Raw genomic sequence first — 57,671 nt, 5'->3', positions numbered from 1 at the left:
TACACAACTGACAAATTAAAAGAACTGGAAGAAATTATTGTTGGTGCTGAAGATAAGCTTTTCTCATTGGAATATAATATTTTCACATCAGTAAGAGATGAAATCTATAATCAGATTAACAGAATTCAAATGACTGCAAAAGCCATAGCGAAAATTGACGTTTTTGCTTCTTTAGCCTATGTTGCAGAACATAATAACTATGTAAAACCAAAGATAAATGAAAAAGGTGTTATTGACATAAAAGACGGCAGACATCCTGTGGTTGAAAAAATGATACCTGACAATATGTTTATATCAAATAATACATTTTTAGATACAAACAAAAACAGATTGTCCATTATAACAGGTCCTAACATGGCAGGTAAGTCAACTTATATGAGACAAACAGCCTTAATAGTTTTAATGGCTCAAATAGGTTCATTTGTGCCTGCAAAAGAAGCTAATATTTCTATATGCGATAAGATTTTCACAAGAGTAGGTGCTTCAGATGACTTGGCAAGTGGACAAAGTACATTTATGGTTGAAATGACGGAAGTGGCAAATATTTTAAGAAATGCTACTGCAAACAGCCTTTTAATATTGGATGAAATTGGACGAGGTACAAGTACCTTTGATGGTTTATCAATAGCCTGGGCTGTTGTTGAGCATATATGTGATAAGAAAATTCTTGGAGCTAAAACATTGTTTGCTACACATTATCATGAACTGACAGAATTAGAGGGAACTCTACCAGGTGTAAATAATTACTGTATTAGCGTTAAGGAACAGGGCGATGATATCGTCTTTTTAAGAAAAATCATCAAAGGCGGTGCAGATAAAAGTTATGGTATACAGGTAGCAAAACTTGCCGGCGTCCCTGACAGTGTTTTAAACAGGGCAAAGGAATTAGTTGCAGAATTAAGTAATGCAGATATTACTGCAAAGGCAAAGAATATTGCAGCTTCCTTACAGCCTGGTACAAACGTGCTTCCATCCATTAACGATGATTTAGAGGCGCACCAGATGACTTTATTTGATGCAGTAAATGAAAATGAAATAATAAAAGAAATTCAGGAATTGAATTTAGGTGAAATGACACCAATTGAAGGATTAAATTATTTATTTAAGTTACAAAATCAGTTAAAAAACCGTTGGTAAAGGAATAATATGGGAATAATAAAAGAATTAGATCAAGGTACAATCAATCAAATAGCAGCAGGTGAAGTAGTCGAAAGACCTTCTTCAATAGTTAAAGAATTACTGGAAAATTCCATTGATGCAGGTGCTACACGAATTTCAGTGGAAATAGAAGAAGGTGGTACTAAATCCATTAGAATAACTGATAATGGAAAAGGCATAAACAAGGAGGACATAAGAATCGCTTTCCTACGACACACCACAAGCAAAATTAAAACTGCCATGGATCTGCTTACAGTTTCATCTCTTGGCTTTAGAGGTGAGGCTTTATCAAGTATAGCAGCCGTTTGTCAGGTTGAACTTCTAACAAGAACAGCTGATGCCATGGAAGGAATCCGCTATAGAATTGAAGGTGGAAAAGAAGTTGGTTTTGAAGAAATCGGTATCCCTGTGGGCACAACATTTATTGTTAATAATATTTTCTTTAACACACCTGCCAGAAGAAAATTTTTAAGAACTGCTCAAACAGAAGCCGGTTATGTATCTGATATAATTGAAAAAATTGCTCTATCCCATCCTGAAATTGCAATAAGTTTTAAAAGTAATGGCAAGGTCAAAATTCATACCTCAGGTAATGGTAATTTGAAAGATGTTATTTACAGCATCTATGGAAGAGAAATTACTGAAAATATTCTTGAGATAAACGAAGAAAATGACTTTATGAAAATTTCAGGGTATATTGGCAAAGCAATAATTTCCAAAGGAAACAGAACATTCGAGAATTATTTTATTAATGGAAGATATATTAAAAGCAATATAATTTCAAAAGCAATAGAAGATGGTTATAAATTTATTTTAATGCAGCACAAATATCCATTTACGGTAATTGATTTTACAATTAAACCTGAATATTTAGATGTAAATGTACATCCCTCCAAAATGGAATTACGTTTCAGAAAATCAGAAAGTATTTATCCTATGATTTCAGAATGCATCAATGATGCATTAATAGAAAAGCCAAATATTATTGATGTTACTTTCGAGAAGAATGTAGAAAAAGCTGAACAGATAAAATATGTCCCTGAACCTTTTGAAAATAAAAGACAGGATATTGTTAATTCAATAAATAACAAATTATCAAACGATAATAGTTCAAATGTAAAATATGATTTTTATAATTTTGGCGAAGGGCCAAAAGAGTTAAATATGACACCATCTGAATTTGGGAACAATACCTTACAAGAAGATGTTAATTATAACGCAACAGCAAATAACATCAATAATATTACAAATAATAAAATGGTTCAAAGAGAGCTTACTGAAGAGTATGACAACTTTTTAAGTGAAGTGGCAAAGCCAAAGCATAAAATAATAGGTCAGGTATTTGACACTTATTGGATAGTCGAATATAACGACAAAATGTATATAATTGACCAACATGCAGCTCATGAAAAAGTAATGTTTGAATCTCTTATGAACAAACTGGAAAATAAAGAAATTAGCAGTCAGATGATTAATCCTCCAATCATACTTTCTTTGTCTATGAGTGAAAGTCAGTTACTGGAGAAATATTTAGAAAACTTTAAAAATATAGGTTTTCAAATAGAACCATTTGGTGGTCAGGATTATGCTGTAAGAGCAGTTCCATCAGACCTTTACACTTTAGACAGCGAAGATGTTTTAATGGGCATAGTTGACAATCTTTCTAATGAAACAGGCAAAATGGTGCCTGACATAATTAATGAAAAAATTGCGTCAATGTCCTGTAAGGCAGCTGTTAAAGGGAATAGCAAATTGTCTTATGAAGAGGCTGACAAACTAATAGAACAGCTTCTGCAATTAGATAATCCATATAATTGTCCTCACGGAAGACCAACTATAATTTCCATGAGTAAATATGAATTAGAAAAGAAGTTTAAACGAATAATTTAGGAGAAAAAATGAATAAATTAGTTATTCTAACAGGTCCTACCGCAGTAGGAAAAACTGACTTGTCCATTCAATTAGCAAAAAAAATAAATGGAGAAATAATCAGCGCAGACTCCATTCAGGTTTATAAGGGGATGGATATAGGTTCTGCTAAAATTACAAAAGAAGAAACCGATGGTATTCCCCATCATTTAATAGATATATTAGAGCCAAAAGAAGAATTTAATGTACACATTTTTAAGAAACTGGCCACAAAGGCGATTAATGATATATCTAGCCGTGGTAAGATTCCCATTATAGTTGGTGGTACAGGTTTCTATATACAGGCTGTGTTATATGATATTAATTTTGATGATACAGAAACAGATTATGAATATAGAGAATATTTAGAACAACTTGCAAAGGATAAAGGTAATGCCTTTTTACACGATATGCTAAAAGAGGTTGATCATGAATCTGCCGCAGCAATTCACTGTAATAATTTAAAACGTGTCATTAGGGCTTTGGAATATTATAAACAAACAGGGAAAAAAATATCAGAACATAATGAAAAAGAACGCGAAAACAAATCACCTTATAATTTTGCTTATTTTGTTTTAAATGACAAACGTGATAAATTATATAATCGTATAAATCAAAGAGTTGATATTATGTTTGATAATGGTCTTTTAAAAGAAATGGAAACACTAATTGCCAAAGGCTACACAAGGGATTTGGTTTCTATGCAGGGTATCGGCTATAAAGAACTTTTTAATTACTTTGACGGAAAAACATCTTTAGATGAAACAAAAGAGTTAATCAAAAAAAATACCAGACATTTTGCTAAAAGACAGCTTACCTGGTTTAGAAGAGAAAAAGATGTAACAATGTTAAATATAGATGAATTTAATTATGACAGATTAAAGGTCTTAAATGAAATGTTAAATTTTTTAAAAAACAAAGAAATTATTTAGTGGTAAAGATTATTTAACAATGTAAATTATTAACTTTTATTAATTTACAAATTACATAATTAAATATTAATTATATGCAATTGACAAATAAAAGTTATTATTAAAACAAGAAAATAAAGTATTATACAGAGGTAAAAAAATGGATAATTTAAACAAAGAGATACAGAAACAATATGAAAGAATGGGCATAAACAGTGATGTATTAAATATATCAGATGAAATTATTAACGATTTATCACAGAGATTTCAAAAAATTGACAAAATTGCAGAGTACAATCAGTTGAAGGTGGTATCTGCTTTCCAAAAAAATAAAGTGGCAGAGGAACACTTTAACACAACAACAGGCTATGGCTATAACGATATAGGTAGAGATACATTAGAAAAAGTTTACGCTGATGTTTTCCACACAGAAGACGCTCTTGTAAGACCACAGATAACATGTGGTACACACGCACTTGGGTTAGCCTTGTCTGCTAATTTACGTCCAGGTGATAAACTTATGTACATAAGTGGAAAACCTTATGATACTTTAGAAGAAGTTATCGGTATAAGACCATCAAAAGGAAGTCTTGCTGAATATGGTGTAAAGTACGATCAGGTTGACTTGCTTGAGAACGGCGAGTTTGATTTAGCAGGCATAAAAAACAAATTAGACGGTGTAACTTTAATTGGTATACAGCGTTCCAAAGGATATGCAACAAGACCTACATTATCTGTAGAAAAAATCGGCAATGTAATAAAATTTATAAAAGATATTAAGCCTGAAATTAAGATTATGGTAGACAACTGCTACGGTGAATTTGTTGAAACCATAGAACCATCTGACGTAGGTGCAGATATGATAGTAGGTTCATTAATAAAGAATCCAGGTGGCGGTCTTGCTCCTATTGGCGGTTACATTTGTGGTACAAAGGATTGTGTTGAAAATTGTTCATATCGTCTTACAACACCGGGACTTGGTAAAGAAGTTGGCGCTAACTTAGGTGTTATGAGTCTTTTATATCAGGGCTTGTTTTTGGCACCGACAGTTGTGGCAAGTGCCTTAAAGGGTGCAATTTTTGCGGCAAATCTTTTTGAAAAATATAATTTTAATGTAATTCCAAATGGAACAGAAAGCAGACACGACATTATACAGGCTATAGAATTTGGAAAACCTGAATGTGTTATAGCTTTTTGTAAAGGCATACAGGCAGCAGCACCTGTAGACAGTCACTTAACTCCTGAGCCATGGGATATGCCGGGCTATGATGCTCCTGTAATTATGGCAGCAGGTGCTTTTGTGTCAGGTTCTTCAATTGAACTTAGTGCTGATGGTCCAATTAAGCCACCTTATGCTGTATATTTTCAGGGAGGTCTTACCTGGCAGCATGCAAAACTTGGAATATTAAAAGCATTCCAAAACATGGTTGATGACGATTTAATTACAATAAAATAGTAAAAAATTTTTATTTGTCTTTTATTGTAAAAAACATATACATGCTTTTTTTATTGTGCTACAATAACAAAGGTTAAAATTTTCACAACTTTCTGTACTTGGAGAGAACGGAAAGGTTGAGAAATGAATACAATTAAACAATTACCGGAAGATGAAAGACCATATGAGAAATCATTAAAATATGGTGTGGAAACATTGAGCAACAGCGAATTATTGTCGTTGATTTTACGAAATGGTACAAAAGGCGTTAATGTTAAGGAACTATCGTCCTCCTTAATAGACAGTGACAACGGTTTATTGTCACTAACACGTATTTCTTTTGAACAACTTACCAAAATTAATGGTATAGGCAAAGTAAAAGCAATACAGATTCTAGCTGTTGTAGAAATTGCTAAGAGAATTTCCATGTCAAATTTTAATAATTCAGTGAAGTTTGAAACTCCTGAATTAATCTCAAATTATTATATGGAAAGATTAAGACATTTAGAACAGGAACAAATGCATGTAATGTTCCTTGACACTAAATGCAAATTAATTAAAGATAAACTAATTACATCAGGAACCATTAATCAGTCATTAATTTCTCCAAGAGAAATTTTTGTTGAGGCTTTAAGATGTAATTGTGTAAACATTGTTTTAATACATAATCATCCAAGTGGTGACCCAACACCCAGCAGAGATGATATCAACAGTACCATTAGGGTTCAAAGAGCTGGAAAAATGATTGGAATTAAATTAATTGACCACATTATTATTGGTGATAATACTTATTCCAGTTTACGAGCTTTGAAACTAATATAGACTTTATGAAAAAAACTTGAATTCAAACTAAATGATTTAACAGAAATTAAGTCATTGAAACTGAGCTGAAAGGATTAAACATGAGTAAAAGCGTTTACGGAATAGATTTTGGTACAAGCAATATAAAAATTTATAATGGTGTTACCAGAACAAGTTTAAATGAAAAAAATATTATAGCAATAAAAAATAAAACAGACCTTTTTGAAATAGGTGATGAAGCTTTTAAAATGTACGAGAAAGCTCCTGATAATATCGAAGTAGTATTTCCTATTAAGTATGGTGTTATTGCTGACTTAAAGAAAATGAAAATGCTTTTTGAGCAGTTCTTCAAAAAATTAACAGGTCCAAGAGGCAGTAAAATGGGTAGATTCTGTATTGCAGTTCCTGCAGACATTACAGAAGTTGAAAAAAGAGCATTTTATGAAGTAGTTGCTAAGTCAGATATTAAGGCGAGAGAAATTAAAATCGTAGAAAAGCCAATAGCAGATGCTGTTGGTTTAGGCATAGACATATCAAGCTCCAAAGGTAACATGATTGTTAATATTGGTGCTGATACAACCGAAGTTTCTGTTATATCACATGGTGGTATAGTAATAAGCAGAATTGTTAAGATTGGTGGCAATATGTTAGACCAGTTAATTTGTGAAAGCGTTAAGAAGCGTTATAATATTTTAATAGGTTTAAAAACAGCTGAAAAGATTAAAATAGCTTTATCTGATGCAATGTATGTGGAAGACGGTGTAACAGACGAGGACATCTTTTATGTATACGGAAGAAATGTTATAACAGGTCTTCCATCTGAAAGAGGTATTTCAAAGGATACTGTTTATGAAGCAATAGAGCAGTTCTTTGATGATATTGTTGATGCAATAAAGAATCTTTTAGAAAGAACTCCACCGGAACTTACTGCTGATATTGTTGATGCAGGTATTTATTTAACAGGTGCTTCATCATCAATTAAGAACTTAGATAAGTTAATCAAAAAAGAAACAGACTTGAATGTGAATGTTATTAAAAATCCGGGCGAGTCAGTAATTAGAGGTATTTCGATTATTATGTCAGATTCAAAATACCGTAAATTAATGTATGAGCCAAAAGAAAGCACATTCTAAATAGTAGACAAAGGAAAATATAACAAAAAGAATAAGGTGATTAATATGAAAAAGCCAAGTAAGATAAATATAAAACCTAAAATTTTAATATTCGTTTTGACTCTGTTATGTATAGGTTCGCTTATACTTTCTGTAGTTGCACCTAGTTTTTCAAATCCAATAAAAACAGTTGCAGGTACAGTGGTTATACCTTTACAGGACGGAGTAAATTCTATTGGAGGCTGGTTTACTAACAAAGCCGACCTTTTAAAATCAGTTAAATCCCTAAAAAGTGAAAATGCAAAACTAAAGAGGCAGGTAAATGAATTATCTCAGGAAAACAGTTTGCTTGCGCAAAACAAATATGAACTTACACGTTTACAGGATTTATACAAATTAGACAAGGATTACTCAACTTATAAAAAAATTGCTGCCAGAGTAATTGGTAAAGACACAGGTAATTACTTTAATTTATTTACAATTGATAAAGGAAGTGATGATGGCATCAAAGTTGACATGAATGTTATAAGTGGTGGTGGCCTTGTTGGAATTGTATCCAGTGTAGGAAAGAACTACGCAAGAGTTCGTGCAATTATAGATGATGAAAGTAGTGTAAGTGTATCTTTCGCTAATACATCCGACACAGCAATTGCCAGTGGTGATTTGAAACTTATTACAAAAGGATACATGAATTTAACTGAAATTCCACAAAACACAAAAGTTTCAGAAGGTGATTTGGTTGTTACATCAAGAATTAGTAACAAATTTCTACCGGGTATACCTGTCGGTTACGTTACAAAAACAAAGAAAGATGCAAACGAACTTACCCAGTCAGGTCAGTTAATGCCAATTGTGGACTTTGAGCATATTGATGAAGTTTTAGTTATTACAAAATTAAAAGAAGTTTTAAAGGATTAATGAATAGAAGGATTTTTCATGAAACACAGAATTATTAGAGTTATTATAACAGCAATAATTATAATTATGGCATTTATATTACAAAGTGAATTTTCGCTGGCTAACTTTAACATTGTTGCCACACCTAATCTACTTTTATTTGTAACCTGTATATTTGGTTTTATGCGTGGTTGCAATTATGGAACGGTTACAGGCTTAATATGTGGTTTACTTGTGGATATTTTCTTTGGGGATGTTATTGGTTTATATGCATTAATTTATATGTATATAGGTTTTTTCAGTGGCTTATTTAAAAAGATGTTCTACAGCGACCATGTTTTTATGCCAATGGTTTTAGTTTTTACTAATGATTTAATATACAATCTATTAGTTTACACTTTTAGATTTATATTGAGAAATAAATTAGATTTTTCTTTTTATTTCTGGCAGATAATGTTCCCTGAAATGATAGCCACAACATTTATAGCCTTTTTATTCTATAAGTTATTTTATTTATTAAATGAAAAAATATTAACAATAAAACAGGAGAGTACATTAAGTTTTGATAAGTGATTTTTTATATACAATTTTAAAAATAATTAAATCAAGAATATTTATCGTAAGCGTAATAATAATAGCTTTATTTTCAGGTTTGATTTATAGAATATTTGACTTACAGATAATTAACGAAAATTATTACATGAGCACATATATTCAAAAATCTGAGAAAACTGTTTATAAATCAGGTACAAGAGGAAAGATTTTGGACAAAAAAGGCAAAGTTTTAGCTTATGATGAATTAGCTTATGCCGTAAGAATTGAAGATAAAATCGACAGTTCTGACAAAAAGAATAGTCAGTTAAATGCTATTGTATCAAAAGCAATTAAAATAATTGAAAAAAACGGTGACAAGATTTCAGTAGATTTTCCAATTATATTAAATGACGATGGAAAATGGGAAGAAAATTTCACATCTGATGCTTCAAAGAAATTATTTATGACAAATCTTTTTGGTAAAACCTTAAAGAAAAACAACCATGATTATTCAAATGCTTCAGTAGGCGAAATCATTTCTTATTTGAAAAATGATTTATTTGAAGTTACAGAAAAATGTAGTGACCAAATGTTACTTAAAATTTTGGCAATCAGATACAATGTTTATGCCATATCATCACAAAAATATGTTGGTGTAACAATTGCCACTGATGTGTCAAATGGAACGATGGTTGGTATTTCTGAAAATGAAGCTGACTTAACAGGGGTTACAGTAGAAGAACAGACAATTAGAAAATATAATATGAGCAAATATTTTGCTCCTATTATCGGTTATACAGGAACCATTTCAGATGCCCAGTTAGAAGAATACAAAAAACAGGGCAAAAATTATATTGCAAGTGATATAGTTGGTAAATCAGGTCTTGAAGCCTCAATGGAGGAATATCTTCAGGGGAAACGTGGAGAAGAAAAAATATTTGTTGACAACACTGGAAAAGTTTTAAGTGTTATATCAAAGAAAAATTCTGCTGCAGGTAATGACATTTACCTAACAATTGATTCTAAATTGCAAAAAGCTGTTTATACAATGCTTGAGAAAAAAGTAGCGTCAATTTTAATATCAGAAATTGTAAACTATGATATTGATGAATCAAAAGAAACAGATGACAAATTGCATTATATACCTGTAAAAAAAGTATATGCACAGCTTGTAACTAACAATGTAGTAAGTTTGAAACACTTATCAAAGAAATCTACAACAAACGAAGCAAGAGTATATAGTAAATACAAATCAGGTGTCCAGACAGCCACAGCCAAATTAAAGGCCGACTTAAATTCTAACGGTGTAGTTTATAATGACTACAGTTCAGAATTTCAGGAATATTGTGATTATATTTATGATTTACTTAAGAATGATGGTATATTAATTTCATCTTCCATAGATACTAACGATTCCACTTACAATAAATATGTAGATGGAAAGATTAGTATAAATGCATTTATAAAATATGCAATAAAGAAGAACTGGATTAGTTTAGATAACCTTGATGTACAGGACGAGTATCTTTCAACAAGTGAAACTTATGATTTAATTGTAAGTCATATTATAAAAGACGTTAAGAAAAATACATCTTTTGGTAAGCTTGTTGTTAAGTATTTGATTAATGACTCAACAATATCCGGCAGTGAAATATGTATGCTTTTATTTGATCAGAAGGTTCTGAAAATGGACCAGAGTGCTTATAACACTTTATCAACCTTTGATAAATATCAGACTTTCCGCTTTATTGTAAAGCAGATAAAAGAATTAAAGATTACACCGGCACAGATTGCTCTTGATCCATGTTCAGGTTCGGTTGTAATTACAGATCCAAGAAATGGTGATGTTCGTGCAATGGTAACATATCCAAGTTATGACAATAATATGTTATCAGGTTCTGTTGATTCAGAATATTGGGCAAAATTAGTTGATGACCAATCAGATCCTTTGTATAACAGAGCAACTCAGGGTGCAACAGCTCCAGGTTCAACTTTCAAGATGACAACTGCTTTGGCTTCATTATCTGAAGGTATTATTACACCTGGTAGTACAGTTGATGATACAGGTGTGTTTAAGAAGATAACACCGTCACCAAAATGTTGGATTTATCCAAAGGGGACACATGGATATCAGAACGTTAGTGAAGCTTTGGCAAATTCATGTAACTATTTCTTCTACGAAATGGGTTACAGATTAGGTAAGTCTAATGGCACATCCTATGACAGTGCAGTTGGTCTTGATAAAATGGAAAAATATGCCACAAAACTTGGCTTAAACATGAAATCAGGTGTTGAAATTACTGAGAGAGAACCTCATTTTTCAACAGAAAGTGCTGTCCACTCAGCTATTGGACAGGGTAGCAACGCTTATACACCGGCGCAGCTTGCAAGATATGTATCTACAGTAGCTAACGGCGGTAAAAATTATAATTTAACATTACTTGATAAAGTTAAATCAAGAAAAGGTAAACTTGTTTTAAACAACAAAGCTAAAATGACAAATAAGGTAGAAGCATCACAAAGTACATGGAATGCAATTCATTCAGGTATGAGACAGGTAGTTACATCGGGTACTGTGCGTAATTATTTTACAGATACTAAAATAACTTTTGCCGGTAAATCCGGTACTGCTCAGGAGAATTTGCATCGTAATTCCCATGCTTTATTTGTGGCTTATGCGCCTTATGACAATCCAAAGATTGCTATATCAACTGTATTACCTTTTGCCAACTCATCACACGATTCAGCAGAATTGGCAAAGAACTGTGTACAGTATTATTATGGTGAACTTACTGATAAAGATTTAAAGAAAGCTGTTAAAGGTGAAGATTTAAAAAATACTACTCAGGATTAATTTTTTCCAAAATAAAGTACAAAAGATAATATAAGTATTTTATTTTAGGAGGGAATAATGGGAGAAGTAATTGTAATCACTTCAGGAAAAGGAGGTGTTGGAAAAACAACCATCACCGCCAATTTAGGAATAGCTTTATCTAAATTAGGAAAAAGTGTTATCGCAATAGATACAGATATTGGTCTTCGTAATTTAGATGTGGTTATGGGACTTGAAAATCAAATAGTTTATAATCTTGTAGACGTACTTGAAGGGACGTGCAGATTAAGACAGGCTGTTATAAAGGACCGGCGATACAACAATTTGTATTTATTACCAAGCGCCCAATCCAAAGATAAAGATTCAGTTACACCACAACAGATGATTGATTTGACTTCATGTTTAAAAGAAGAGTTTGATTATGTTTTAATCGACTGTCCTGCCAGTATTGAACAGGGCTTTAGAAATGCCATTGCAGGTGCAACAAAAGCAATTGTTGTAACCACACCTGAAGTTTCGGCTATAAGAGATGCTGACAGAATAATAGGGCTTCTTGAAAAAGATGGCATTAATCCTATTTATTTATTAATAAATAAGTTACGACCTGACCTTATTAGAAAAGGTGAAATGATGTCCGGTCAGGACGTAAAAGAAATTCTTAACAGCGATGTTATCGGTTGCATAAATGACGATGTAAATATTGTTATCGCAACAAATAAAGGTGATTCTGTAGTAAACATGAACACATCATCTGGAAAAGCAATCAACAAAATTGCAGAGAAAATCGAAGGTACATATCCTCTTTATGAAAAAGAAGAACACAAATTTTCATTAATGTTTTTCAAGCAACTTTTCGGTAAGGGGGTAACAAGATGATTTTCAGAAAACTATTCAGACGTAAACGTTCAAGTAAAATTGCTAAGGAGCGTTTAGAAATATTATTAGTAACAGATAGAATTGGATGTAACCCATACACAACTGAGTCCATAAAGAAGGACTTAATTAGGGTTATTTCAAAATATATTGAAATTGATACAGATAAATGTATTGTTGAAATACATCATGAGAAAGGGCCATGTCTAATGGCAAACATACCAATTAAAGAGGTTAAGGTTTAATGATACGAAAAATATTTAGCACAATTAAAAACTACAAATTATCTAATTTGAATTTTAGATTACTGATTTATGTATTAGCAGTAACATTTATAGGAATTTTTTGTATAGGAAGTGCAACAGAAGGAGAAGACTTTCAATTTAAACAAATTCTAGGATTTGCACTTGGAATTATTGTTCTTATTATTTTTACATTGCTAAGCTATAAATTTGTTTTTAAGTTTTATTGGTTAATATATGCAGCAACAATTGTTTTACTTGCACTTGTTATGGTTGCCGGTACAACAAGCAAGGGAGCTAAAAGATGGATAGATTTGGGCTTTGTTCAATTCCAGCCGTCTGAAATTGCAAAAGTATTCCTTATTATATTCGTTGCAACTTATTTGTATAAAAGAAGAGAAACACTTAATACATTTAAAACAATTGCCGGTGTTACATTATTTGCAGCCATGGTATTCGGTTTAATATTTTTAGAGCCGGATTTATCAACAACTATAGTTATTTTTATAACATTTTGTGCTATAATGTTCTTATCGGGAATTCATTATAAGATTGTTACCGGAGTTATAATTATTTCTATACCAATTGTTTTGGTTTTAGGATATTATGTATCACAGCCTAATAACAAAATATTAAAAGGCTATCAATATTTAAGAATTGTTGGTTTCTTTCAGGAAGATAACGCTAAAGCAAAAGATTTACGTTACCAGCAGGAGAACTCACTTCTTGCAATTGGTTCCGGTGGCTTAACAGGTAAGGGACTCGATAATAACGATATTACATCAGTAAAAAACGGTAATTTAATATCAGAATCCCATACTGACTTTATCTTTACAATTGTTGGTGAAGAGTTAGGTTTTATTGGTGGTGCTGCGGTTATTATATTATTATTACTTATTGTATTAGAATGTTTTATAACCGGCTCCAGGGCTCCAACCTATTCGGGACGGCTGTTCTGTTATGGTTTTGGTGTTTTAATAGGGACCCAGACTCTTGTAAACATAGCAGTTGCTACAATGCTTTTACCGAATACAGGTGTTACTTTACCATTTGTAAGTTATGGTTTAACATCATTGTTAAGTTTGTATTTTGGTATAGGTGTTGTATTAAATATAGGATTACAAAGAACGAAAGCCATGCTTTAATAAAGCGAAAATATACTGTAAAATATAAGGAGGATGTTTATGAATATTGGATTAATTGCACATGACTCTAAGAAGAAACTAATGCAGAATTTCTGCATAGCATATAGGGGAATTTTATGTCAGCATTCATTATACGCAACAGGCACAACAGGAAGATTAATTGAGGAAGCAGCAAATTTAAATGTTTACAAATATTTAGCCGGTCATTTAGGTGGTGAACAGCAGATGTGCTCTCAGATAGAACAAAATGACTTGGATTTATTAATTTTTTTAAGAGATCCTGAAAATCCAAAATCTCACGAGCCGGACATACACAAAGCAATTCGTTTATGTGATATTCATAATATTCCGTTAGCAACTAATGTTGCTACAGCAGAGCTTTTAATTAAGTCATTAAATCGTGGTGACTTAGAATGGCGTGAAATGTATAAGAATTAAATAATAAATCAATAAAAGGAAGTAAAAATGTTAACATCATTTAGCAAGTTGGTTAATGATGTTATTTGGCATAGATACTTCCTTTTATTAATGTACTATTTAGTTATTTTTCTCCGAGAGATAATACTCTTCCAAATAAACTAATTAAATATAATCCACATAAACCGACTACTGCATAAACAATTCGTGAAATCCATGACATTTGGCCAAATAGAAATGCAACCAAGTCAAATTTGAAAAAACCAATAAGTCCCCAGTTAATTGCACCTATTATAGTAACAACTAATGCAAAATAGTCTAATCCTTTTGAATTCATATACTTACCTCCTTTATCAGCTTATTTATATGTTTTCCCATTATTACAAAAAAATACATTCCTAGTTTTTTTATTTAAAAACAGCCTATTTTAGTTGACTTACAATGTATTTTATACGATAATTATATGAGGTTTAAGGAGAACTTATTATATATGAGTACACAAAAAGACAGACAAAAAACTAAATTTTTAAATATTAATGTTGGAATCGTTATATTCGGTCTTATTTTAATATATTTGTTTATAAATATTGTTATATATTTTACAACAGAAAGGACAAAATACTACGAAGTAACTGCAGGTTCTAACGCAGAGAAATTGGACAATTCTTATCAGGGAATTGCCCTTAGAAAAGAAATTATAAAATATGCCTCTCAGACAGGTTACATTGATTATTTTATAAGAGAAGGTTCAAGGGTGTCAAAGAACTCTACTTTATATAGTATTGATTCAACAGGTCAGTTAAGTGACATACTTTTAGATTCCAGCAAAGATAATTCTAAGCTAACAGATGAAAATCTCTCTAAAATAAATGATTTATTAAATGATTTTACAAATAATTTTGATGACATGGATTTTTCATCTATATATGATTTTAAAAGCACAATTAAGGGCACGGTTGTTGACTTAATAAATATGAATTCTTTACAAAAGATGGCAAAAGAAAAAGGTGATATTTTTTCAATTCAGAAATCTCAGGCAACAGGTATAGTGCTATATAGAGTTGATGATTACGAAACAATAACACCTAAGAAAGTTAAAGAGTCCGACTTTGATAAAACTCATTATACAACAGCTCATTTTTCTTCAGGTGACAAAATAGAAAAAGGTTCACCTATTTATAAAACAATAAATGATGAAGAATGGAACATTGTTTTAAAGTTTAACAAAAGCGATATAAAAAAATACAAAAACACTTCAAAAATTTCAGTTAAGTTTTTGAAGGACAATTTAACAACAACAGCTAATTTCAAAATTGTAAAAGGAAAAGACAAGAAGAAATATGGTGTTATTACATTATCTAAATATGCAATAAGATATGCAACAGACAGATTTTTGGATGTAGAAATTGTTGAAACACCTGTATCCGGATTAAAAGTTCCTAAATCTTCAGTTGTTACAAGCAAATTATATGTTATTCCAAAAGAATATAGCAAAAAAGGTGAGAATGGCAACAGTATAGGATTTAACCTACAGAATTCAAAAACTAATAAATCTGAAATATACTATCCACCGATCGCATACAGCGACGATGACAACTACTATGTAGCCCAGTCTTATTTTGAACCAGGGGATGTGATAACAAAATCCGATTCACATTCAAGCTATGTAGTTGAACGAACAAGGGATTTTATGGGCGTTTACAATATAAATAACGGTTACACCGTATTTACAATTGTTAACATATTAGATACTTTAGATGAGTATTACATTGTGGCAAATGAAACATCCGGTCTTGAAATATATGACCGTATTGTATTAGATGCAAGCAAAGTTTCAGAAAATCAGATAATTTTCCAATAGAAAGGGTGAATATAAATGATACTAGATAATATAAAACAGGTAGAAGAAAACATTATTAAATCCTGCGAGAAAGTTGGACGTGATCCAAAAGAAGTTACTTTAATTGCAGTAAGCAAAACCAAACCTTACACAGCAATAGAAGAGGCTCTACCATCTGGAGTTTTGGATTATGGTGAAAATAAAGTACAGGAATTAACTGAAAAATACGAGATTTTACCCAAAGACATAAGATGGCACATGATTGGTCATTTGCAGCGAAATAAAGTTAAATATCTTGTAGGTAAAGTTGAATTAATCCACTCTGTTGATTCTTTAAGACTTGCAAATCAAATTGAAACAGAATTTGCAAAGAAAAATGAAATTGCCAATATCCTTATTGAAGTTAACATGGCAAATGAAGAAAGTAAGTTTGGTATTACATCTGAGACAACAGAACAATTAGTACGTGAAATAAGTAAACTTGAGCATGTACGAATCAAAGGCTTAATGACAATTGCGCCATATACGGACAATCCTGAAACTAATAGAGAATATTTCCGTAACATGAAGAAATTATCGGTTGACATAACAGAGAAAAACATTGATAATGTTAGTATGAATGTGCTTTCAATGGGAATGACTGGTGACTACCAGGTTGCAATAGAAGAAGGAGCAACAATGGTTAGAGTTGGAACCGGAATTTTTGGAGAAAGAAACTATAATATTTAAATTAGGAGAATAATATGTCAAAATTTGGAGATAAAATAAAAAGCGTATTTACAATGGATTATAATGATGAATATGATGATGATTACTATGATGATATTGACGATGAAATCGAAGAAGAAATAGATCATCCAACACCATCCAGAAGATCTGCCGCAAAAACTGAACGTCATGAGGAAGAAGAAGCTCCACGTTCAACAACACACACACGAAGCAGAGCCGCTCAATCCACAAGAAGTTCCAGAAGTTCAAGAAACAGTAAGGTTGTACCTATGAGGGGTTCTTCATCAGGAACAGATATGGAAGTATGCGTTATCAAACCAACACATTATGAAACTACAAAGGAAATTATCGATACATTATTAGATGGCAAGTCAGTTGTACTTAATTTAGAAGGTATCAAAATTGATTTAGCACAGCGTATTGTTGATTCAGTTATTGGCGGTTGCTATGCTATTTCAGGAAATCTTCAGAAAATCAGTGGTTACATTTATTTAGTAACTCCTCATTCAGTAGATATTACGGGCGATTTTCAGGACTCTGTAAACGACAGCACAAGTGACTATTCATCACATAATTATTCTTCCAGAGGAAGTTATTAGAACCGGGACATGTTAATATTATGAACAAAGACGAATTATTTTTAACTAACAGAATCAAAGAATTAGCTCGTATTTCATACGACCGTAATATTTATACATATTCTGATTTTCTAAATATTAATGAACTTAGTATATTTAATCAAATAAAAAATACATTACCTCCTGTTAATATAGATGTTACAGGAGGTAATAATTATGCAGAAAGAAAGATTTTAGTATTTTCTCCACAGGAGATATATTATACTGAACATATTCCTATTTCTGTATTACACATAGCTCCTATTAATTCCAAATTTTCAGACACTTTAAGTCACAGGGATTATTTAGGTGCTATTTTAAATTTAGGCATTAACAGAAGTAAAATCGGCGATATTTTTACTAAGGGAAAAGATGCTTATGTTTATTGTAAAGAAGATATTGCTGATTATATAATTGATAATTTATTTAAAATAAAACACACTCAAATAAAAATCAATTTGTCAGATTCAACTGATTTAGAAATTGTTCCTAACTTAAGAGAAGTAATGGGAACTATTTCAAATGTACGTTTAGACAGTCTTATTGCAACTGCTTTTAAAGCAACCAGAAACAGTATTATACCATTAATTGAAGAGAAAAAAGTTTTCATCAATGGAAAATCAACCACATCTAATGGAGCAACTGTTAAAGAAGGCGATATTGTATCTGTAAGGGGCAAGGGTAGATTTATTTATGATGGTGTGCTTAAAGAAACGAAAAAAGGCAGAAATTTAATTAAAATAAGAGTTTATGAATAATTAATATTTAATATCAAATACATAATAAATAAGGAGACAGAAATGATAAAGGCATTAGAAAACTTATCAAACAGAATAACAGTAAACTACGAGGAAAAGCCATGCTACCACATAGTTTTCTCAGATTCTTTTACAAATCTTTTAGAAGAATTAGAAAAATTTAATATAAAAAACAGAAAATTATGCATTGTTACAGAATCAAAAGTTGGTCCTTTATATGGAGAAGAACTTTTAAATCTCCTAAAGCCACACTGCAAACAGATTATTTTACATGAATTTAAAGCTGGAGAACAGTATAAGAATTTGGACACAATTAACAACATTTACGAAGATTTAATCGTAAATAAATTTGACAGAAACGATATGCTTCTTGCTCTAGGTGGCGGTGTTACAGGAGACATGACAGGTTATACTGCAGCAACATATTTAAGAGGTATTGATTTTGTTCAAATTCCAACAACATTATTATCTCAGGTAGATTCAAGCATTGGTGGCAAAACAGGTGTTGACTTTAAAGCTTATAAAAATATGGTTGGTGCTTTCTACATGCCTAAATTAGTTTATATGAATTTAAGCACTTTAAATTCCCTTCCTGAAAGAGAATATTTATCAGGCATGGGCGAAGTTATCAAGCATGGTATTATTAAAGACGGTGAATATTTTAACTGGCTTAAAGAAAATATTGACGGTGTTTTAAATAAAGATTATGAAACATTACGTCAGTTATTATTTGTTAGTTGCAATATAAAAAGATGTGTTGTTGAAAATGATCCAAAGGAAAAAGGCGAACGTGCACTACTTAATTTTGGCCATACAATTGGCCATGCTATTGAAAAAACAAAGAACTTTTCTCTTTTACACGGAGAGTGCGTTTCAATTGGAATTAACGCTGCATCATACATATCATACAAGAAAGGTTTTATTACCAAAGGCCAGTACGATGAAATATTAGATGTACTTAAATTATATAAGTTGCCAATTGAGACATCAGATATTAAGGCTAAAGAAGTTGTTGAAGCAACTTTAAACGATAAAAAAATGGATTCAGGAATTATTAAGTTTATCGTAGCTAATTCTATAGGCGAAGCCTCAATCAACCGTGAAATTTCAAAAAATGATTTGTTAGAAAGTGTTAAAAAGGTAATTGTAAATGAATAAAACATTAATATTAAACCTAAAAATGCTTGTTTTTGCATTGTTTTTAGTTGTCATTGATCAGATAAGCAAATATGCTGCTATAATTGCTTTAAAAGGCAAAAATGACTTTCACATTATAAAAGATGTATTATTATTACATTATTTAGATGGTGGAAACAGAGGGGCAGCCTGGGGAATGTTCTCCGGCAAAATATTAATGTTTATTATATTTACTTTAATTGCAATATTTTTTATATGTATTTTCAGTAGAAATGTTAATTTACTGTATCAAAAAACAAATAATAAAATATTCTTAATTTTAAATATATTTTTATCAATGTTGCTGGCAGGAGCAGTAGGGAACTTAATTGACAGAGTAGTAAGAGGCTATGTTGTTGATTTTATCTATTTTAAACCAATTAACTTTCCTGTTTTCAATGTTGCCGACTGTTATGTAACAATTTCATGTATTGGAATTGTTTTATTATGCATATTAAAAATTAATGAAGAAGATTTTAACACAATAATTTCTTTAAAGAAACATTAAAAATAATAAAATGATATATACTTGACTTGAAAGGAATTAATAGATTAAATATGTGTGAAACTTATTACGTGGATTCATCTAATAAAAATATACGTTTAGACAAATATTTAACAGATTTATTAGATAATAATTCCCGCAATTATATACAGAAATTAATTAAAAATGGCGATGTTTTAGTTAATGAAAAATCATCTAAGGCAAACTATAAAGTTCAGGAAAATGATTGCATAACAATTAATATTCCTGAGCCGGTTACAGCTAATATAGAGCCTGAAAACATACCTTTAGATATTATATACGAAGATGATGATGTCTTAATCGTAAATAAACCTAAAGACTTGGTTGTACATCCTGCACCAGGACATTATACAGGTACTTTGGTTAATGGAATAATGTATCATTGTAAAGACAATTTATCAAACATTAACGGTGTTTTAAGACCTGGAATTGTACATCGAATTGATAAAGATACAACCGGCGCCTTAATAATTTGTAAAAATGATTACAGCCATAATTTTATTGCTGAACAATTAAAAGAACATACAATTACAAGAAAATATTGGGGTATAGTTCAGGGACGTTTCGATGAAACTGAAGGTACAATAGATGCACCAATTGGCAGACACCCTACAAAACGTAAGGAAATGGCAATTAATGAACGCAACGGAAAACATGCAGTTACCCATTACAAAGTTTTAAAACAATTTGATAAATACGCTTTATGTGAGTTTCAATTAGAAACCGGTCGTACACATCAGATTAGAGTTCACATGGCAAGCATAAATCATCCGTTACTTGGTGACGATGTTTATAACCATAACAAATGTCCCTTTAAATTACAGGGACAATGTTTGCATGCAAAAACAATTGGGTTTATACATCCTACAACAAAAGAATATGTAGAATATGAAGCACCTATTCCTGAATATTTTAAGAATTTAATTGAAAATGTGCTTTAAAAAGCTTATTAAGCTATATTTATACTATTTTCTTTGGCATACTTTTCGTTAAACTTGTCTTTTGCGAATAGTTGTGTTATTCTAATTATAAGTTTTATTATGTTATAAGTAAAAAAAATCTAATTAATAATGTAAAATAGATAAAAAAATTATCTGCTTCTTGAAATTATAATTTGCTATATATAACGTTATTTAAGGTTGTATTAAATATTTATATTTAATACAATAAGCATAAATGAATATATTAGTTAAATTAGTCTATTAACAGAATTATCAATTGCTAGTTCGATTTATATTTAGATTAATACTATAATTAAAAGACGAATAAAACTGTAAACGGTTTTATTCGTCTTTTTCAGATTCTTAATAAACGCAGCATATATATAATTCACTATATTGTTTAATTGGGAGGTTTAAATTTGAAAGAACAAAAACTATTTAGTTATGTCCGCCAGGCAATAGACAACTATAATATGATAAATGATGGAGATAAAATTGCTGTGGGTATATCCGGCGGTAAAGACAGTTTAACTCTACTTTATGCATTGAAAAAACTTCAACGATTTTATCCTAAAAGCTTTGATTTAATTGGTATAACAATTAATTTAGGTTTTGGTATACAAGATTTCCATCAAATTAAGAACTATTGCTCTAATTTAGATGTTGATTTACATATTGTGGAAACACAAATTTCAGATATTGTTTTTAACAAGCGAAAGGAATCTAATCCATGTTCTTTATGTGCAAAAATGCGTAAAGGGGCTTTAAACAATCATGCAAAGGAGCTTGGTTTCAATACAATTGCTTATGCTCATCACAAAGATGATATGATAGAAACAGCAATTATGTCTTTGTTGTATGAGGGGCGGTTCCACTGCTTCTCTCCTGTTACTCATTTGAGTAATACTAATTTAAAAGTCATCAGACCGTTAATGTATGTGCCTGAAAAGGAAGTAATTGGCTTTGCAAATAAATATCAGTTGCCGATTGCTAAAAATCCATGTCCAGTTGATGGTCATACAAAACGAGAATATATAAAGAATTTAGTTAAAACATTAACCAAAGAAAATCCAGGCTGTAAAAATAGTATTTTTACAGCTTTATGTAACAAGAGTTTTGATTAACCCAAATATTTAAGGAGTTTAGATATGCCAAACATTGAAAAAAATAACACAACGAGAAATTACCATGATCAGGTAATAATAAATAACGAATTAAAATTAAGAGAATTACAAAAAAAATTACCATGGTTTTGCAAGGATTTTTTTAGAGGAATTGAGCCTACTACTTCTTCCCGTACACGTATTGGTTATGGATATGATTTAATTGTTTTCTTTAATTATTTAAAGGAAAATAATCCTGATGCGGAAGATAAAGAAATCACCTCTCTACCACTGGATATTTTAGATAAAATTACTGCAACAGATATCGAAGAATATCTTGAATATTTAAAGTATTATGTAACTGAAGATGGCAAGGAGCATATTAACAAAGAACGTGGCATAATGCGAAAACTTGCCTGTCTTAGAACATTATACAAATACTTTTATAAAAAAGAGATGATTAAGACTAATCCTGCTTCTATTGTAAGTATGCCTAAAATCCATGAAAAGGAAATTATAAGATTAGACGCAGATGAAGTGGGCAATTTACTTGATGAAGTTGACACAGGCGATAAGCTAACGAAATCTCAACAGAAATTTCATGCTAAAACTAAAACACGAGATTTAGCAATATTGACTCTTCTACTTGGAACTGGTATTCGTGTTTCTGAATGTGTTGGTATTGACATAAATGATATTGATTTTAAGAATTCCGGTATAAAAATCCGTCGTAAAGGTGGCAACGAAACCGTTATTTACTTTGGTGAAGAAGTTGAAAAAGCTCTCTTAGACTATATTGAGGAAAGAAAATTAATTGTTCCTATATCCGGTCATGAAAATGCACTCTTTCTTTCTATTCAAAAAAAACGAATCGGTGTTAGAGCTGTAGAAAATTTAGTCAAAAAGTATTCTTCCTTAGTTACTAACTTGAAAAAAATTACGCCTCATAAATTGAGAAGTACCTATGGCACTGCTCTTTATAAGGAAACCGGTGATATTTATCTTGTAGCAGATGTTTTAGGTCATAAGGATGTAAATACTACAAAAAAACATTACGCAGCTATTGAAGACGAACGTAGACGCAAAGCCAGAAACGCCGTCAAACTAAGAAAAGATTAAAAAATAAGAAAATCTAAACATAATTTAATAAAAAAGCGATTCAAATACTACTCACAAAATATTACTACTCACAAATATTGTAAATATATAAAAAAATTGCCGCAAATGAATATGTGCGTTAAACATTTGCGGCTAACTAAAGATATATATGGTATAAAATAAAGGCAAGCTTTATTTATACTCGTTTGAATAATATGAAACAACTAAATAACTTCCACTGTTAATCTTATCGCTAACAAGATTATTATTCTTCTTAACCTCATCAATATAATCCTGTACAGATACATCACTATTAATTGTGTACTTCTGAGCAATAGATGTTAATGTATCACCTGGTTCAATCTGGTAACTTGTGTAATATTTATATAAAGGATTCTTACCTGTATTATTTGCATTCACATTATATAAATTAACAAATGTGGCACATATTAAAAACATTGCTATACATGTAACACCAACAATAACTATTCTTCTCCGTAACAGATTAACTCTTCTTTTCTTAATCACGTCTCTTCTGCCTGTATTCATTATATCTTCCTCCTCGCATAGCTCTTTTAGTATGTATTGCTTATCCCTTTGAGAACATCTGTTCTTGTTCTGTAATGTTATATTATCATCCGAACAAATGTTTGTCAATATATTTTCGAACATATTTTCGAAATCTTGTTGTTTTTTATCAGGAACTATGTTAATATTATCATATAGGTAGTCCCATAAATGGTACTTTTGAAAAAAGGAGGTAAAAAATTTTATGCCAGGAAAAATTAGTGAAAAGCAGCAATTGATTTTAGATTACATAAAAGAAGAAATTTTGAAAAAAGGTTATCCACCTACAGTTAGGGAAATATGTGAAAGAGTTGGCTTACGCTCTACTTCTTCCGTTCACTCACATCTTAATACATTAGAAGAGAACGGATATATAAGACGAGATCCTACTAAGCCACGTGCAATCGAAATAATTGATGATGAATTCGGTTTAACAAGAAGAGACATGACTAATATTCCAATTATTGGACGTGTTGCTGCCGGTGAACCACTACTTGCAGTTGAAAATATCGAAGATTATTTTTCTCTTCCTACAGAATTTCTACCTAACAATGAAACTTTTATTTTAAAGATTCAAGGTGAAAGCATGATTAATATTGGTTTTTATGACGGTGATTTTTTAATTGTAGAGAAGGTCAACTCTGCTAATAACGGAGACGTTGTAGTTGCTTTAATAGATGATTCGGTTACAGTTAAGACTTTTTATAAAGAAAATGGTTATATTCGTCTTCAGCCTGAAAATGACAATATGGATCCTATTATAGTTGATGATTGTACAATCGTTGGTAAAGCATACGCTTTATACCGTAAGATAGTTTAAGAAAAATAGTTTAAGAATCGTAAGACAGTATAAAAAGAATTTTAGAACTAATATAGTTGTAACGATTGCAATTATATTAAACTTATTGAATTAAAAGTTATATTAAGACAATTATATTAAATTAATTCTTTTAATAATTAATTCTTTTAATAATTGATTGTTTTATTATTATTTTATTATTATGAGGTATATAAAAAACGTAGTTTTTAGATGTTTAAAAACTACGTTTTTTACTTTATATAAGCTTTTAATTGCTTATTACTATAATGAAACAATAATATAATTATTTATATTGTTACTCATATTATCTGATTAATAAGCTAAGCATTTATCAAGGCTTTCAATAATTGCCTCTTTATCCATATCATGGCCAATAAATACAACCTTAATCATTCTGTCTCCTACTTCTTCGTCCCAATCATTTACCAATGTAGGATCTTCTTTCATCATTTTAGCTCTAACTCTACGAGGAGCTGTTGCAACCCACTGTCCCGCATTGCTAATGTTAATCTGTTTTCCTGCCTGTTCAAACATATATGCATCATTGTTATTTTCAGCAGCCCAGATAATACCTTTTGCTCTAATGATTGTTTTTGGCATTTCATCTAACCAGTCTTCAAATTTTTCTTTTGCAAATGGTTTTCTTCTGTAATATACAAAAGTTCCAATACCATATTCCTCAACTTCACCTTCTCCATGGTGATGATGGTGATGGTGTCCATGATGGTGACCTTCTTCATGGTCATGATGTTCGTGTTCATGGTCATCTTCTTCGTCATGATGATGTTTATGGTGCTCGTCCTCATGGTCGTGGTCGTGATGATGTTCATGTTCATGGTGATGGTGATGCTGGTGTTCTTCATGGTCATCTTCTTCATGATGTTCTTCATTATCAAATGATTCTAATTCCTGAATCCAACCTGCTGACATACTTGCCTGTTCGAAATCAAATCTCTTTGTATCAAGAATTTCATCAACATCAATTTCACCATAGTTAGTTTCAAACATAACAGCCTTAGGCTGAAGTGTTCTAATAATCGCTTTTACTTTAGCTAATTGTTCAGGTGTAACTGTGTCAACCTTATTTAAAATAATCGTATTACAGAATTCAATCTGCTGAATTAAAAGATTTTCAATATCTTCTTCATCAATATCATCTTTTACAAGATTGTCACCACAACCAAATTCGTCTGCCATTCTAGCTACGTCAACTACAGAAACGATATTATCAAGTCTTGCTAATTTTGCTCTCTTGTCATAAGAACCATCTAACATACAAATTGACTGAGCAATTGGAATAGGTTCGCAAATACCACTTGCTTCAATTAAAATATAGTCAAATTTTCCTGACTGTACCAAATCTATAATCTGATTAATTAAATCTGCACTTAATGTACAACATATACATCCATTCTGAAGAGGTACAAGATTCTGATCCTGTAATGTAGCCTGTCCGCCCTTTGCAATAAGAGATGCATCTACATTTACTTCACCAATATCATTAACGATAACGGCTACTTTATAACCCTTCTGGTTTGTAAGTACCTGATTTAATAATGTTGTTTTACCTGCTCCTAAATATCCTGTAAGTAATGTTACAGGAACCATTTCTCTTGCCATAATAGCACTTCCTTTCCTAGTATTACATATATTAATCTATAATAGTTTTATTAATTAAATATGAAATTTATTTTAAACTTAATTAACTAAATAAAATGCACTATATCCCGGCATTTTAAAGCATTCTCCTATTTCCATAGGCTTATTTGTAATTAAATCCGTATATGTGTGATTTTTCACTTCACAGTATGCATCAAAGGCATTTTCTTCTGCGTTAATGCAAACATAAACTGTTTCATTTTCAGTAGCGCGCTTAAAAATACACTGTTTATTTGTTAAAAGCACTGATGTAAAATCACCATAATTTAAGCCAACACTGTTTTTCTTTGCTGCACTTAAATTACTAATAAATTGTGTAAGTTCATTAAATTCCGGTTGGTCAAATGAAGGTCTAAGTGCAGGATCTCCCTGAGACTTATCTGCCTTTGTTCCCCATTCGCTGCCATAATAAACACATGGTATCCCCGGCATGCCAAACATTAAGGCATATATAAGTGGTAAATGCTTTTCATTTGTCAGAATGCTTGCAACTCTTGTAACATCGTGATTGTCCACAAAAGACAATAAATGTTTTCCTTTATACAATGTCCATTGCTCAGGTCCAAACTGACGTAGCAATGAATGATTAATCTCAAACATATTCATACTGTTAAAACTTGAATAAAGACCTTTATAACATTCATAATTTGTTGCTGAATTAAGCATTTCATCATTCATTCTCTGGTTATAGTCACCATGAAGCATTTCTCCAACTAAAAAGAAATCTTCTTTTAAAGAATCAACATGTCGTCTTAATCTTCTTAAGAAATCAAAGTCAAGGCAATATGCAACATCTAATCTGATACCATCTATGCCAAATTCATTTATCCAAAAAGAAACAGCATCTAATAAATATTCCACAACATCGTTATTTTGAAGATTTAATTTAACTAAATCATAGTTGCCTTCCCAACCTTCATACCATAAGCCGTCATTATAGTTGGAATTGCCGTTTAAGTCTATGTGAAACCAGTTTAAGTATGGTGAATTTTCTCTATTCTTACATACATCCATAAATGGTTCAAATCCACGTCCCACATGATTAAAAACACCGTCTAAAACAACTTTTATGCCATTATTGTGTAAGTCCTCACACAACCCTTTAAAATCTTCATTTGTGCCTAATCTTACATCTATCTTTTTGTAATCTCTTGTATTATATCCATGAGTATCTGACTCAAATAGCGGAGAAAAATAAATTGCATTTGCACCAACTTTCTTTATGTGTGGAATCCAGTCATGTATTTTTTTAATACGATGCTGTAAGTTGCCATCATTTTCCAAAGGTGCGCCACAAAATCCTAAAGGATATATTTGATAAAAAACACTTTCATATGCCCACATTTTTTTTCCTCCTAATAAATACAATAATATACTGAAAATTATATAAACAAATATATCTAACGTTAAAAATACAATATCTTAAATTTTAAACTATTTAATTATTAATATAATTTTAAAAACTAATATTATAAAAGAAACGTTATCTAAATTTCTATACATAATTTTATAAATCTGTAACTTCCAAATGTTTTCCATCACGCCAGATTCTTTCTAAATCATAGAATAATCGGTCTTCTTCATTGAAAACATGAACAATAATATCACTAAAATCCATTAATATCCAATTAGCGTTATCAAAACCTTCAATATGTTTTGGCTTGCAGTCAACTTTATACATTTCTTCTTCAACGCTGTTAGCTAATGCCTTAACCTGATTTTCGTTATTACCACCTGCAATAATGAAATAATCAGCTAAAGTTGAAATTTCTGAAATATCAATAATTGAAATATTAATTCCCTTTTTCTCATCTAATGCATTATATGCAATTTTTGCTAATTCTCTTGATTCCATTTTATTCTCCTAATTTGTTTTTATAGTAGTCAAATGCTTTCTGCGTATAGCTGTCAATAATTTGATTTTTACTTTTCAAATAATCCAATGTATCTTTTAAAATACTATAAGTCAGCAAATCTAAATTTTGAAGCGAAATACTTCTTAGATATTCTAAATTAGGCTGCACAATTCTACCTGGTTCAATATAGTCAGCACAGAAAATTATTTTTTCTAAATCAGACATGTTTTCCTTACCGGTAGTATGCCAAATAACAGCATTTAAAACATTCTCATCTACTATACCATATTTTGTTTTTGCAATAAAAGCGCCAACTTTTCCATGTAGAAGATATGGTGCTTTTTCTTCATAGTCTGTCACTAAAATATTGTTATCCTTACAACATTTAAGTAACTGTGAATCTGAATAGTATTTAGCACAGTCATGTAATATACCGGCTAAATACGCTGTATTTGGATTAACGTTAAAGGCTTCTGCCATTTTCTTTGCTGTTTCTGCCACACCTAAAGTATGTTCATATCTGTGTTTGTTTAAGATATTTTTCAAATCTGCCTTAATTTTGCTAAGAGACCATGCCTTATTTATATTTCCATCTGTATAGAGATTATTTTCTACAATATACTCATATACACCTTTAGGCAATAAATCTTTTGCAGCTTCTATTTTATGTGTTCGTATATCACTGGATGAAATATCAGACTCCTTAACATTAAGTAAATAAACATTAGCAGCCACTTCTTCTTTAATCTTTTCAACTATACTTTCTATATTAAATTGATTTTCATCCTTTCTATTAATAATAACCAAATTGGCATTTTTTAGAATCACAGCTGGCTGATACCAGCTAGTAAAAGTTGCAGCAGAATCGCCGCCAATTATAAAATAAAGATCATCTTCTTTATGCTCTGATTTTAGTTTGGTTAAAGTATCAGCTGTGTAACTTAAGTGGTTCTTTAACTCGTAGTCAAAAAGCTCAATATTTTTTTCATTAGCTACCGCCAACTTAATCATGTTTACACGATGAAAATCTGATGTAATATTTTTTGTATTTTTGTGTGGTGGACATGGTGAAGGCATGATATATACTTTATCTAACTTTAGCTGTTTTAAAGTTTCTTTTGCCATATATATATGTGCCTTATGAATGGGATCAAATGTACCACCTAAAATTCCTATTTTCATAATAACTCCACTAAACTTATGGAAGAATAATCTTTCTGTCTTTTTCATCCTTTGCAGGTCTATATAAGACAATTTTTCTTCCGATTACATGAACAACTGTAGAACGGGTTCTGTCAGCAATAACCTCTGCAATGTTCTTTGGTTCATATAAGCAGTTTTTCAAAACATTTAACTTTATAATTTCACGTTTCTCTAATGCTTCATCAATTGCTGCTGTAATTTCAGGTGTTACAGCAGATTTTCCAACCTGAAAAATTGGATCGATTGTAGCAGAGATTTTTCGTAAATAAGCTCTTTGTTTGCTATTCATAATCCACTCCTTACTTGTAATATTCAAACTGGTGACCGTATAACTTAACTGTGTCACCTTCTTCGATTCCTAATTCTTCTAACTGTTCAAGAATACCATTGTCCTTCATAAATTTCTGGAAGAACAAGAAACCTTTTTCAGACTCAAGGTTAGTATAACCAAGCATTCTTTCGATTTTTGGTCCTTCAACAGCATATAAACCATCTTCAACTTTTTCAACTGTGTATGGTAATTCTGATGTAATAATGTAGTCTTCAGGATTATATTCCTGTTCGTATACAACAGGTGCATCATCAAACTGATCTAATAAACTTCTTACATAGAAAAGAAGTTCTTTTAAGCCTTTACCACTAACTGCCGATATAGGATAAACCTTAATATCAGGTTCAAATTCAGCTTTAATTTTGTCGATTACTTCATTTGTATCACCATAAATTGCATCAATTTTGTTAGCTGCAATAACCTGTGGTCTTTTTAATAAATCAGGATTATATTTTTCTAATTCATTATTAATTGCCTTAATATCAGCTATTGGATCTCTACCTTCCACTGAGGCTGCATCAATCATATGAATAATAACTTTTGTTCTTTCAATATGTTTTAAAAACTGATGTCCCAACCCGACGCCTTCTGAAGCACCTTCAATAAGTCCCGGTATATCAGCAATAACAAATCCTTTTCCACCATCTAAATCTACAACACCAAGGTTTGGATTCAATGTTGTAAAATGATAATTGGCAATCTTTGGATCTGCATTTGTCACTCTTGAAAGCAAAGTTGATTTACCAACATTTGGAAATCCTACAAGACCAACGTCTGCAATACTTTTAAGTTCAAGTGTAACATTTAATTCCATGCTCTTTTGTCCAGGCTGTGCATACTGTGGTGCCTGCATTGTTGCTGTTGCATAATGCTGGTTTCCTTTACCACCGCGACCACCTTTTAAGATAATCATTCTCTGATTATCACCACTCATATCTGCTACGATTTTTCCTGTTTCTTCTTCTCTGACAATTGTTCCTTCAGGAACTTTTATAATAAGGTCTGCACCGTTTTTTCCTGTTTTGTTCTGCTTGCCGCCTTCCTGTCCCGGCTCTGCTTTAAAATTATGTTTATGTCTAAATTCGTATAAAGTGTTAAGTCCTTTGTCTACCTGAAAAATAACGTCTCCGCCTTTTCCACCGTCTCCGCCGTTAGGACCACCATTTGGAACATATATTTCACGTCTGAAAGATACATGTCCATCTCCACCTTTTCCTGACTGTATGAAAATTTTTGCAAAATCTGCAAACATAATAATCCTCCACGATTGTATTGTTAATATAAATAATGAGTTACCTTTTAATGTTAAAATAGGCTTCAAATCAAAACTGACTTGAAGCCTAATAGTGTCTGTGTTTAATTATTCAGCTACAGGGTATACAGAAACCTGCTTTCTGTCTCTACCTTTTCTTTCAAATCTTACGATTCCGTCTGAAGTAGCAAATAATGTATCGTCACCACCACGTCCAACATTTACGCCTGGGTGAATCTTTGTTCCACGCTGTCTATAGAGAATGTTTCCAGCCTTAACAAACTGTCCGTCTGCTCTCTTAGCGCCAAGTCTCTTTGATTCTGAGTCTCTACCGTTCTTTGTAGAACCCATACCTTTTTTATGAGCGAAGAACTGAAGGTTCATCTTCATCATAGCTATACCTCCTTATAATCTAATGTTATAAAATCTTTGTATTCTTTCTCTAACTGCTCTAGTCCTAAAACTAAAGACTTTATTAAAAGTTCAGCTTCTTTACTAATATTATTGGAAAATTCAAAATCAATTATACCATCATCTTCATGCTCAAACTGAGTATATTCATCTGATGTTAACTGTTCAATTGAATTCACAAAATTAATAGCGAGAACTGATAGTCCTGCACAAACAATATCTTCTCCTGCCTCTGCATATCCGGAATGACCTTCCATACAAAAACCAACGTATGTATTGCCTCTGCAATAAATGGTTATTCTTGTCATAAAACCACCTGATTAAGCGTTAATCTTATCGATTGTAACTGCTGTATACTGCTGTCTATGACCATTCTTTTTATGATAACCAGTTTTTCTCTTATACTTGTAAACGATAACTTTCTTAGCCTTACCATCTCCAACTACTGTAGCTTCAACTGTAGCTCCTTCAACTGTTGGATTTCCAACCTTACCGTCAACATAAAGAACCTGATCAAAAGTAAACTTAGAACCAGCTTCAGCACCAAGCTTTTCTACCTTGATAGTTTCGCCTTCTGAAACTTTGTACTGTTTACCACCTGTTGCTATAATTGCGTACATTATGGGCACCTCCTATTACTCATTACTCGCCAGTTTCGGTGATTGCAAAAGCAATGCTTATAACCACACTGAGCGGCATACCATAGTATAATAGCATACACTAATTTACTTGTCAATTTTTTTCTCGTTGTTTTTTATTTATTTTTTTGTTTTTTTACTTGCCTTAATCTTAAAAGATTTTTTTACCCACTTGCTATAAACATCCTCTTCAATAAGATTCAACTTCTTAGCTCTAACTCTTACATAATATTTCTTGCCTTTTTTAAGTTTCTTAACTGTATAAGAAGTTTTCTTTGTAGTTAAAGTTTTAGCCTTTGTAAACTTTTTACTTGTTGAACACTGAACTTCATAAGAAACTGCATCACTTACTTTCTTGAATTTAATTGTAGCCGATGTAGTCTTTGCCTTAGCTGAAGTTTTCTTAACTTTTGTTTTAGTTATTTTTGTATTTGCAATTGTGTTTGCCTTCTTAATTTTTGCTTTAACACTTGCCATTGTTTCATTTTTATTTGTTGTAGCAAAAAGTTCTGTTGTTTTGTCTAATGCCACCTTATATGATACTGTTTTCTTATCTGCAGATAATGTACCGTTAGTTGATACAATTTCTTTTGGGAAAGTAAATGTAATATTCATTTCAATATCATCTGTGTTTACTGCAGATAAATCCGCAGCACTGTCTACAGTTTCAGGTTTAATTAACTGATAAACTGTTTCAGTTGATAAAAAACTGTTTGGACCTGCACCATAGTCAACAGTCAGCTTGCCTTTTCTTAATGTTTGCTTGTTCTGAAGTTTTATGTAAGATTTTCCATCAATAACTTCCTCACTATATGTTACATTGCTTGATGCGGTATTTTTTTTAAGCTGATTTTGATATTCTCTCCAAAAATCATTAATCTGGGAATCAGTTGCCCCCATTTTTTTAAGCGTTTCGTTTGCCTGTGACTTATTAATAGTGATTAGCATTTCTGCATTACCTGTGCCGTTTGAATTAAGTTTCATGTTTAAATCAACCTGTGCACAGCCTGTAAATACCATAATTACAGCTAATAATAATGCTGCAATTTTTGTTATACGATTTTTCATATAACCTCCTCCTTTAATTAATTTATTTTTACGTGGTCAGATTCCGAAACCGGAATAACCACACAATTAACACCGTCAATGTTTTCTCTTCGAATCAACTCTTTCTTTTCTGAATTAACAGTGATTATTATTTCACCTTCATCAACGGTTAATTGTTCATTGTTATCATTTGTCTCTTCAATTGAGGCAATTTTTCTATTTAAATCTTTAATTTCTTCTTTGAGAAGTTCTTTTTCATTATTGTCCTTAACGATTTTTTGTGCTTTGTTTGGAACAATGTCGCCAATTAAAGGAACTTCCTCTGTATTAATTGATGCCATATATTGATCACCAATATTTACAGCTTTGTTTTCGGCAATACCGGCATGTTCTAAAGCACTTTTTATATGTTCTTTTGACACGTAAGATTCAGGATTTTCGTCTGAAACATGAGCAAGTTCAATGTTTACAGTATCCATTACATCTTTTACCATATCCTCGCCTGTAACTTCAAGTACCATGTCTGTTAGAACGTCCTGTTGTTGAGCGTATGTTAATTTTTCTCTACAACCAAGAATATCTTCAATCATATCTGTATGAACATTTTTTGAGTCGGCAGTATACATTAAAACTGAGTGAATATCACTGCTTCTATCAATAAATGCCGGGAAAACAAAACCTGTTTCGGGCATTCCCACAAACCACTCACGATTTAATGTGCTTATTTTATTTTTATCCTTGTTATAGCCAAGTCCCGGCTTTGATAAAACCATAGGGCAAATGGCACAAATTATATATTCGTAAACTTCTTCTGACTCATCAAGTTTATTGTTATCTGTTGTTTTTGTCATAACATCGTATACGTCATGGAACAATAAAATTAAGTAATTGCCAAGAGAATTGTATTTTTCAATTACCATATCGTAAAAAGTATCAAGAAGCCCCTGATCCTTCAAACCACTTTTCTTTAGTCCTAAAAGAAACTGCTGATGACCACCCGGCTTTTCTTCTTCTAATGGGAAATTAAGTTCTAAAATATTATTTCCCACGTTTGTTGACAAAACTTTTTTTGCAATTTCTAAATATTTAAAGTATTCTTCATCTTCAAGATTTAAAAATATTTCGTCCAAATTAGTTACTTTATTTTTGTTATCGTCAATGTAGCAGCCGCACATTTTTGTAAAAGTACAACCGTCTTTTTTAAGTCTTCTTCTTAATTCATTAATTGATTTCTTGTCCACAATAATCTCCCTGTCCCTGTTTTTATTTTACCAATGATATTAATTGTATATATATTATTATTTGTCGTTTGTCACATCGCCACTGCCTGTTAAATCTATTTTGTCTCCTAAATATTTAGAAGTAGGCTTTGTAATGCATTTATCAAATGATTTAACTCTGGCAAAACACTCTCTAAATCGCCAATAAGTCATTTTCTTGCTATATTTTCTTAAATCGCATGGTACACCATAAGCATCCAACCCAAGTTTCTTTGCAATATAGAGTGCTCTGTATAGATGATATTTTTGAGTTACTATAACAACTTTTTTTGCTCCAAAAATATTTTTGGCTCTGTACATTGTATCATAAGTCTCAAAGCCTGCGTGATCCATAAAAATATCTTCAGATGGTACATTTTCATTAATTGCATAGTCTTTCATTGTATTGACTTCATCATGGCTGGCTCTGCCATGGTCGCCTGACATAATGATTTTTGATGCGGCACCATTTTTGTATAATTGGTCTCCCACAATAATTCTGTCTTCTAAAATCCATGTAGGACTACCGTCTTTTCTGATTCCTGCTCCAAGAACTATTATGCAGTCAGCATCTAAATTCTTACATTTTTCAACTGTAACTATTCTGCTTTTTACAGAACCTGTAACGTATAAATTAATTCCTACAACTGTTAATGTTCCAATTACGCCTAAAAATATAATTACACATAAAATCTTTATTATCATCTTTTTTTTTCCTTTTTTCATAATATCTCCTTTTTTATCTACCTAACATAAAACTGTTAAAATTCTTATGTTATCTATGTCTTACAGTCCTTATTTCGTATTATAAGATTAACCTGTTATAAGACTAACCTAAATTATTTCTGTACTGTGATGGTGTAAGACCGGTTATACTCTTAAAAGTTTTCATAAAATGTTTCTCATGCTCGTAACCAACAGCTCTTGAAATTTCATTTACCTTCATATCTGTTTCTGTTAAAAGTTTCTTTGCCTGTCCCACTCTGAAATTCTTTAGATAATTTACGAAATTAGTACCTGTGTATTGCTTGAAATTAAATGAAAAAAGTGAATAATTCATTGATATATAATTTGAAACTACTGCCATATTCAAATCTGTAGCATAATTTTCTTTTATGTATTCAATGGCTTTTTGCATTTTTAAGCCTGTTTTCTGCTCATCAATGTTGTCACTTACCAGTTCATCAAAACCTTTAATCCAACCACGTACAACATCCATGTATTCATCAATATTCTGGTATGAAAAAATATCAAGAAGTTCGAAAACTTCATGTTCCTTGTTTTTTAATGATTTCTCGTAAACTTTCATTGTAGTTAAAATAATAAGCTTCATTTGTTCCTGAAATTCATTTATTGGATACTTTCTATTCTTCACACCTTCAACAAATATCTCCAACTGCTCCAAAGCTTCATTTAATTTGTTTGAACAGATAAGATTTGCTGTTTGCATCATCAACTTAACACCATAACCGTATTCTTTTTCCATTGCTGTATATGTAGTAGCATCCACAATTGGTGTACATGTTTCAAATGCTGTTCTACGCATTTCAGCAGCTTCACAAAATGCCTGTTTTACATCCATAAAATTGTAATAAACATTACTTATACCAATATTATGCTTTTCAAGCTTATTTAAAATTTCTTCTTTATAATGTGGATTACATATAATAACATCCATGTGCTCCTGCCCCTGAACATAATAATATTTGTTAGTAACAGTTAAATCAATATCTTCATCTTTTTTTCCAAAGCAAATTACAACAAAATTATTTAAAGGAATGTAACGGTTAACAATCAAACAGATATTTTCGATTTCAATGTCTGTAACATTATCATAAAATAACATATACTGAAGTTGTCTGTATGCATTCTTTTTATTTTTTATCTGCTGATTTTCTCTTTCATTTATTATGTTATCAAATTTTTCCAATACTTCCTGAATCTTGTTTCGATCAACAGGCTTTAAAATATATTCCTTAACACCATTTCTAAGCATTTCCACTGCATATTCAAAATCATCAAAACCACTAATTGCCGCTATAAGTGGTTTTTCATCCAATTTTTGGACTTCTCCTACCAATGTTATACCATCCATTTTAGGCATTCTAATATCTGTAAACATTACATCCACAGGTTGTTCTTTTAAAACTTCTAATGCTTTTTCACCATTATTACACTCAATTATTTCTTCAATATCTACGCCTGAACGTTCAATCATGGAGCGAATTCCCTGCCTTATTAGTTTTTCATCTTCCACTAATAAAAGTGTTTTCATATTAATACCGAACCTTTCAAAATTTTTTTAAGTCTTTTTGTAAAAATGTTTTATCAGAAATGAACATCCATAAAACAAAGACTCTTGTTTCTTAAGTAACAAAAGAATTACATAGAATCATCAAAGGGTATACATATTGAAACTTTTGTATAAGCACCTTCCTGAGAAAAAATCTGCAAACCATATTCTTTTCCGAAATACATCTTTATTCTCTGCTGAACATTATACAAAGCTCTTCCATGTTCTTTGTCATCCGAAATCTGTTCTTTTGAATTAATGCTTCTAATTAATTCATTAAGTTTTTCCTGACTCATGCCAATTCCCATATCAGATACTTCAATTATAACATTATTTTCTTCTTTAAAAACTTTTATGTAAATTGTAGTGTCCTCAGCCATTTCCTCGATACCATGATTTACGGAATTTTCAACAATTGGCTGCAAGGACATTTTAGGAATTTTGATACGTAAAAGTTCTGCCGGTACATTTAACGACAAAAAGATTTCGTAATCCTGTCTTAAATTCATTAAGCTTAAATAATTTTGTATGTTAAGAATTTCCTGTTTTAATTCTACCATTCCTGATGACCATTTCATACTATATCTAAACATATTTCCTAAAGTAGTAACTGCGTCACTGATTACATATTCTTCTTTTATTTCAGCCATCATTTTTATTGTTTCCAAAACATTATACATAAAATGTGCATTAATTTGGTTCTGCAGGGAACGTATCTCTGCATTTTTGGCAAGCAACTGTCTTTCAATATTCTCTTCATTTAATTTTTCCAGAGAATCTACCATTTTGTTAATTTGTTTACCTAACTCTGATATTTCATCATTACCCTTTTCAGTTAATTTAATGATGTTGCCATTTTTTATTTCACTTACTTCTTTTGTTAGGTTATTAAATCTTGAAAAAGAATTCTTTATTAAAATTGCCACAATAAAAATAAAGACAATCATTGATAGAAATACAACTATAAAATAAAGAAGCTGACTTTTATAATAGGAATTAACAATTTTCTTTGTGCCAACAACTCTAACATAAGTTCCACCTAAAGAATTAGAATATACTGTAGAAACTATTGATGTTTCACCATTAAATTTTCTTGTAATTGTATTATTTTTATCTGATTTACAAATTTGTTTAACTTCATTTATATTCTCATCTACTGTTTTCTTATTTTTATCTGAAGCATAGACTTCACCTTTATTTGAAATAAAACATGTAAATTCATTGTTATCGTTTTTGTCAAAGTCCAAAAATAAATTTTTTAATTCCGTAGACACTTCTACTACAGCAACCAATCTTCCTGTTTCATCAGTAACATTTTTTATAATAGCTGCCAGTCGTGTTTTACCGATTACTCCATACTTGTTTTCCTTAAAATCAAACACCCATTTATTATTTTCATAACTATTTGACCATTCCTGTTGCTGCAAACGGTTAAGTTTATAAAAACTTGGAGCTTTTTCAGTAACATTTGCATTGGCATAAACCTTAACATTATATATGTATGGATTAATATCTACCATTGCATCTATTGAGCCAATTTCATTTTTATAAAAATCTAATTTTTTAACACCTTTGTAATCCTGGTTATTTTGTACCTTCTGAATATATTCAAAAATTCTGTTTTTCTGCAAAACTAACTGTCTTACCAGATAGCAGGTTTCTTCAACATCTTTTAACTGAGCCGAAACATTATACATATTGTTTTTTTCGTCAGTTAATGCTACTTCTCTGGCATTATTCGAAATATTAAAAAACATAACAGATGTCCAAAGACAGGTACATACAAATAAGGCAACTACAATTATAAGTATTATTTTATTACATAATGAAATTCTTATTTTCTTATTCTTCATTTATCCAATCCTAATTTTTTTATGTTAATTTTCATCTGTTTCGTATACGCCTTTAAAACCTGTTCAAAGCCCATATTGTATCTTTTTTTCATAAACGTGTTGTATATACTGTCAAATTCTTTGTCACTATCTGCCAGTAATAATTTAGGAAGTGTTGCTCCCCACAAACCTTCAATTGAATTCTTTGTTTTTCCTATTTTTGTTGAATCATCAAATGTTATTGTATACTGCCCTACATAGGTAGTATATGGATACGTCCATTGCTTCAACTGGGTTACCGGATTATCCTCATCGTCTTTAATCCACTGTGCACCCATTGCATCGTTTTGCATCATCCAATAACATGAATCAGCACCATATTTTTTATCAAAAGTTGTTCTGTCTGAATATAGTAATTTTTTTACTTCTTTTTTCATTTCAGGCCGGCCTTCTTCATTATAATCCCAAGTTTTACCTTTTACACCCAGCCATGTCATTTTCTGACCTTCTTCACTAATCAAATAGGACAAAAGTTTAATAGCTTTATCAGGATTCTTGCAGTTTTTTGAAATTAATGTAACTGTCCAACCATTTACACTTGTACCCGGCAGTGTATAATCATCACCATTTAAATTTTTCGGGCCATCTACAGCTATGTAAATGCTATCAGGATTTTCTTTGTATAAAACTTTTTCCTGGTCAGCCATGTCAGTGTATTGATAAATCATACAAAAATACTGACCATTTAGTATTTTCTCTGACATTTGCGCTCTTGAATCAACAAAAATATCATCTTTTAACAAACCTTTACGGGCAAGACGATTATAGGTTTTAAGCCATGCAACATAACTTTCGTCTTTTAGTCTGTCAATGGCATTACCATTTTTGTCTGTATAAGGAACTGCAAGAAAATCTAAAAGATAATTGTCAAAAGAATCACAACCTATGTCATTAAACTGGGTACAGCCCACCGGTATCATTTCTTTTCCATCTACGGTAGGATACATTTTGGCAGCTTTCTCAACAGCTTTTTCAAACCCTTCAGGAGTTGTCATGTCTGGTGAACCAATTGCCTCATATATATCTTTTCTTACTAAAAAAGTCTCATTGGAAGCTAAATTATCGTACTTGCTGTAATCAGAAGGGGCACATGCAGAGTTTGGATATTTATATAAATGCCCATCATCGCTCTTATGCCAGCTCACAACTGCATCATCTACTACTTTCATAAAATATGTATCATATTTTTCTGACAGTTCATCTAAAGCATAAACCTTCCCTTCATTTATCATCTGATCAATTCCAGATTCCCACCAGCCTAACGTTATAAGGTCAGGCAAAGTATCACTGGAAATCATTGCATCTAATTTTTCGTTAGGATCACCTGTTGGTGTAACAAAAGATATGGAGCAACCTGTTTTTTCTGTGATAGCTTTTGAAACCATATTATTTCCCCAGTCACCTGAAAACCATGAAAAGTTAATATACCATGACAAATCAACTGTGGAGTTTTTTTTGACTTTTTTTCCACATCCAATAAATATTACACATATAATTACTGTCAAAAATAAATATGCTATTTTTTTTAATTTTCTCATAAGCAAATTCCTTTCCGTAACTTTTCTCTTTAGAAAAGACACTTTAATTATCATTTAGCTTCACTAAATATTTCATATAATGGCTGTTCCTGTTTCTTTCTTGTTATTTCCATTAAACCAAGTTTTGTAATATCAACAACACTACAACTTACATAATCTTTCTTAACTTCCTGCCTCATTACAGCTATAAGATTTCCGTTTTTTAATTCATCTGAACCAATAAAATCAACAATAATTGTTCCTGATATATTTCTAATTTGCAACTGTCTTGCAATTTCTTTTGCAGCCTCTTCATTAATTTTCTGTATTGTTTTATCTCTGTTTGATTTGAAATCAGCCTTACCTGTGTTAACGTCAATTACAGTCATCGCCTCAGTATGTTCTATTATCAGATAACCCCCTGATTTCAACCAGACATGCCTGTTTAAACTGTTTTGCAAATGTTTTTCCAAAGAATATTTATTAATAAGATTTATTTTCTTTTCGTCGTTAAAAGAAGCACAAATATCAGCTGCTTTCAAGCTTTCATATATCTGCTCAACATCTGTAATAACCATGCCATCTTTTTTTAATACAAAATCTTCAAGTACTTCCAACTGTTTATCTTTTTTGTAAACAAGGGTTTTAGCCTTTAAGAAATTAAATTTATTAACTGTTTGATTGTATATTTCAATAGCTTCATTTATATTATTTTCTAAATTCTTTAAGTCTTTGCTTTGGGCATTTGTTCTTAAAATAAAACCATATTCATCAGTACAGAAATGGGAGAAACTATTCTTGTACTGTTCTCTTAACAAACTGTCATCTATTTTTTTTGAAATGCTAAAATTATTGTTTCCAACAGTCAAAATAACACTACCAACAGAAATATTAAGTTTCCAGGTAAGAAGATAATCCTTAGTCTTAACCTTATCACCGGCTACCTGAACAAGAATTTTATCACCCTGTTTTATTTTATAAGGAAAATTTTTGAGAGATAAAAAACCTTTACTTTCTCCATCAATTTCCACAAAAGCCGCATTAAGATTTTTTACAATATCCTTAACGTAACCAACATAAATGTTTCCAACAAGAGATTTGTTTTCCAAATTATAAATTCTACTTAATTTATTTTCTTCAAATTGAAAACCTAATATTTTATTTCTTACTTTTGATACTACTAAAATATTACTCAATGTTTCCTCCAATTTCACTAAGAGAAACCAATTTATCATTTTCTAAACAATACATATCCAAACGCTCATATTGAACAAATTCCGGTAACTTAGCTCCTTTAAACTGTTCTAATGCACTCATTACCAAATCAGGTTTCAGGTTAGCCGCACTACCCTGAGATACTTTCATAAAAATACCATCTTCATTAAACTTCATTTCATGAATCATTGGCTTTATGTCTACTATTTTCTCACTTTTCTTTGTTTTCTTAAGAATGTTGATTTCATCCTGTGCATAAAAGTCATTAACCTGTTCTTCGGTAAATAAGTCTGTGTAAACAAAATAATCTGCTCCTGCCACAATTGACATGGCGTTTTTTGCACCCTCTGGTAACTCTTTATAACTTACAACTTTTACACCCTCTACATTTTTAGCATTGATGTTTTTAATCATTTCTTTACTTGAAAGAGAGCTGTTTACCTCAATATCAAAATACTCTCCTTTGCTAATTACGCCAACACTTAAAGGGGCAGCAAAAGACATTTTCTGATGTGGGGAAAAGCCTTCTGAATAACAAATGTCAACATTGGCACGTCTCATAACTTTTTGAAAATATCTAACCATATCCAAATGACCTATAAATTTCATTTGGCCCTGTTTTTCAAATCTAATTCTAATTTTCAAAACATACACCTCCTCCAAAACTTGCAGCTCCGCAACCTGAGCACTGCATTCTACAGTTCGGAGTTACCTTTTCATTTTGAGCATTGTGCCATTCGTTTAATAAAAATCTCTTTGTTACTCCTGTATCTATAAAATCCCAAGGGAATATTTCGTCATCGCTACGTTCTCTTGTAATATAGAAATCCATGTCTATATTAGTTTCTTCAATTGCCTCGTCCCAAATCTGTCTGTTGTGATACTCTGACCAGGCATCATAAATACCACCTTTTTCGTATACTCTCAAAAGAGTATTTGATAATTTTCTATCACCTCTTGCAAGTAAACCTTCCAAAATACTAATGTCAGATTCATGCCAGTGATATCTGATACTTTTTCTATTTAATAAAGTTTTCATTTTGTCATTTACTTTGTGAGCCTTATCTAAAAATGTTTTAGCTGTACACATTGGTGCCCACTGAAAAGGTGTAAATGGCTTTGGCACGAAAAATGAGGTACTTGCTGTAATCTGGCACTTTCCATGTCGTTCTTCTTTTGGAACTGTTTCATAATAAAGTTCAGCAATTTTTTCGCACAAATCCATGATACCATCTACATCATCATTTGTTTCCGTTGGCTGACCTAACATAAAGTATAATTTTACCTTATTCCAACCACCTATAAATGCCTGTTTACAGCCATTTAAAATATTTTCTTCTGTAAGACCTTTGTTGATTACATTTCTCATTCTCTGAGTTCCTGCTTCAGGTGCAAAAGTAATTGAACTCTTTTTCACATCCTGAACCTTACTCATAACATCAAGAGAAAAAGCATCAATTCTAAGAGAAGGTAAGGAAATATTTATTTTTTTCTTCTTACATTCTTCAATTAGGAAATCTATCAATTCCTTTAACTTGCTATAATCACTTGTACTAAGAGAACTTAATGATATTTCATCATGGCCTGTACTTTGTAACTGGGTAAGAGCAATTTCTTTTAATGTCTCAAGACTTTTTTCTCTTAAAGGCTTATACACCGAACCTGCCTGACAGAACCTACACTCTCTAATACAGCCTCTTTGAATTTCAAGAACACATCTGTCCTGAACAATTTTTGTAAAAGGTACTACAGGCTTATCAGGGTAGCATACATTATCAAAATCAAGAACAATATCTTTTTTTACTACATCCTGAATATTAGGATTATTGCATTTCATTTCTTTAATCGTTCCATCTTCATTATAAGAAACATCATAAAACATAGGCACATACATACATGGTATGTTTGCTGCTTTTTCAAGAAACTCTCTTCTTGTACCACCATTAGCTTTGTTTTCTTTATATAAATCAATTAAATGGTAATATTCTGTTTCACCTTCACCCATATAAAAGATATCAAAGAAATCTGCTATAGGCTCAGGATTATAAGTGCATGGCCCACCACCAATAACAATTGGATCATCTTCACTTCTATCAACTGACAAAAACGGTATATTGCTTAAGTCAAGTAACTGCAAAATATTTGTGTAACACATTTCGTACTGAAGAGTAATGCCTAAAAAGTCAAAATTCTTTACAGGTTCCTGAGACTCCAGTGCAAATAATGGTATGTGTTCCTCTCGCATGATTTTATCTAAATCAACCCATGGAGAATAAACTCTTTCGCAGTAAATATCATCACGTCTGTTTAATAAATCATATATAATCTGAATTCCTAAATGAGACATCCCAATTGTATAAACATCAGGAAATGCCATTGCGAATCGAACGTCTACTTTTTTAGGATCTTTTTTTATCATATTAACTTCTCCACCTATATACATAGATGGCTTTTCTATTTTCATTAGTATTTCATCACTAAGTGCTAATTTTCTCATTAAAACTCCTCTTAAATAGTTTATTATTTCCCCATCAAAATAAAATGACGAAATTTTTACACAAGTATTTATATTATAATACAGATTAAGTTTTTTCACAATTTATATGTAGTATTTTGCCATAAACTTTTTGCTGAAATATGGTATACTTATAAATATTAAAATATAGAGGAAAAAACAATGTATAAATACGAAACTCACTTACATACAAACGCTGCCAGTGCCTGTGCTTCTATTTCAGGCAGTGAAACAGCTATAGAATTTAAGAAATTAGGCTATACAGGTATATTTGTTACAGATCATTTTTTTAGAGGCAATTCTAATATCCCTCATAACTTTCCTTGGATTAATAGAATTAATATGTTTGCACAAGGTTACGAAGAAGCAAAAAAAACAGGCGATAAAATTGGTCTTCAGGTTTTCTTTGGTTGGGAAGAAACTTATGAAGGTCAGGATTTTCTAATTTACGGTTTAGATAAACAGTGGATGATTGAACACCCCGAAATGGAATATTGGACAATTAAAGAACAGTTTCAGGAGATAAATGATGCCGGCGGCATGGTAATTCATGCACATCCTTTTAGGGACAGACCTTATATACCTGAAATCAGATTATTTCCAAACTATGTAAACGGCGTAGAAATATTTAATGCTAAAAATAATCAGGACGAAAACGACCAGGCATACATGTACGCAAAAAAATATAATCTGCCAATGACTGCCGGGGCGGACAACCACCACATTCCTATTGTTAATTCTGGAATTGATGTTATGAAAAAATTTAACAGCGAAAAAGATTATGTGAATCTTATAAAAAATAATTTGCCAAAGGATTTGATTATATAAGAAATCACGAAGAAATTTCTTATTCCATAAATAAAAGGTCTAAACCCATTATTGTTTTACACAATTGATTTAGACCTTTTTATGTAGTATAAAATTTCCGTTACATGAAAATTTATTATTCATTTCTATCTTCTTGATAATTCTTTTGTAATTTCCTTCCAGTTTACTCCTTTTTCAGCCATAAGTACCATTACATGATATAAGAAATCAGATATTTCGTATTTTACTTCCTGTGGATCAGAATTCTTAGCAGCTATAACAATTTCTGTTGCTTCTTCTCCTACTTTCTTAAGAATCTTATCGATGCCCTTGTCAAATAAGTAATTAGTATAAGACCCTTCTTTTGGATTCTCTTTTCTATCCAAAATTACGTTAAATACATCTTCAAATACTTTCATTGGATTAGTATCGTCATATTCTTTTTTCACAAGATTATTAAAGAAACATGTATCTGCTCCTGTGTGACATGGCACACCAACCTGTCTTACTTTTGCAAGCATTGTGTCCAAATCGCAATCCATAGCAAGTTCCTTAACATACTGGTAATGACCTGATGTTTCACCCTTTACCCAAAGTTCATTACGGCTTCTGCTAAAATAAGTCATTTTGCCTGTTTCGATTGTGTTATTAAATGCCTCTTCATTCATATAAGCCAACATAAGAACCTTGTTAGTTTTATAATCCTGAACTACAACAGGAATCATACCGTCTGAATTTGTCTTAAAATCAGCAAACTTCATAGGACTTTCAAAAACATTAACCTTAATGCCCTTTTCCTTTAATTCTTTTTTATATTTCATAAAGTCAAAATCATTTACAAATGTCTCAGAGCAAACACCGTAACATTTATTGTCTGCTACAGCTTCAACATTGTTGCTTATATAGAGCACATCTTTCAATGACTCAATATTTTCTTTTGTAGTAATTACTAATGAAATTTTCTTCTCAATATCTTCTGACAAATTGTAATTTGAAATAAGCGCTATGTTATCGCTACCAAATCTGCTTGAAGCTTCTTCTAAAAGATGCATATCTGTATCAACATTTAGTACAGCCTTTTTAGCACCTGTATAAATGTATTTTTTTACATCTTCAAGTCTTTTAATATTGCCACCAACAAGCATTGGTATATCAACAGAGTCTGCAATATTAATCATGGCACTAATATTTGCTTCGTGTTCACTGTCATTTGAAGAAATGTCAAAAACAAGAAGTTCATCTGCTCCATTATTGTCATAAACAGTTGCTATTTCTACAGGATTACCTGTACCAATAACTTCCTTTGTATCTTTATTTACCACCTTACCTTCAAATAAATAAATTGAAGGAATTAAATTTATGTAATTCATTATAATGTTCCTTTCGTAGATAATACGTCTTTAATTCTGTCATCAAATAAAGTTGCCTGGTCAAGAGCTTTCGCAAAAGCTTTGTATATGCCTTCAATCATATGATGATTGTTGCCTGGTTCTAAAATATTAATATGTAAATTCATTCCTACCCCATAAGTAATTGCATGGAAAAATTCCTTAACCATTTCTGTATCAAAATCACCAACTTTATCTGTTGTAAATTCCCCCTTAAAAACAAGATATGGTCTGCCTGACAAATCAAGAGCACATAAAACCAATGACTCGTCCATTGGTAAAATCATGTTGCCATAACGCTTAATTGATTTCTTGTCTCCCAAAGCTTCTTTTATAGCCATACCAAGAGCGATACCTGTATCTTCAATTGTATGATGACAATCCACATACAAATCGCCATTGACCTTAACGTCTAAATCAAAGAAACCATGTTTTGCAAAACTTATAAGCATGTGGTCAAAGAAACCAATGCCTGTATGTATGTTTGATTTTCCACTACCGTCTAAATTAATGGAAATTTCTATTTGCGTTTCACTTGTATTACGAACACATTTACCTATTCTACTCATTTAATATTCCTTTCTGTTAAAACAAAAGTTAAATATCTCTAAAACAAGAGACTTATTTGATCATCTATTTAGTCATCAAATCTGACTTTAATTGAGTTTGCATGAGCTGTTAATCCTTCAGCCTTAGCAAATTTCTGAATATTCTGACTCATTGGCTCAAGTGCTTCTCTTGAGAATGAAATAATACTTGATTTCTTAATAAAATCATCAACACTAAGTGGTGAGAAGAATTTTGCTGTTCCATTTGTTGGTAAAACATGGTTTGGACCTGCAAAATAATCTCCCAAAGGTTCAGAACTGTATTCACCAAGGAACATGGCACCTGCATTTTTTACTCTTGTCATTGTATCGAACGGATTCTTTGTTAAAATTTCTAAATGTTCTGATGCTATTTCATTTGCTGCATCAATGGCATCATCCATAGTTTCAGCAACAAGAATATAACCATAATTTTCTAAAGATTTTTCCATGATTTCTGTTCTGCTAAGTTCTTTTACAAACTTGTCTACCCACTTTGAAACTTCATTAGCAAGTTCTTCACTTGTAGTAACTAAAATTGCTGATGCAAGTTCATCATGTTCAGCCTGTGAAAGTAAATCAGCAGCAACATATTTTGGATTAGCTGTTTCATCTGCTAAAACTAAAATCTCACTAGGACCTGCAATTGAGTCAATACTTACAAAGCCAAATACTGCTTTCTTTGCAAGAGCAACAAAAATATTACCAGGGCCAACAATTTTATCTACTTTCTTAATAGATTCAGTTCCGTAAGCTAAAGCACCAATAGCCTGTGCCCCACCAACTTTATAAATCTTATCAACGCCTGCTTCATTTGCAGCAATTAATGTGTTAGGATTAACTTTTCCATCTTTTCCAGGTGGTGTAACCATAACAATTTCTTCAACGCCTGCAACTTTTGCCGGTATAACGTTCATTAAAACAGATGATGGATAAGCTGCCTTGCCCCCCGGTACATAAACACCCACTCTTGCAATAGGTGTAACTTTCTGTCCAAGTAAAGAGCCATCAGGCTTTGAATCAAACCAGCTATATTGTTTTTGCTTTTCGTGATAAACTTTTATATTATTTAATGATTTTCTAATAATATCTACTAATTCTTTGTTTTCTAATGAATCATACGCTTCCTCTATTTCTTCTTTTGTAACCAAAATGTTTTCAGCGTTAATATCCGCACCGTCAAATTTCTTTGTGTAATCAAAAATAGCCTTATCGCCATTTTCTTTTACATTAGAAAGAATTTCATTTACGCTGTCTGCATACTGATCATAGTTGTTAGGACTTCTTTTTAATAAATCCTCTAAAATATTTTTCTTTGAATCTTCATTTAATTTTACAATTCTCATGTCTATCACCTTTCCCAAAAACAATAATATTTTTGCTATGTTGTATTTTAAACTGCAAATCCACTTAGTAATAAATTTTTAATTGTTGATTACTTCCTTTAAATCAGCAATTATTTTTCTAATTCGTTCATCTTCCATTTTCATGCTTACCTGATTAACTACCATTCTGGCTGATAATGGACAAACTTCTTCTAAAACACCTAAACCGTTTTCTTTTAGGGTTGTACCTGTTTCAACAATATCAACTATTACTTCTGACAAACCTACAATTGGTGCAAGCTCTACAGAACCGTTAAGTTTGATAATTTCTACAGTCTGATGTTTTTTATTATAAAAATAATCTTTGGCAATCTTTGTGTACTTTGAAGCCACACGAATCATACCGTGATTATTAAGCAATTCTCTTGCTGATTCAGGTCCGCATACACACATTTTACACTTTCCAAAGCCTAAATCCAATACTTCATATAATTTTCTGTCTTCTTCTAAAATTGTGTCCTTTCCAACAATACCAATGTCCGCCGCACCATATTCAACATAAGTAGGAACGTCACTTGCCTTTGCTAAAAAGAAACGTAATTTCAATTCTTCGTTAACAAAAATTAATTTTCTTGTTTTTTCATCTTTCATTTCTTCGCACTGGATACCTATTTTTTCAAACATTTCCATTGCTGTCTTTGCTAATCTGCCCTTTGCTAGAGCGAAAGTTAAATATCTCATTTTATCTCCTATAATCTTATGCCTTATTCGTTAATATATGTTACTTTTGTAGCACCATCCTCTGTCTTAAACTGCTTATATTCTTCTATGTCAATGTCTTTTTTCTTTAACATTAATTCAGTTTTGACACTTTTATCTCTTAATTCAGTTGCGTACACAAATGCTTTTTTTCTATATTTGGGTTCATAAATTACTACTTCATATTCGTAATCTGTTTTTTCGTTTTTACCACTGTGTGCAATAAGAATCTGGTCCATATAAATTGCAAAACCAATGGCTGATGCGTTTTTACCAAACTGTGCTAAAAGTTTATCATATCTTCCACCTGCAGCAATTGGTTCACCTGTTCCATAAGTAAAACCTTTAAAAATAATACCTGTGTAATAACCATAATTGCTAAGAGATGCTAAATCAAAACTAATATATTTTGTTACACCATATTCTTCTAATATAGCATATAATTTTTCTAATCTTCTAATTGCATCTAATGCTTTCTTATTAGTTGTTAAAGTCTTTGCTGTATTTAACACTTCTACTGAACCGAAAAGTTCAGGTAACTTTAACATAGCATTTTTTACTTCTCCAACTACAATATTTTCATCAAGAATTTCTTCTACACCAAAGTCGTTCTTATTAACAATCATTTCTCTTAATTTTTCTTCTGCTTCTTTATCAAGGCCGCTTTCTTCAATTAAACCATTGTAAAAATCTACATGACCGATTTCTACAAGAAATTCTTCAAGGCCTGAGGCTTTCAATGATTCAACAGCTAAGGCTATCATTTCAGCATCTGCTTCAACAGAATCATCATTAATTAATTCGCAGCCAAGCTGTGTGTTTTCTTTTAATTTTCCCTGAAGTTCAGAATTATTTACGTATGTATTTGCATTGTAACAAAGCTTAATTGGAACGTTCACGTCCATATAATATTTTGCTGCAAGTCTTGCAATTGAAGGAGTTATGTCAGGTCTTAAAACCAATGTATTACCTTCTCTGTCAAAGAACTTATACAAATTCTTTGAAGCAACAGAACCTCTTTCTTTATTAAAAATATCAAAAAATTCAAATGTAGGAGTTTGAATGTTATGATATCCATATAAATTAAATACCTTGTTAATATTATTTTCTATTGTTAATTTTACAGCACATTCTTTGCCATAAACATCTCTTACTCCAACAGGAGTATGTAATAATGCCTTACTCATAATTCCTCCAGTATATTTCCTTTTCACTTTAGCATTGTAAAGCGGTAATTCGTTACTATGTTAGTGAGTTGAATCAATTTTACAACAATCTATTTTTTATGTCAAGTTCGTTGTCTCTTATTTATTATTTATTATTTATATCTTACCGTTTATGTCATATTAACTGTCCATTATTAATTACCTTTAATAGATATTCCTTATTAACTATCTCTTAAAGATAAATCTCTTTGAATGCCTTCCAAATAATGTACAGGTGCTCCTGGTGCACTTTTTAGTTTAAACGCTTTATCAATTTCTTCAAATCTAAAACTTTTTCTACCACCATTTATGCTTCTCTCATAGAAAGCTTTAATTTTGGTAAATGGCAAATAATAAATTTCGTTTCTATGAGAATAAAACAAAATAATAAAAGATATGCCACCCTGTTTTTCAAAATCTTCCATAAACTTAACCTGATGCTCATGTATATTCATCATTGGAAAAGTATCAACCGCACACTCTTTAGCATCAAAACAAATTGGTATTCCCTGAACTGCTCCAATATAGTCAACTGTACTTTGCTTTTCAAAATAGGCTAAAGTAATATGTCTTGTTTGCTGATCTATTTTTACGGGCGTTATAGGTGTTGGTATTTTCTGAATTAAAGCAAGCTTTTTATCTCTATAATTTTCGTTTGTCATATTAATCATGTCTTCAAGGGTTGAACCTCTAAGACCTCTGGATGACCAGGTACCCATTCTTCTTCCTTTCCAATTGAAAATTGTTTAATTTAAATCAATGAAATTTGTGTATTCTTTCGGAGGCTTAGCCACAAAAATTTTGTCTGATAAATTCCTGCAACTACCCTCTACCTTTTCAAAAACCAACTGCCATGAATGTAACATTTGATTTTTTATACCATATGTTTCTTTGTATTTATCGTTAATCTCTTTTTTGCCATATTTGTAATCACCAATAATCGGATGATTAATTGAAGCCAAATGTGCTCTAATCTGATGTGGCTTGCCTGTAACAAGTTTTACTTTAAGAACTGTAATTCCAGCCTGTTTAAGTCCCTTCTTATATTCTAAAGGCTCATAAGCCGTTTCAATATAGTCACCATTATTTTCAGCCTGTGAAATTGTAACCTTGTTTGTTTTGCTATTCTTACTTAAATAACCTTTTATGGTCATGGACGAATCAACATATCCACTTACAACAGCTAAATAATACTTATCCATTGTACGTTCCTTGAACATTTTAGACATTATCTGTAATCCTTCCAATGACTTTCCGGCAACAATTAAACCACTTGTATTTCTGTCTAATCTGTTACAGACTGCCGGTTTAAAAGTTTCTAAGTTCTGCTCTGTTATCTGACCTGAATTTACTAAATAAGAAATAACGTATTCATTTAAAGACACATCGTTGTCATTTGCTTTTTGGCTTAACATTCCTGCCGGCTTATTTATGAATAAAACATTTTCATCTTCATATACAATATCTAACTTAACCGGCTTAACAATATTGGTTTTATGCTCACCTTTAAATTTTGCAATGGTGTCCTCAGCCATAAAAATTTTAACACAATCTTTTTCTTTTAGCTTATCTTTTCCATCAGATTTTTTCCCATTAAGAACTATATTTTTCTTTCTAAGCATTTTGTATATAAAACTACTTGGAGCTTCCTTAAAATACTTAAAAAGAAATTTATCGAATCTCTGTCCTGCCTGATTTTTTTCTATAATAATTTCTTTCATTTAAATTCCTTATTTTTATATTCTAATCTTATACATTGCTATTTTTAATTAAACCTATCTGCCATATATCTCATATTATGATTTGCATTTCAGCTAAACCTTTTATGAAACAACTTTAATTGTTTAATTATCCTTATGTTTTAGTAAAAAATTAATTTCATCTTTACTTAATTCTCTATATTCTCCCGATGCCAAATCATCATCTAAAACCAGCGGTCCCATTTCCAAACGTTTTAAGTAAGTAACCCCTAGGCCGAAATGCTTAAACATTCTCTTTACCTGATGATATTTTCCCTCTGTTATTGTAACATAAGCTTTATTTTCATCTATGATTTCAAGGAGTGCCGGCTTTGTATTGTTCTTTAAGCCAATATCAAATCCATTCTTGAATTCAGCAATATATTCTTTTCTTATTTCTCCATCTGTTTCCACATAATATTTTTTTGAAACATGCTTGTTAGGAGAAAGTAGACAATGGGATAATTCCCCATCATTTGTTATAAGCAATAAGCCTTCTGTATCTTTGTCTAATCTACCAACCGGAAACAAACCCTTCTTAGGCTGGACATCCATAATATCAATAACCGTTGTATATTGAAAATCTGACACAGCAGTAACTACGTCCTTTGGTTTGTTTAACATATAATAATAAAATCTATGATAATTCAAATCCAAACCATCTAAATTTACAACGTCTTCTTCCTCATTTATATGAGTTTCCGGTTTATTTACCGTAATATTATTTACTTTTACTTTGCCTTTTTTTATTAATTCTTTTGCCTGACTTCGTGAGCCAATTCCAAGTGTGGTTAAATATTTATCTAATCTCATAAAACACCAAAATGCGCTAAGCTTTATGCCTAGCGCTTATTTACCTTGTTATATAATTCAACAATTTTATTGCTTTGTTCCTTTGTAATTTTGATTTTAGGAGAATTGTCATCTGTTGTATTTTTATTTTCAACAATTAAACATGTACAGTTCTTTTCAGGTGTATGTGTGTGAAAAGTTCCTTTCTTAACATTGTACAATTTCAATGGTTCTAATTTAATGGCTTCTATTTCTCCAATCTCATTACCATTTCCACCAAGAAATAATGTAAAATCCCCTTCTAAAACAACAAAAATTTCATCTGTTTCATTATGCTTTTGCATATTATCAATTCTATCTGGTTCAAGTTCATCAATATATCTTAATTCAGCGACTCTCCAACTTTCAAAATCGATTAATGGTAAATAGCCTTCACCATTAAAACTTGAAACCTCCAATGTGTCATTAAACATGTTTTCCTTCTTCATATAAAATTTTCTCCTATATCCTTAATTTCAAAAATTATAAATTAAATTTCTGCAATAACTTCTACTTCACATAAAACATTCTTTGGTAAAGTCTTTACAGCAACACAACTTCTTGCAGGTTTTCCTGTAAAATACTCTCCATAAATTTCGTTAAATGCTCCAAAATCATCCATGTTATCTAAAAAGCAAACAGTCTTTACAGCATTTTCATAAGTTGCTCCAGCTTCTTTCAAAATAGCTCCAAGGTTCTTCATAACCTGTTCTGTCTGTTCTTCAATTGTTGTTCCAACAATTTCACCTGTTGCAGGATCAAGTGCAATCTGACCTGATGTAAATAATAAATTTCCTGTCTTTACAGCCTGTGAATATGGTCCAATAGCTGCAGGTGCATTATTAGTATTTAATTTTTCCATTATAAATTACCTTCTTTCTTTTAAACTAATAGTATTTTACACTTTATATTAATTTATATCAAGACACATACTGAATTAATATAAATTTTTATGCATATATAAACATATTATTCAAATGTTTTATGACCATACTATGGCATTTATTTAATTTTTTAAGCTTTGTGACATTTCTTTTCAATAATTTGCATAAAGTATACAATTTTCCAAATATTTCAAAATATAATATGGATTTACGCTTAATTCCTCATAATTATCAGTTTTAATATATATGCCAAAATGCAAATGGACATCGAACTTGCCTTCTGTGCCAATACTTCCATAACCGGTATTACCCATATAGCCCAGCAATGTTCCGGCTTTTACCACAGCTCCTTTTTTTATATTTGAATAACAGGACAAGTGTGCATAATAAAAATAACCGCCATTAGTGCTTCTAATTCCTACCCTGTAGCCGCCTTTTGGTAGCCACCCTATATTTTCCACAATTCCATCTGTAGAACTTATTATGGGATAAAAACCTGATACATTATTTTCTGCCATAATATCGCAACCTTCATGTTTATATTTTCCCATAAAATTTCTGTTTTCACCAAAGCCGTTCTCATAGCCAACCCAGTAATTTGTATTTCTGCCTTTTGCTACCGGAAAATATTTTAAATCATTGTATATTGCAGAGAAAGCTTTTAATAATTTATAATATTCCTCTTTGTTATTAAAAACAAATTGCTTGCTTATTCTTTTAATATTATTTCCATCTACTTGCGTTTTTCTCAAAGAATAATCATTCAGTAAATAATTAGCTGTTATAAATTCGCTAAAATCTCTATTACTGTTTAATGAATTTTCCTTTAACTCCTTTAAGACTTTTTCATTTATGTAAGGATTCCTAAATTTATTACTTTCTACAATATTCTTTTCTATAGTAAAGGATTTACTAAGTATTTTGTTGTAAACTAATACATTTCCAATAGCAAAAACTATCACTAACACAACAATGTTTATTTTGTTAATTTTCATACTCATAAAACTATCCAAACCTAAAAAGAACACTCACATATTAATATATGCAAGTGTTCCTTAAAACTATATTATTTTGAGCTTCCTGTTTGAAGTCTGTAATATGTTCCTTTTTGTTCCATTAATTCATCGTGACTACCACGTTCAATAATTCTTCCCTGTTCAAGTACCATAATACAATCACTGTTCTTTATGGTTGAAAGTCTGTGGGCAATAACAAATGTTGTACGACCTTCCATTAAGGCATCCATACCCTCTTGTACAATTCTTTCAGTTCTTGTATCAATACTTGATGTAGCTTCATCTAAAATTAATGCAGGTGGGTTAGCAACAGCTGCTCTTGCAATAGCAAGTAACTGTCTTTGACCTTGTGAAAGGTTTCCACCATCACCTTTAATTAAAGTATTGTAGCCTTCAGGTAATCTTCTAATAAAACTATCGGCATTAGCTAATTTTGCAGCAGCTATTACTTCTTCATCAGTTGCATCTAACTTACCGTATCTGATGTTTTCCATAATTGTTCCTGTAAACAAATGTGTATCCTGTAAAACAATACCAAGGGAACGTCTTAAATCATCTTTTTTGATTTTATTAATATTGATTCCATCATATCTGATTTTTCCATCCTGTATGTCATAGAATCTGTTAATAAGGTTTGTAATAGTTGTTTTTCCAGCACCTGTTGAGCCTACAAAAGCAAGTTTCTGGCCAGGTTTTGCATATAATTTAACGTCATGTAAAACAATCTTGTCATCGTTATATCCAAAATCAACTCCATCAAATACAACTTCCCCCTTCATTTCCTTATAGGTTGTTGTATTATCTTCCTTATGGTAATGCTTCCAAGCCCACATACCTGTACGTTCCTTACATTCAACGATTTCGCCGTTTTCTTTTTTACAACGTACTAATGTAACATAACCGTCATCAACTTCGGGTTCTTCTGTAAGAAGTTTAAATATTCTATCAGCACCTGCTAATGCCATAACAATACTGTTCATCTGCATTGTAACCTGATTAATTGGTTGGGCAAACTGCTTATTATATTGCAGGAAACTTACCAAAGCTCCCGGAGATAAAGTAAAGCCCATAAATCCGTTAATTGCAATAACAGCACCAAAACATGCACATAAAACATAACTTAAGTTACCAAGCTGTGCATTACAAGGTCCTATTACATTTGCAAATTTATTTGCATTATTAGCTGAATGATAAAGCTTATTATTGATTTCATCAAATTCTTCTATTGCCTCATCTTCATGACAGAAAACTTTTACAACTTTCTGACCTGCCATCATTTCTTCAATATAACCATTTACAGCACCTAAGTCCTTCTGCTGTGCCAGGAAAAATCTGCCTGAAAGACTTGTAAGCTTCTTTGATACAAACATCATTAAAGCCACCATAATAATTGTAAGTATTGTAAGTGGAAAGCTTAATGAAATCATGGCAATAATCACACTTACTACTGTAATAACACTGTTAATAATCTGTGGCAAAGACTGACTTACCATCTGTCTTAATGTATCAATATCATTTGTATACATTGACATAATGTCCCCATGTGCATGTGTGTCAAAATATTTAATTGGAAGTGACTGCATGTGGTTAAACATTTCTATTCTTAAGTCTTTTAATGTTCCCTGTGTAACGAAAACCATTATTTCAGACTGTGCAAAGGTTGCTATAATACCAATACCATAAAAAACACCAACTCTACCCATGGCACCAAGAAGTGGTCCAAAGTCATTACTGCCTTTTGTTATCATTGGTAAAATGTATTGGTCTATTAAAGCCTTCATAAACCATGTTCCCTGAACATTTGCCAAAACGTTTGTAACAATACATATAAGAACAATAATTAAATGTGGTGCATAATGCTTACCCATAAACTTTAATATCTGGCCCATTATTCTAAATGGATGATCAATTTTCTGTCTAGGTCCCATCTGATGTTTTCCAGGACCCTTAACTGTTTTTGCCTGTGCCATTACATTTCACCTCCATTCTTGTCAAAATCACCACTATCGTTTGTCTGCTGTAAATAAACTTCTCTATAAATTTCGTTATTATCTTTTAGATAATCATGTGTGCCTATTTCGTTTATTTTTCCATCGTCCATAACAATGATTCTGTCTGCATCCTGAACTGATGAAATTCTCTGTGCAATAATAATTTTTGTTGTGTCAGGAATTTCTTCCCTAAAAGCTTTTCTGATTTTTGCATCTGTAACTGTATCAACAGCACTTGTTGAGTCATCCAAAATCAAAATCTTTGGATTCTTTAGTAATGCTCTGGCAATACATAGACGCTGCTTTTGACCACCTGAAACATTGGTACCTCCCTGTTCAATATGTGTATTATATTTATCAGGCATTCTTTCAATAAATTCATCTGCACATGCCAATTTACAGGCTCTAACACACTCTTCATCTGTTGCCTCAGGATTTCCCCATCTAAGGTTATCAAGAATACTTCCTGTAAATAAAACATTGCTCTGTAGCACAACACTAACTTCCTGTCTTACAGTTTCCAAATCGTAAGATCTAACATCTTTTCCACCAATGCTAACGTAACTTTCGATTGGTTCTTCACCATCTTTTACCGCCTGCTCTTCAATGTCATATAATCTACTGATTAAGTTTACCAAACTTGACTTAGCACTACCTGTACCACCAATAATACCTATTGTTTCACCTGACTTAATTTTAACATTAATATTTTCAAGTATTGGTTTTTCGCTTTTACTGTTATATCTAAATGTTACATTCTTAAATTCAATACTTCCGTCAGGTACATCAAAGTCAGGGTCTTCCGGATTTGTAATGTCAGGCTTTTCATTTAACACTTCTGCAATACGTTTTGCACTTGCCATAGACATTGTAATCATTACGAATACCATTGATAACATCATAAGACTCATAAGAATGTTCATACAATAAGCAAGCATTGATGTTAAGTTACCTGTTGTAAGACCAAGTGCTGCGTTATTACCACTTGCCACTATCATGTGTGCTCCAACCCAGCTGATTAACAATATACATGTATATACTGTTGTCATCATTACCGGATTGTTTAAAGCAACAATGCCTTCAGCTTTTACAAACATTTTGTAAATAGCTTCGCTGGCTTTTCCAAATTTTTTCTTTTCATGGTCCTCTCTAACGTACGCCTTAACAACTCTCATGGCTGTTACATTTTCCTGAACGCTTTCATTTAAGGCATCGTATTTCTTAAATACCTGATTAAAATATTTAAAAGCGAACTTAATAATTAATGCACAAATACAACCTAAAATAATAACAGCAATTAAGTATATAGATGCTAATTGTGGGGATACCGTTAATGCCATAATCATGGCAACAATCAAACTAAATGGGGCTCTAACAGCCATTCTAAGTATCATCTGATAAGCATTCTGCATATTTGTTACATCAGTTGTAAGTCTTGTAACCAAACCTGCTGTGCTGAACTTATCAATATTAGAAAAGCTAAAAGTCTGTATGTTTTCAAACATTGCTTTTCTTAGGTTTCTTGCGAAGCCGGCTGAAGCATTAGCTCCAAATACACCACCAAGGTATCCGGAAATTAAACCTGCAATTGCAAGGACAACCATTATACA

57 protein-coding genes and 1 pseudogene (2 of these 58 running past the window's edge) are annotated in these 57,671 nt (G+C 31.4%); 24 read left to right on the top strand and 34 right to left on the bottom strand.

The window, feature by feature from the left end; genetic code table 11:
• The 13 genes from mutS to ACQY63_RS02525 form a co-directional block, all read left to right on the top strand.
• Positions 1–1,137: the final stretch of a DNA mismatch repair protein MutS gene (gene mutS, locus ACQY63_RS02585; protein WP_022166098.1), read on the top strand. 1,554 nt of this gene lie to the left of the window's left edge; only the last 1,137 of its 2,691 coding nucleotides appear in the window; its start codon lies beyond the left edge, outside the window; its stop codon occupies positions 1,135–1,137.
• Between the two features lie 9 nt (positions 1,138–1,146).
• Positions 1,147–3,048 carry a DNA mismatch repair endonuclease MutL gene (gene mutL / locus ACQY63_RS02580; protein WP_428244666.1) on the top strand — a complete coding sequence of 634 codons (1,902 nt, stop codon included), beginning with the start codon at positions 1,147–1,149 and terminating at the stop codon, positions 3,046–3,048.
• Between the two features lie 8 nt (positions 3,049–3,056).
• A complete protein-coding gene (miaA, locus tag ACQY63_RS02575; protein WP_022166100.1) occupies positions 3,057–3,998 on the top strand; it encodes a tRNA (adenosine(37)-N6)-dimethylallyltransferase MiaA in 942 nt (313 codons plus the stop codon).
• A gap of 139 nt (positions 3,999–4,137) precedes the next feature.
• Positions 4,138–5,433, top strand: coding sequence for an aminotransferase class I/II-fold pyridoxal phosphate-dependent enzyme (locus tag ACQY63_RS02570; protein ID WP_022166101.1), 1,296 nt, complete (start codon positions 4,138–4,140; stop codon positions 5,431–5,433).
• Positions 5,434–5,556: 123 nt separating this feature from the next.
• The gene (gene radC, locus ACQY63_RS02565; RefSeq protein ID WP_022166102.1) at positions 5,557–6,234 is read left to right on the top strand and encodes a RadC family protein; all 678 of its coding nucleotides are present in this window, start codon (positions 5,557–5,559) and stop codon (positions 6,232–6,234) included.
• Positions 6,235–6,314: 80 nt separating this feature from the next.
• On the top strand, positions 6,315–7,346 hold the full coding sequence (locus ACQY63_RS02560; RefSeq protein WP_302690411.1) for a rod shape-determining protein: 1,032 nt from the start codon (positions 6,315–6,317) through the stop codon (positions 7,344–7,346).
• Between the two features lie 45 nt (positions 7,347–7,391).
• The gene (gene mreC, locus ACQY63_RS02555) at positions 7,392–8,243 is read left to right on the top strand and encodes a rod shape-determining protein MreC (RefSeq protein ID WP_302690410.1); all 852 of its coding nucleotides are present in this window, start codon (positions 7,392–7,394) and stop codon (positions 8,241–8,243) included.
• A gap of 18 nt (positions 8,244–8,261) precedes the next feature.
• Entirely contained in the window at positions 8,262–8,795 is a 534-nt protein-coding gene (gene mreD, locus ACQY63_RS02550; protein ID WP_022166104.1) for a rod shape-determining protein MreD, read from the top strand.
• Positions 8,785–11,610, top strand: a complete 2,826-nt coding sequence (locus ACQY63_RS02545) for a penicillin-binding transpeptidase domain-containing protein (protein ID WP_428244665.1) — start codon at positions 8,785–8,787, stop codon at positions 11,608–11,610. Before mreD ends, ACQY63_RS02545 begins: the two co-directional genes overlap by 11 nt.
• Positions 11,611–11,667: 57 nt before the next feature.
• Positions 11,668–12,465: a septum site-determining protein MinD gene (minD, locus tag ACQY63_RS02540; protein ID WP_428244664.1), complete on the top strand. Its 798-nt coding sequence runs from the start codon at positions 11,668–11,670 to the stop codon at positions 12,463–12,465.
• Positions 12,462–12,707: a cell division topological specificity factor MinE gene (gene minE, locus ACQY63_RS02535; protein WP_022166107.1), complete on the top strand. Its 246-nt coding sequence runs from the start codon at positions 12,462–12,464 to the stop codon at positions 12,705–12,707. Before minD ends, minE begins: the two co-directional genes overlap by 4 nt.
• A complete protein-coding gene (locus tag ACQY63_RS02530) occupies positions 12,707–13,849 on the top strand; it encodes an FtsW/RodA/SpoVE family cell cycle protein (protein ID WP_412622121.1) in 1,143 nt (380 codons plus the stop codon). Before minE ends, ACQY63_RS02530 begins: the two co-directional genes overlap by 1 nt.
• Before the next feature lie 39 nt (positions 13,850–13,888).
• Positions 13,889–14,287: a methylglyoxal synthase gene (locus tag ACQY63_RS02525; protein ID WP_022166108.1), complete on the top strand. Its 399-nt coding sequence runs from the start codon at positions 13,889–13,891 to the stop codon at positions 14,285–14,287.
• A gap of 103 nt (positions 14,288–14,390) precedes the next feature.
• Here the strand turns inward: ACQY63_RS02525 and ACQY63_RS02520 are convergent, their stop codons facing one another.
• Complete coding sequence (locus ACQY63_RS02520) at positions 14,391–14,603, bottom strand: DUF378 domain-containing protein (protein WP_022166109.1); 213 nt, start codon at positions 14,601–14,603, stop codon at positions 14,391–14,393.
• Positions 14,604–14,756: 153 nt separating this feature from the next.
• Here ACQY63_RS02520 and ACQY63_RS02515 point away from each other — a divergent pair, with 153 nt between their 5' ends.
• From ACQY63_RS02515 to ACQY63_RS02475, 9 genes are all read left to right on the top strand, one after another.
• On the top strand, positions 14,757–16,127 hold the full coding sequence (locus tag ACQY63_RS02515) for an HlyD family efflux transporter periplasmic adaptor subunit (protein ID WP_412334954.1): 1,371 nt from the start codon (positions 14,757–14,759) through the stop codon (positions 16,125–16,127).
• A gap of 15 nt (positions 16,128–16,142) precedes the next feature.
• Positions 16,143–16,835, top strand: a complete 693-nt coding sequence (locus tag ACQY63_RS02510; RefSeq protein ID WP_412334953.1) for a YggS family pyridoxal phosphate-dependent enzyme — start codon at positions 16,143–16,145, stop codon at positions 16,833–16,835.
• Positions 16,836–16,849: 14 nt separating this feature from the next.
• A complete protein-coding gene (locus ACQY63_RS02505) occupies positions 16,850–17,434 on the top strand; it encodes a cell division protein SepF (protein ID WP_022166112.1) in 585 nt (194 codons plus the stop codon).
• Between the two features lie 20 nt (positions 17,435–17,454).
• A complete protein-coding gene (locus ACQY63_RS02500) occupies positions 17,455–18,210 on the top strand; it encodes a YlmH/Sll1252 family protein (protein ID WP_022166113.1) in 756 nt (251 codons plus the stop codon).
• 42 nt (positions 18,211–18,252) lie between these two features.
• Entirely contained in the window at positions 18,253–19,368 is a 1,116-nt protein-coding gene (gene aroB / locus ACQY63_RS02495; protein WP_412334951.1) for a 3-dehydroquinate synthase, read from the top strand.
• Complete coding sequence (lspA, locus tag ACQY63_RS02490) at positions 19,361–19,894, top strand: signal peptidase II (RefSeq protein WP_022166115.1); 534 nt, start codon at positions 19,361–19,363, stop codon at positions 19,892–19,894. The genes aroB and lspA overlap by 8 nt, the downstream gene beginning before the upstream one ends.
• 50 nt (positions 19,895–19,944) lie before the next feature.
• Complete coding sequence (locus ACQY63_RS02485) at positions 19,945–20,853, top strand: RluA family pseudouridine synthase (protein ID WP_022166116.1); 909 nt, start codon at positions 19,945–19,947, stop codon at positions 20,851–20,853.
• Between the two features lie 419 nt (positions 20,854–21,272).
• Entirely contained in the window at positions 21,273–21,977 is a 705-nt protein-coding gene (locus ACQY63_RS02480; RefSeq protein WP_428244663.1) for a tRNA lysidine(34) synthetase, read from the top strand.
• A 24-nt stretch (positions 21,978–22,001) separates the two neighbouring features.
• Positions 22,002–23,075, top strand: a complete 1,074-nt coding sequence (locus ACQY63_RS02475) for a tyrosine-type recombinase/integrase (RefSeq protein WP_022166152.1) — start codon at positions 22,002–22,004, stop codon at positions 23,073–23,075.
• A 171-nt stretch (positions 23,076–23,246) separates the two neighbouring features.
• Here the strand turns inward: ACQY63_RS02475 and ACQY63_RS02470 are convergent, their stop codons facing one another.
• Entirely contained in the window at positions 23,247–23,603 is a 357-nt protein-coding gene (locus ACQY63_RS02470; protein WP_022166151.1) for a LysM peptidoglycan-binding domain-containing protein, read from the bottom strand.
• A gap of 223 nt (positions 23,604–23,826) precedes the next feature.
• Between ACQY63_RS02470 and lexA the strand changes: the two genes are divergently transcribed.
• Entirely contained in the window at positions 23,827–24,441 is a 615-nt protein-coding gene (gene lexA, locus ACQY63_RS02465) for a transcriptional repressor LexA (RefSeq protein WP_302690354.1), read from the top strand.
• Positions 24,442–24,753: 312 nt separating this feature from the next.
• On the opposite strand, the gene ACQY63_RS02460 is transcribed toward lexA, so the two are convergent.
• The 18 genes from ACQY63_RS02460 to ACQY63_RS02375 all read right to left on the bottom strand — a co-directional run bounded on the left by ACQY63_RS02460 (position 24,754) and on the right by ACQY63_RS02375 (position 43,511).
• On the bottom strand, positions 24,754–26,061 hold the full coding sequence (locus ACQY63_RS02460) for a CobW family GTP-binding protein (RefSeq protein ID WP_022166150.1): 1,308 nt from the start codon (positions 26,059–26,061) through the stop codon (positions 24,754–24,756).
• Positions 26,062–26,139: 78 nt separating this feature from the next.
• Positions 26,140–27,444, bottom strand: a complete 1,305-nt coding sequence (locus tag ACQY63_RS02455; RefSeq protein ID WP_302690356.1) for an alpha-amylase family glycosyl hydrolase — start codon at positions 27,442–27,444, stop codon at positions 26,140–26,142.
• A gap of 163 nt (positions 27,445–27,607) precedes the next feature.
• On the bottom strand, positions 27,608–27,955 hold the full coding sequence (gene rsfS, locus ACQY63_RS02450) for a ribosome silencing factor (RefSeq protein WP_022166148.1): 348 nt from the start codon (positions 27,953–27,955) through the stop codon (positions 27,608–27,610).
• 1 nt (position 27,956) lies between these two features.
• Complete coding sequence (gene nadD / locus ACQY63_RS02445) at positions 27,957–29,138, bottom strand: nicotinate (nicotinamide) nucleotide adenylyltransferase (RefSeq protein ID WP_428244662.1); 1,182 nt, start codon at positions 29,136–29,138, stop codon at positions 27,957–27,959.
• Positions 29,139–29,154: 16 nt separating this feature from the next.
• A complete protein-coding gene (gene yhbY, locus ACQY63_RS02440; RefSeq protein WP_022166145.1) occupies positions 29,155–29,448 on the bottom strand; it encodes a ribosome assembly RNA-binding protein YhbY in 294 nt (97 codons plus the stop codon).
• A gap of 10 nt (positions 29,449–29,458) precedes the next feature.
• A complete protein-coding gene (obgE, locus tag ACQY63_RS02435) occupies positions 29,459–30,742 on the bottom strand; it encodes a GTPase ObgE (RefSeq protein WP_428244661.1) in 1,284 nt (427 codons plus the stop codon).
• Between the two features lie 108 nt (positions 30,743–30,850).
• Positions 30,851–31,135 (bottom strand): 50S ribosomal protein L27, encoded by a 285-nt coding sequence (rpmA, locus tag ACQY63_RS02430; RefSeq protein ID WP_117999615.1) that lies wholly within the window; start codon positions 31,133–31,135, stop codon positions 30,851–30,853.
• A 2-nt stretch (positions 31,136–31,137) separates the two neighbouring features.
• Complete coding sequence (locus tag ACQY63_RS02425) at positions 31,138–31,461, bottom strand: ribosomal-processing cysteine protease Prp (protein ID WP_428244660.1); 324 nt, start codon at positions 31,459–31,461, stop codon at positions 31,138–31,140.
• 12 nt (positions 31,462–31,473) lie between these two features.
• On the bottom strand, positions 31,474–31,773 hold the full coding sequence (gene rplU, locus ACQY63_RS02420; RefSeq protein ID WP_022164756.1) for a 50S ribosomal protein L21: 300 nt from the start codon (positions 31,771–31,773) through the stop codon (positions 31,474–31,476).
• A gap of 138 nt (positions 31,774–31,911) precedes the next feature.
• The gene (locus ACQY63_RS02415) at positions 31,912–32,859 is read right to left on the bottom strand and encodes an LppM family (lipo)protein (RefSeq protein WP_022164757.1); all 948 of its coding nucleotides are present in this window, start codon (positions 32,857–32,859) and stop codon (positions 31,912–31,914) included.
• Between the two features lie 17 nt (positions 32,860–32,876).
• On the bottom strand, positions 32,877–34,079 hold the full coding sequence (locus ACQY63_RS02410) for a DUF4317 domain-containing protein (RefSeq protein ID WP_428244659.1): 1,203 nt from the start codon (positions 34,077–34,079) through the stop codon (positions 32,877–32,879).
• Between the two features lie 57 nt (positions 34,080–34,136).
• Positions 34,137–34,823 carry a SanA/YdcF family protein gene (locus ACQY63_RS02405; protein ID WP_022164759.1) on the bottom strand — a complete coding sequence of 229 codons (687 nt, stop codon included), beginning with the start codon at positions 34,821–34,823 and terminating at the stop codon, positions 34,137–34,139.
• Positions 34,824–34,926: 103 nt separating this feature from the next.
• A complete protein-coding gene (locus ACQY63_RS02400; RefSeq protein WP_428244658.1) occupies positions 34,927–36,372 on the bottom strand; it encodes a response regulator transcription factor in 1,446 nt (481 codons plus the stop codon).
• Between the two features lie 107 nt (positions 36,373–36,479).
• On the bottom strand, positions 36,480–38,243 hold the full coding sequence (locus ACQY63_RS02395; protein ID WP_428244657.1) for a sensor histidine kinase: 1,764 nt from the start codon (positions 38,241–38,243) through the stop codon (positions 36,480–36,482).
• A complete protein-coding gene (locus ACQY63_RS02390) occupies positions 38,240–39,820 on the bottom strand; it encodes an extracellular solute-binding protein (RefSeq protein ID WP_302689791.1) in 1,581 nt (526 codons plus the stop codon). The genes ACQY63_RS02395 and ACQY63_RS02390 overlap by 4 nt, the downstream gene beginning before the upstream one ends.
• A 50-nt stretch (positions 39,821–39,870) precedes the next feature.
• Positions 39,871–40,995: a ribonuclease E/G gene (locus ACQY63_RS02385; RefSeq protein ID WP_428244656.1), complete on the bottom strand. Its 1,125-nt coding sequence runs from the start codon at positions 40,993–40,995 to the stop codon at positions 39,871–39,873.
• Positions 40,988–41,668 (bottom strand): TIGR03936 family radical SAM-associated protein, encoded by a 681-nt coding sequence (locus ACQY63_RS02380; RefSeq protein WP_428245273.1) that lies wholly within the window; start codon positions 41,666–41,668, stop codon positions 40,988–40,990. Before ACQY63_RS02380 ends, ACQY63_RS02385 begins: the two co-directional genes overlap by 8 nt.
• Positions 41,649–43,511, bottom strand: a complete 1,863-nt coding sequence (locus ACQY63_RS02375; protein WP_022164625.1) for a TIGR03960 family B12-binding radical SAM protein — start codon at positions 43,509–43,511, stop codon at positions 41,649–41,651. Before ACQY63_RS02375 ends, ACQY63_RS02380 begins: the two co-directional genes overlap by 20 nt.
• Before the next feature lie 180 nt (positions 43,512–43,691).
• On the opposite strand from ACQY63_RS02375, the gene ACQY63_RS02370 reads away from it, so the two are divergent.
• On the top strand, positions 43,692–44,357 hold the full coding sequence (locus tag ACQY63_RS02370; protein ID WP_022166122.1) for a PHP-associated domain-containing protein: 666 nt from the start codon (positions 43,692–43,694) through the stop codon (positions 44,355–44,357).
• A 125-nt stretch (positions 44,358–44,482) separates the two neighbouring features.
• Here the strand turns inward: ACQY63_RS02370 and hisIE are convergent, their stop codons facing one another.
• The 14 genes and pseudogenes from hisIE to ACQY63_RS02300 all read right to left on the bottom strand — a co-directional run.
• The gene (hisIE, locus tag ACQY63_RS02365) at positions 44,483–45,097 is read right to left on the bottom strand and encodes a bifunctional phosphoribosyl-AMP cyclohydrolase/phosphoribosyl-ATP diphosphatase HisIE (protein WP_428245272.1); all 615 of its coding nucleotides are present in this window, start codon (positions 45,095–45,097) and stop codon (positions 44,483–44,485) included.
• Between the two features lie 249 nt (positions 45,098–45,346).
• A pseudogene (locus ACQY63_RS02360) lies at positions 45,347–45,706 on the bottom strand (HisA/HisF-related TIM barrel protein); the annotation flags it as partial.
• On the bottom strand, positions 45,706–46,293 hold the full coding sequence (gene hisB / locus ACQY63_RS02355) for an imidazoleglycerol-phosphate dehydratase HisB (RefSeq protein ID WP_022166124.1): 588 nt from the start codon (positions 46,291–46,293) through the stop codon (positions 45,706–45,708). The gene hisB and the pseudogene ACQY63_RS02360, both read right to left, overlap by 1 nt.
• Positions 46,294–46,361: 68 nt before the next feature.
• Positions 46,362–47,657, bottom strand: coding sequence for a histidinol dehydrogenase (gene hisD, locus ACQY63_RS02350; RefSeq protein ID WP_428244655.1), 1,296 nt, complete (start codon positions 47,655–47,657; stop codon positions 46,362–46,364).
• A gap of 78 nt (positions 47,658–47,735) precedes the next feature.
• Positions 47,736–48,377 (bottom strand): ATP phosphoribosyltransferase, encoded by a 642-nt coding sequence (hisG, locus tag ACQY63_RS02345; RefSeq protein ID WP_022166126.1) that lies wholly within the window; start codon positions 48,375–48,377, stop codon positions 47,736–47,738.
• Between the two features lie 23 nt (positions 48,378–48,400).
• Positions 48,401–49,582, bottom strand: coding sequence for an ATP phosphoribosyltransferase regulatory subunit (gene hisZ / locus ACQY63_RS02340; protein WP_428244654.1), 1,182 nt, complete (start codon positions 49,580–49,582; stop codon positions 48,401–48,403).
• A 200-nt stretch (positions 49,583–49,782) separates the two neighbouring features.
• Positions 49,783–50,319, bottom strand: a complete 537-nt coding sequence (locus ACQY63_RS02335) for a Holliday junction resolvase RecU (protein WP_302689798.1) — start codon at positions 50,317–50,319, stop codon at positions 49,783–49,785.
• Positions 50,320–50,346: 27 nt separating this feature from the next.
• Positions 50,347–51,321, bottom strand: coding sequence for an RluA family pseudouridine synthase (locus ACQY63_RS02330; protein WP_428244653.1), 975 nt, complete (start codon positions 51,319–51,321; stop codon positions 50,347–50,349).
• Positions 51,322–51,444: 123 nt separating this feature from the next.
• Positions 51,445–52,152, bottom strand: coding sequence for a pseudouridine synthase (locus ACQY63_RS02325; RefSeq protein WP_022166129.1), 708 nt, complete (start codon positions 52,150–52,152; stop codon positions 51,445–51,447).
• A 29-nt stretch (positions 52,153–52,181) separates the two neighbouring features.
• Complete coding sequence (locus tag ACQY63_RS02320) at positions 52,182–52,619, bottom strand: hypothetical protein (RefSeq protein WP_022166130.1); 438 nt, start codon at positions 52,617–52,619, stop codon at positions 52,182–52,184.
• A 41-nt stretch (positions 52,620–52,660) separates the two neighbouring features.
• Complete coding sequence (locus tag ACQY63_RS02315) at positions 52,661–53,032, bottom strand: RidA family protein (RefSeq protein ID WP_022166131.1); 372 nt, start codon at positions 53,030–53,032, stop codon at positions 52,661–52,663.
• 174 nt (positions 53,033–53,206) lie between these two features.
• The gene (locus ACQY63_RS02310) at positions 53,207–54,055 is read right to left on the bottom strand and encodes a M23 family metallopeptidase (RefSeq protein WP_412622090.1); all 849 of its coding nucleotides are present in this window, start codon (positions 54,053–54,055) and stop codon (positions 53,207–53,209) included.
• Positions 54,056–54,120: 65 nt separating this feature from the next.
• Positions 54,121–56,040, bottom strand: coding sequence for an ABC transporter ATP-binding protein (locus tag ACQY63_RS02305; protein WP_428244652.1), 1,920 nt, complete (start codon positions 56,038–56,040; stop codon positions 54,121–54,123).
• A protein-coding gene (locus tag ACQY63_RS02300; RefSeq protein ID WP_022166134.1) for an ABC transporter ATP-binding protein crosses the window boundary here: on the bottom strand, positions 56,040–57,671 show its 3' portion. Its footprint extends 168 nt past the window's final position; the window shows 1,632 of its 1,800 coding nt (coding positions 169–1,800); the start codon falls outside the window, past its right edge; it ends in the stop codon at positions 56,040–56,042. Before ACQY63_RS02300 ends, ACQY63_RS02305 begins: the two co-directional genes overlap by 1 nt.

The organism is Eubacterium sp. Marseille-QA0814 (assembly GCF_965119675.1).
Classification (GTDB): domain Bacteria; phylum Bacillota; class Clostridia; order Lachnospirales; family Lachnospiraceae; genus Eubacterium_G.
The sequence above is the reverse complement of the archived record's forward strand: the minus strand, read 5'-3'. Positions and strand labels throughout refer to the sequence as shown.

Coding starts and splice junctions, on each gene's coding strand:
- mutL (WP_428244666.1), top strand. CDS start 1,147: ATGGGAATAATAAAAGAATTAGATCAAGGTACAATCAATCAAATAGCA.
- miaA (WP_022166100.1), top strand. CDS start 3,057: ATGAATAAATTAGTTATTCTAACAGGTCCTACCGCAGTAGGAAAAACT.
- ACQY63_RS02570 (WP_022166101.1), top strand. CDS start 4,138: ATGGATAATTTAAACAAAGAGATACAGAAACAATATGAAAGAATGGGC.
- radC (WP_022166102.1), top strand. CDS start 5,557: ATGAATACAATTAAACAATTACCGGAAGATGAAAGACCATATGAGAAA.
- ACQY63_RS02560 (WP_302690411.1), top strand. CDS start 6,315: ATGAGTAAAAGCGTTTACGGAATAGATTTTGGTACAAGCAATATAAAA.
- mreC (WP_302690410.1), top strand. CDS start 7,392: ATGAAAAAGCCAAGTAAGATAAATATAAAACCTAAAATTTTAATATTC.
- mreD (WP_022166104.1), top strand. CDS start 8,262: ATGAAACACAGAATTATTAGAGTTATTATAACAGCAATAATTATAATT.
- minD (WP_428244664.1), top strand. CDS start 11,668: ATGGGAGAAGTAATTGTAATCACTTCAGGAAAAGGAGGTGTTGGAAAA.
- minE (WP_022166107.1), top strand. CDS start 12,462: ATGATTTTCAGAAAACTATTCAGACGTAAACGTTCAAGTAAAATTGCT.
- ACQY63_RS02530 (WP_412622121.1), top strand. CDS start 12,707: ATGATACGAAAAATATTTAGCACAATTAAAAACTACAAATTATCTAAT.
- ACQY63_RS02525 (WP_022166108.1), top strand. CDS start 13,889: ATGAATATTGGATTAATTGCACATGACTCTAAGAAGAAACTAATGCAG.
- ACQY63_RS02520 (WP_022166109.1), bottom strand. CDS start 14,603: ATGAATTCAAAAGGATTAGACTATTTTGCATTAGTTGTTACTATAATA.
- ACQY63_RS02515 (WP_412334954.1), top strand. CDS start 14,757: ATGAGTACACAAAAAGACAGACAAAAAACTAAATTTTTAAATATTAAT.
- ACQY63_RS02510 (WP_412334953.1), top strand. CDS start 16,143: ATGATACTAGATAATATAAAACAGGTAGAAGAAAACATTATTAAATCC.
- ACQY63_RS02505 (WP_022166112.1), top strand. CDS start 16,850: ATGTCAAAATTTGGAGATAAAATAAAAAGCGTATTTACAATGGATTAT.
- ACQY63_RS02500 (WP_022166113.1), top strand. CDS start 17,455: ATGAACAAAGACGAATTATTTTTAACTAACAGAATCAAAGAATTAGCT.
- aroB (WP_412334951.1), top strand. CDS start 18,253: ATGATAAAGGCATTAGAAAACTTATCAAACAGAATAACAGTAAACTAC.
- lspA (WP_022166115.1), top strand. CDS start 19,361: ATGAATAAAACATTAATATTAAACCTAAAAATGCTTGTTTTTGCATTG.
- ACQY63_RS02485 (WP_022166116.1), top strand. CDS start 19,945: ATGTGTGAAACTTATTACGTGGATTCATCTAATAAAAATATACGTTTA.
- ACQY63_RS02475 (WP_022166152.1), top strand. CDS start 22,002: ATGCCAAACATTGAAAAAAATAACACAACGAGAAATTACCATGATCAG.
- ACQY63_RS02470 (WP_022166151.1), bottom strand. CDS start 23,603: ATGAATACAGGCAGAAGAGACGTGATTAAGAAAAGAAGAGTTAATCTG.
- lexA (WP_302690354.1), top strand. CDS start 23,827: ATGCCAGGAAAAATTAGTGAAAAGCAGCAATTGATTTTAGATTACATA.
- ACQY63_RS02460 (WP_022166150.1), bottom strand. CDS start 26,061: ATGGCAAGAGAAATGGTTCCTGTAACATTACTTACAGGATATTTAGGA.
- ACQY63_RS02455 (WP_302690356.1), bottom strand. CDS start 27,444: ATGTGGGCATATGAAAGTGTTTTTTATCAAATATATCCTTTAGGATTT.
- rsfS (WP_022166148.1), bottom strand. CDS start 27,955: ATGGAATCAAGAGAATTAGCAAAAATTGCATATAATGCATTAGATGAG.
- nadD (WP_428244662.1), bottom strand. CDS start 29,138: ATGAAAATAGGAATTTTAGGTGGTACATTTGATCCCATTCATAAGGCA.
- yhbY (WP_022166145.1), bottom strand. CDS start 29,448: ATGAATAGCAAACAAAGAGCTTATTTACGAAAAATCTCTGCTACAATC.
- obgE (WP_428244661.1), bottom strand. CDS start 30,742: ATGTTTGCAGATTTTGCAAAAATTTTCATACAGTCAGGAAAAGGTGGA.
- rpmA (WP_117999615.1), bottom strand. CDS start 31,135: ATGATGAAGATGAACCTTCAGTTCTTCGCTCATAAAAAAGGTATGGGT.
- ACQY63_RS02425 (WP_428244660.1), bottom strand. CDS start 31,461: ATGACAAGAATAACCATTTATTGCAGAGGCAATACATACGTTGGTTTT.
- rplU (WP_022164756.1), bottom strand. CDS start 31,773: ATGTACGCAATTATAGCAACAGGTGGTAAACAGTACAAAGTTTCAGAA.
- ACQY63_RS02415 (WP_022164757.1), bottom strand. CDS start 32,859: ATGAAAAATCGTATAACAAAAATTGCAGCATTATTATTAGCTGTAATT.
- ACQY63_RS02405 (WP_022164759.1), bottom strand. CDS start 34,823: ATGAAAAAAGGAAAAAAAAAGATGATAATAAAGATTTTATGTGTAATT.
- ACQY63_RS02400 (WP_428244658.1), bottom strand. CDS start 36,372: ATGAAAACACTTTTATTAGTGGAAGATGAAAAACTAATAAGGCAGGGA.
- ACQY63_RS02395 (WP_428244657.1), bottom strand. CDS start 38,243: ATGAAGAATAAGAAAATAAGAATTTCATTATGTAATAAAATAATACTT.
- ACQY63_RS02390 (WP_302689791.1), bottom strand. CDS start 39,820: ATGAGAAAATTAAAAAAAATAGCATATTTATTTTTGACAGTAATTATA.
- ACQY63_RS02375 (WP_022164625.1), bottom strand. CDS start 43,511: ATGAGAAAATTAGCACTTAGTGATGAAATACTAATGAAAATAGAAAAG.
- ACQY63_RS02370 (WP_022166122.1), top strand. CDS start 43,692: ATGTATAAATACGAAACTCACTTACATACAAACGCTGCCAGTGCCTGT.
- hisIE (WP_428245272.1), bottom strand. CDS start 45,097: ATGAAGTTTGCTGATTTTAAGACAAATTCAGACGGTATGATTCCTGTT.
- hisB (WP_022166124.1), bottom strand. CDS start 46,293: ATGAGTAGAATAGGTAAATGTGTTCGTAATACAAGTGAAACGCAAATA.
- hisD (WP_428244655.1), bottom strand. CDS start 47,657: ATGAGAATTGTAAAATTAAATGAAGATTCAAAGAAAAATATTTTAGAG.
- hisG (WP_022166126.1), bottom strand. CDS start 48,377: ATGAGATATTTAACTTTCGCTCTAGCAAAGGGCAGATTAGCAAAGACA.
- hisZ (WP_428244654.1), bottom strand. CDS start 49,582: ATGAGTAAGGCATTATTACATACTCCTGTTGGAGTAAGAGATGTTTAT.
- ACQY63_RS02335 (WP_302689798.1), bottom strand. CDS start 50,319: ATGGGTACCTGGTCATCCAGAGGTCTTAGAGGTTCAACCCTTGAAGAC.
- ACQY63_RS02330 (WP_428244653.1), bottom strand. CDS start 51,321: ATGAAAGAAATTATTATAGAAAAAAATCAGGCAGGACAGAGATTCGAT.
- ACQY63_RS02325 (WP_022166129.1), bottom strand. CDS start 52,152: ATGAGATTAGATAAATATTTAACCACACTTGGAATTGGCTCACGAAGT.
- ACQY63_RS02320 (WP_022166130.1), bottom strand. CDS start 52,619: ATGAAGAAGGAAAACATGTTTAATGACACATTGGAGGTTTCAAGTTTT.
- ACQY63_RS02315 (WP_022166131.1), bottom strand. CDS start 53,032: ATGGAAAAATTAAATACTAATAATGCACCTGCAGCTATTGGACCATAT.
- ACQY63_RS02310 (WP_412622090.1), bottom strand. CDS start 54,055: ATGAGTATGAAAATTAACAAAATAAACATTGTTGTGTTAGTGATAGTT.
- ACQY63_RS02305 (WP_428244652.1), bottom strand. CDS start 56,040: ATGGCACAGGCAAAAACAGTTAAGGGTCCTGGAAAACATCAGATGGGA.